At 54.1% G+C, this 57671-nt stretch carries 52 protein-coding genes; 31 read left to right on the top strand and 21 right to left on the bottom strand.

Features of this window, described 5'->3' with window-relative positions:
• Window positions 1–164 precede the first annotated feature (164 nt).
• Window positions 165–425: a hypothetical protein gene (locus tag WHS46_05515; protein ID MEJ5348127.1), complete on the top strand. Its 261-nt coding sequence runs from the start codon at window positions 165–167 to the stop codon at window positions 423–425.
• 508 nt (window positions 426–933) lie between these two features.
• Complete coding sequence (locus WHS46_05510; GenBank protein MEJ5348126.1) at window positions 934–1464, top strand: hypothetical protein; 531 nt, start codon at window positions 934–936, stop codon at window positions 1462–1464.
• A gap of 546 nt (window positions 1465–2010) precedes the next feature.
• Here WHS46_05510 and WHS46_05505 read toward each other — a convergent pair.
• A complete protein-coding gene (locus tag WHS46_05505) occupies window positions 2011–2139 on the bottom strand; it encodes a hypothetical protein (protein ID MEJ5348125.1) in 129 nt (42 codons plus the stop codon).
• Between the two features lie 268 nt (window positions 2140–2407).
• Here WHS46_05505 and WHS46_05500 point away from each other — a divergent pair, with 268 nt between their 5' ends.
• Window positions 2408–2977 (top strand): hypothetical protein, encoded by a 570-nt coding sequence (locus WHS46_05500; GenBank protein MEJ5348124.1) that lies wholly within the window; start codon window positions 2408–2410, stop codon window positions 2975–2977.
• A gap of 251 nt (window positions 2978–3228) precedes the next feature.
• Here the strand turns inward: WHS46_05500 and WHS46_05495 are convergent, their stop codons facing one another.
• A complete protein-coding gene (locus WHS46_05495) occupies window positions 3229–4470 on the bottom strand; it encodes an AmpG family muropeptide MFS transporter (protein ID MEJ5348123.1) in 1242 nt (413 codons plus the stop codon).
• 43 nt (window positions 4471–4513) lie between these two features.
• Here WHS46_05495 and WHS46_05490 point away from each other — a divergent pair, with 43 nt between their 5' ends.
• Complete coding sequence (locus tag WHS46_05490; protein ID MEJ5348122.1) at window positions 4514–5566, top strand: KamA family radical SAM protein; 1053 nt, start codon at window positions 4514–4516, stop codon at window positions 5564–5566.
• 68 nt (window positions 5567–5634) lie between these two features.
• Here the strand turns inward: WHS46_05490 and WHS46_05485 are convergent, their stop codons facing one another.
• Window positions 5635–7983: a cysteine synthase gene (locus WHS46_05485; GenBank protein MEJ5348121.1), complete on the bottom strand. Its 2349-nt coding sequence runs from the start codon at window positions 7981–7983 to the stop codon at window positions 5635–5637.
• Between the two features lie 246 nt (window positions 7984–8229).
• Here WHS46_05485 and WHS46_05480 point away from each other — a divergent pair, with 246 nt between their 5' ends.
• Window positions 8230–9180: a 2-dehydropantoate 2-reductase gene (locus WHS46_05480; protein MEJ5348120.1), complete on the top strand. Its 951-nt coding sequence runs from the start codon at window positions 8230–8232 to the stop codon at window positions 9178–9180.
• Window positions 9181–9186: 6 nt separating this feature from the next.
• Here the strand turns inward: WHS46_05480 and WHS46_05475 are convergent, their stop codons facing one another.
• The 3 genes from WHS46_05475 to WHS46_05465 are packed head-to-tail and all read right to left on the bottom strand — an operon-like array spanning window position 9187 to window position 12662.
• Entirely contained in the window at window positions 9187–11028 is a 1842-nt protein-coding gene (locus WHS46_05475; GenBank protein MEJ5348119.1) for a menaquinone biosynthesis decarboxylase, read from the bottom strand.
• The gene (gene ubiE / locus WHS46_05470; GenBank protein MEJ5348118.1) at window positions 11025–11762 is read right to left on the bottom strand and encodes a bifunctional demethylmenaquinone methyltransferase/2-methoxy-6-polyprenyl-1,4-benzoquinol methylase UbiE; all 738 of its coding nucleotides are present in this window, start codon (window positions 11760–11762) and stop codon (window positions 11025–11027) included. The genes WHS46_05475 and ubiE overlap by 4 nt, the downstream gene beginning before the upstream one ends.
• Before the next feature lie 45 nt (window positions 11763–11807).
• Window positions 11808–12662, bottom strand: a complete 855-nt coding sequence (locus tag WHS46_05465; protein ID MEJ5348117.1) for a UbiA-like polyprenyltransferase — start codon at window positions 12660–12662, stop codon at window positions 11808–11810.
• Window positions 12663–12798: 136 nt separating this feature from the next.
• On the opposite strand from WHS46_05465, the gene rlmD reads away from it, so the two are divergent.
• From rlmD to WHS46_05445, 4 genes are all read left to right on the top strand, one after another.
• Window positions 12799–14217, top strand: coding sequence for a 23S rRNA (uracil(1939)-C(5))-methyltransferase RlmD (rlmD, locus tag WHS46_05460; GenBank protein ID MEJ5348116.1), 1419 nt, complete (start codon window positions 12799–12801; stop codon window positions 14215–14217).
• Complete coding sequence (locus WHS46_05455; GenBank protein MEJ5348115.1) at window positions 14214–16484, top strand: PBP1A family penicillin-binding protein; 2271 nt, start codon at window positions 14214–14216, stop codon at window positions 16482–16484. Before rlmD ends, WHS46_05455 begins: the two co-directional genes overlap by 4 nt.
• A 71-nt stretch (window positions 16485–16555) precedes the next feature.
• A complete protein-coding gene (locus WHS46_05450; protein ID MEJ5348114.1) occupies window positions 16556–17149 on the top strand; it encodes a hypothetical protein in 594 nt (197 codons plus the stop codon).
• A 74-nt stretch (window positions 17150–17223) separates the two neighbouring features.
• Entirely contained in the window at window positions 17224–18348 is a 1125-nt protein-coding gene (locus WHS46_05445; protein MEJ5348113.1) for an AI-2E family transporter, read from the top strand.
• Between the two features lie 287 nt (window positions 18349–18635).
• Here the strand turns inward: WHS46_05445 and WHS46_05440 are convergent, their stop codons facing one another.
• The gene (locus tag WHS46_05440; GenBank protein MEJ5348112.1) at window positions 18636–20150 is read right to left on the bottom strand and encodes a 2-isopropylmalate synthase; all 1515 of its coding nucleotides are present in this window, start codon (window positions 20148–20150) and stop codon (window positions 18636–18638) included.
• A 352-nt stretch (window positions 20151–20502) separates the two neighbouring features.
• A complete protein-coding gene (locus tag WHS46_05435) occupies window positions 20503–20649 on the bottom strand; it encodes a hypothetical protein (GenBank protein MEJ5348111.1) in 147 nt (48 codons plus the stop codon).
• A gap of 78 nt (window positions 20650–20727) precedes the next feature.
• Between WHS46_05435 and WHS46_05430 the strand changes: the two genes are divergently transcribed.
• The gene (locus WHS46_05430) at window positions 20728–22065 is read left to right on the top strand and encodes an HD domain-containing protein (protein ID MEJ5348110.1); all 1338 of its coding nucleotides are present in this window, start codon (window positions 20728–20730) and stop codon (window positions 22063–22065) included.
• Between the two features lie 645 nt (window positions 22066–22710).
• On the opposite strand, the gene WHS46_05425 is transcribed toward WHS46_05430, so the two are convergent.
• The 6 genes from WHS46_05425 to WHS46_05400 form a co-directional block, all read right to left on the bottom strand.
• Window positions 22711–23610, bottom strand: coding sequence for a diguanylate cyclase (locus tag WHS46_05425; protein ID MEJ5348109.1), 900 nt, complete (start codon window positions 23608–23610; stop codon window positions 22711–22713).
• A gap of 523 nt (window positions 23611–24133) precedes the next feature.
• Window positions 24134–25030: a CBS domain-containing protein gene (locus WHS46_05420; protein ID MEJ5348108.1), complete on the bottom strand. Its 897-nt coding sequence runs from the start codon at window positions 25028–25030 to the stop codon at window positions 24134–24136.
• A gap of 21 nt (window positions 25031–25051) precedes the next feature.
• Window positions 25052–25519, bottom strand: coding sequence for a CBS domain-containing protein (locus WHS46_05415; protein MEJ5348107.1), 468 nt, complete (start codon window positions 25517–25519; stop codon window positions 25052–25054).
• Between the two features lie 236 nt (window positions 25520–25755).
• Window positions 25756–25980 carry a hypothetical protein gene (locus WHS46_05410; protein ID MEJ5348106.1) on the bottom strand — a complete coding sequence of 75 codons (225 nt, stop codon included), beginning with the start codon at window positions 25978–25980 and terminating at the stop codon, window positions 25756–25758.
• The gene (locus WHS46_05405) at window positions 25950–26132 is read right to left on the bottom strand and encodes a hypothetical protein (protein MEJ5348105.1); all 183 of its coding nucleotides are present in this window, start codon (window positions 26130–26132) and stop codon (window positions 25950–25952) included. The genes WHS46_05410 and WHS46_05405 overlap by 31 nt, the downstream gene beginning before the upstream one ends.
• 211 nt (window positions 26133–26343) lie before the next feature.
• Window positions 26344–26472 (bottom strand): hypothetical protein, encoded by a 129-nt coding sequence (locus WHS46_05400; GenBank protein ID MEJ5348104.1) that lies wholly within the window; start codon window positions 26470–26472, stop codon window positions 26344–26346.
• Between the two features lie 1140 nt (window positions 26473–27612).
• Here WHS46_05400 and WHS46_05395 point away from each other — a divergent pair.
• Both WHS46_05395 and WHS46_05390 read left to right on the top strand, forming a co-directional pair.
• On the top strand, window positions 27613–28203 hold the full coding sequence (locus WHS46_05395) for a hypothetical protein (protein MEJ5348103.1): 591 nt from the start codon (window positions 27613–27615) through the stop codon (window positions 28201–28203).
• Between the two features lie 53 nt (window positions 28204–28256).
• Window positions 28257–29228 carry a queuosine salvage family protein gene (locus WHS46_05390; GenBank protein MEJ5348102.1) on the top strand — a complete coding sequence of 324 codons (972 nt, stop codon included), beginning with the start codon at window positions 28257–28259 and terminating at the stop codon, window positions 29226–29228.
• Between the two features lie 144 nt (window positions 29229–29372).
• Here WHS46_05390 and WHS46_05385 read toward each other — a convergent pair whose 3' ends face one another.
• The 7 genes from WHS46_05385 to proC all read right to left on the bottom strand — a co-directional run bounded on the left by WHS46_05385 (window position 29373) and on the right by proC (window position 38152).
• Complete coding sequence (locus WHS46_05385) at window positions 29373–31352, bottom strand: TRAP transporter permease (protein MEJ5348101.1); 1980 nt, start codon at window positions 31350–31352, stop codon at window positions 29373–29375.
• A 119-nt stretch (window positions 31353–31471) separates the two neighbouring features.
• Entirely contained in the window at window positions 31472–32464 is a 993-nt protein-coding gene (locus WHS46_05380) for a TAXI family TRAP transporter solute-binding subunit (GenBank protein MEJ5348100.1), read from the bottom strand.
• A 189-nt stretch (window positions 32465–32653) separates the two neighbouring features.
• Window positions 32654–33778 (bottom strand): sodium ion-translocating decarboxylase subunit beta, encoded by a 1125-nt coding sequence (locus WHS46_05375; protein ID MEJ5348099.1) that lies wholly within the window; start codon window positions 33776–33778, stop codon window positions 32654–32656.
• 64 nt (window positions 33779–33842) lie between these two features.
• Window positions 33843–34337 (bottom strand): OadG family protein, encoded by a 495-nt coding sequence (locus WHS46_05370; protein ID MEJ5348098.1) that lies wholly within the window; start codon window positions 34335–34337, stop codon window positions 33843–33845.
• A gap of 15 nt (window positions 34338–34352) precedes the next feature.
• Entirely contained in the window at window positions 34353–34778 is a 426-nt protein-coding gene (locus WHS46_05365; GenBank protein MEJ5348097.1) for a cyclic nucleotide-binding domain-containing protein, read from the bottom strand.
• A 153-nt stretch (window positions 34779–34931) separates the two neighbouring features.
• Window positions 34932–37115, bottom strand: a complete 2184-nt coding sequence (locus WHS46_05360; protein MEJ5348096.1) for an acetate--CoA ligase family protein — start codon at window positions 37113–37115, stop codon at window positions 34932–34934.
• Between the two features lie 197 nt (window positions 37116–37312).
• Complete coding sequence (gene proC, locus WHS46_05355) at window positions 37313–38152, bottom strand: pyrroline-5-carboxylate reductase (GenBank protein ID MEJ5348095.1); 840 nt, start codon at window positions 38150–38152, stop codon at window positions 37313–37315.
• Window positions 38153–38416: 264 nt separating this feature from the next.
• On the opposite strand from proC, the gene WHS46_05350 reads away from it, so the two are divergent.
• From WHS46_05350 to WHS46_05260, 19 genes are all read left to right on the top strand, one after another.
• Window positions 38417–39001, top strand: coding sequence for a GNAT family N-acetyltransferase (locus WHS46_05350; protein MEJ5348094.1), 585 nt, complete (start codon window positions 38417–38419; stop codon window positions 38999–39001).
• 156 nt (window positions 39002–39157) lie between these two features.
• Window positions 39158–39580, top strand: a complete 423-nt coding sequence (locus tag WHS46_05345) for a response regulator transcription factor (GenBank protein ID MEJ5348093.1) — start codon at window positions 39158–39160, stop codon at window positions 39578–39580.
• Window positions 39581–39760: 180 nt separating this feature from the next.
• The gene (locus WHS46_05340; GenBank protein MEJ5348092.1) at window positions 39761–40885 is read left to right on the top strand and encodes a hybrid sensor histidine kinase/response regulator; all 1125 of its coding nucleotides are present in this window, start codon (window positions 39761–39763) and stop codon (window positions 40883–40885) included.
• Window positions 40886–41224: 339 nt separating this feature from the next.
• Entirely contained in the window at window positions 41225–41695 is a 471-nt protein-coding gene (locus WHS46_05335; protein ID MEJ5348091.1) for an NAD(P)H-dependent oxidoreductase subunit E, read from the top strand.
• A gap of 10 nt (window positions 41696–41705) precedes the next feature.
• Complete coding sequence (locus tag WHS46_05330; protein MEJ5348090.1) at window positions 41706–43559, top strand: NADH-quinone oxidoreductase subunit NuoF; 1854 nt, start codon at window positions 41706–41708, stop codon at window positions 43557–43559.
• Window positions 43560–43570: 11 nt separating this feature from the next.
• On the top strand, window positions 43571–43960 hold the full coding sequence (locus WHS46_05325) for an NADH-quinone oxidoreductase subunit A (protein ID MEJ5348089.1): 390 nt from the start codon (window positions 43571–43573) through the stop codon (window positions 43958–43960).
• Complete coding sequence (gene nuoB / locus WHS46_05320; GenBank protein ID MEJ5348088.1) at window positions 43933–44448, top strand: NADH-quinone oxidoreductase subunit NuoB; 516 nt, start codon at window positions 43933–43935, stop codon at window positions 44446–44448. Before WHS46_05325 ends, nuoB begins: the two co-directional genes overlap by 28 nt.
• 2 nt (window positions 44449–44450) lie before the next feature.
• Window positions 44451–44924 carry an NADH-quinone oxidoreductase subunit C gene (locus tag WHS46_05315; protein MEJ5348087.1) on the top strand — a complete coding sequence of 158 codons (474 nt, stop codon included), beginning with the start codon at window positions 44451–44453 and terminating at the stop codon, window positions 44922–44924.
• Window positions 44917–46038, top strand: coding sequence for an NADH-quinone oxidoreductase subunit D (locus tag WHS46_05310; protein ID MEJ5348086.1), 1122 nt, complete (start codon window positions 44917–44919; stop codon window positions 46036–46038). The genes WHS46_05315 and WHS46_05310 overlap by 8 nt, the downstream gene beginning before the upstream one ends.
• Window positions 46039–46117: 79 nt before the next feature.
• Window positions 46118–47107, top strand: a complete 990-nt coding sequence (nuoH, locus tag WHS46_05305; GenBank protein MEJ5348085.1) for an NADH-quinone oxidoreductase subunit NuoH — start codon at window positions 46118–46120, stop codon at window positions 47105–47107.
• A 61-nt stretch (window positions 47108–47168) separates the two neighbouring features.
• Window positions 47169–47609 (top strand): NADH-quinone oxidoreductase subunit I, encoded by a 441-nt coding sequence (locus tag WHS46_05300; protein MEJ5348084.1) that lies wholly within the window; start codon window positions 47169–47171, stop codon window positions 47607–47609.
• Window positions 47606–48133, top strand: a complete 528-nt coding sequence (locus WHS46_05295; GenBank protein MEJ5348083.1) for an NADH-quinone oxidoreductase subunit J — start codon at window positions 47606–47608, stop codon at window positions 48131–48133. Before WHS46_05300 ends, WHS46_05295 begins: the two co-directional genes overlap by 4 nt.
• The gene (gene nuoK / locus WHS46_05290; GenBank protein MEJ5348082.1) at window positions 48130–48438 is read left to right on the top strand and encodes an NADH-quinone oxidoreductase subunit NuoK; all 309 of its coding nucleotides are present in this window, start codon (window positions 48130–48132) and stop codon (window positions 48436–48438) included. Before WHS46_05295 ends, nuoK begins: the two co-directional genes overlap by 4 nt.
• A 66-nt stretch (window positions 48439–48504) precedes the next feature.
• On the top strand, window positions 48505–50451 hold the full coding sequence (locus WHS46_05285; protein ID MEJ5348081.1) for an NADH-quinone oxidoreductase subunit L: 1947 nt from the start codon (window positions 48505–48507) through the stop codon (window positions 50449–50451).
• A 62-nt stretch (window positions 50452–50513) separates the two neighbouring features.
• The gene (locus WHS46_05280) at window positions 50514–51995 is read left to right on the top strand and encodes an NADH-quinone oxidoreductase subunit M (protein MEJ5348080.1); all 1482 of its coding nucleotides are present in this window, start codon (window positions 50514–50516) and stop codon (window positions 51993–51995) included.
• A 22-nt stretch (window positions 51996–52017) separates the two neighbouring features.
• Window positions 52018–53439 carry an NADH-quinone oxidoreductase subunit N gene (locus WHS46_05275; GenBank protein MEJ5348079.1) on the top strand — a complete coding sequence of 474 codons (1422 nt, stop codon included), beginning with the start codon at window positions 52018–52020 and terminating at the stop codon, window positions 53437–53439.
• 42 nt (window positions 53440–53481) lie between these two features.
• Window positions 53482–54357: an NADH-ubiquinone oxidoreductase-F iron-sulfur binding region domain-containing protein gene (locus WHS46_05270; GenBank protein MEJ5348078.1), complete on the top strand. Its 876-nt coding sequence runs from the start codon at window positions 53482–53484 to the stop codon at window positions 54355–54357.
• 67 nt (window positions 54358–54424) lie between these two features.
• Window positions 54425–56740, top strand: coding sequence for a molybdopterin-dependent oxidoreductase (locus WHS46_05265; GenBank protein ID MEJ5348077.1), 2316 nt, complete (start codon window positions 54425–54427; stop codon window positions 56738–56740).
• A 593-nt stretch (window positions 56741–57333) separates the two neighbouring features.
• Window positions 57334–57671 (top strand): hypothetical protein (locus tag WHS46_05260; protein ID MEJ5348076.1); only part of this gene is annotated, 338 nt, incomplete at its 3' end.

The following is a 57671-nucleotide window of genomic DNA, read 5'->3' as shown; positions in this document are numbered from 1 at the left end:
CGGTGATGGATGACGACGAGGCGCTCAATCGTCAGGGCGTGGAGCCGACCTAGAAGAACGTTCGTGCTTCCCAACCTTTTTGGGTGACATGAGTTTGTTTCATTTTGGATTCCGTGTTTCGAGGAGCCGGCAAGCACAGCAACCACTCGTACATGGCTGAGAAGATGGTTCGCCATATGGTGCAAAGAACCCACAGGGGCTGTCGAAAGGACGTGCCGAATGTGGTGCAGGTCGATCAGGGATTCTTTGATTCGAAACTCTTCGAGGTCTTTGAGGAACTGGATGGGGACTACACCTGTTCGGGCCGCGTCAAGAAAGACGCCTTGGAGTATGCTCCGGGCGCGCACCGCCTTCATCGGAAGCGATTCGTGCGAGATAAAGAGGCATGGGAGTACACGGAATTCGGGAGTCGCAGAGACTCTTAGTCTCAGTTTCGAAAGGCCATCTATTGTCTTTCCGTTGGGGCTAACAAACAATTATGGTTGCCATTCGTTAGCCTGGAAAGGGTTCCTTCCACGAATCTCGGAGTGGGGGGCAGCTCATGACGAATCATTCAAAAAGGCAAGCCTCGACTTCCACCTCACCTGTAAGTTTGTCATGGCGAGCCCCTACGGTCACGGGGCGGGCGAACTGATTCGTCGAGCTCTGAAAGATTTCGCCTTCAATCGCATGCGGTTTTAAGATCTTCCGACTTGCCGCGATGTTCTACGACACCATTCAAAACGCTTTTCCCTTTTACCAATGCTTCGAAGAAGATGTATGCGTGCCTGTGATCTCCCTCACTTTGCACTGATTAACTGATCTTCACCCCTCTGGCGAGCGGTGAAACGTTCATAAGAAAGCCAGTTTCTGACATGTTTCGGCCGAGTTCTGGATGCTAAGATGGTGTCGTAGGGAGGGCAAAAAGAGCCTGGGAAAAGGGTATGATTTGGTATGTGGTGGACTCGCAAGGGGGTGCCGCCATGTTCGTCAAGTCCGTCTGGAACACTTCCAAGGCGAAACGCTACCAGTGCTTCCACCTGGCGGAATCCTATCGCGATCCCCAAACCGGCACCGTCCGCCACCGCCTACCTGCTCAACCTTACCCTGTTTCCCTGCCACGGTATGGACGCCGTGGCCCGCGCTCTCCTGGAAGGCTTGTACGTGTTGCGCCCCTCTCCGGCTGCGTGTCGGCATGAGGGCAAAGAGGTGGATAAGGAGTATCGCCGCCTTCAGGTTGCCGAGAGGACCTTCCGCCATATCAAGATCTACATGAAGATCCGGCTGGTCCACCACCGGCTGGACAGGCGTATCCGAACTCACGTTCTCGTCTGCTTGCTCGCTGACTACCTGATAAAGAAAGTGGAACCTGCGATGCGGGCTGCTGGTGTGAGCCCGAAGGTAGAGGATGTCCTCAGGCTGTGGGAGCGGCTGAAGCTCACCAAGGTGGCGGTGGAAGCGGGTAAGGAGCGCTGGCGCCAGTGACAATGGTCCCTGAGGACGTTCGGAAGCAAGATACGCAAGGTGATCGAGAGGCTGGGATGGCAGAGATCCCTGGATGCTCAGTTCCGTAGTCTCTCAAAAAAGCCGGCACGGTGACCGGAGAGTCGCTTCACTACGGGTCTTCGGCCCCCTCTTCTTGTCCATCGCCTACAGGCTCTCGATTGCCCGGTCGTCCTCGATTTTCACGGCAGTTCACGTGTGGTCCCCCAGCTGGAAGGGCAAAGACATTGTACCTCGATAGGCTTCGATAAACTCCCGCTCAATTTGCGGTCGCAGTTTTTTCGCAAGGCGCCCAGCCTTGGTTCTCGTTCACCGTGGGGAAGAACACCTTCAAGGGTTAAGGCTGTGCCCGTCACAATCCGTATCGAACATCCAAATCACCATTTTAACCGCACCAACCGGCTCCATATCTTGGGACTTGGTATTGTCGACGCCAAATCCGTGAGCCGACGCGCGCTCATAGGCTATGCTCACCCCTTCCAAAATACGATCAATTCGCACGTTCAGCCGGCCAATCAACCAGAACGATCAGTTTCCAGCCCGGTTTTTCTTGAGGTCGTCGATCACGGAATCTGCGTACTTTGGCACTTTGAGCATTATGTTGGGTAGATCGTAGAACGTCTCCTGATCGAAACAACGAAAAACGGCCTCATCCATGGCCTTTTACCTGTGCAGGGTGGCGTTGTCGGACCCTGATGGTAAAGTCGTGATGAAAGCGAGCTTGCTTGTGTCCAGCAGGCAGTGCCGGTTGCCTTAAAGGGTTTTAAGGGAGATCATTGGTGTCACTGTCGGCGTCACCGTCCTCGTTCAGAGATTGCGGCTAGAGCGGATGAAGGACGGGGAACTAGGATATGGCCCCGAGTGATGCTTGCCTCTAGGTCTTGTGCTATGGTAGCTTTCATTAAATCCCTAGGGAGCAGGTCCGATGCCTGAAGAAGCTGTCATGATGGATACCGAACAAGTCAAAGCGCTGATCGAAACGGTCGTGCGTGGGCAGGTAAGCACTCTCGTGGCCGAGCAGGTGGCTGCTTTTGTGCAGCAAAACGAACTGAAAGCTCGTGAGCTTTCACTTCTGGAGCGCACAGTGCGCGTGGAAGAAGAGCTCAAAACGCTGCGAGAAGTGCAGATTGCACAATTGAGCGCGATGGAAAAACGCTTCGAGGCCCTGCAGCGGGAAATGATCGTGCGGTTTGAAGCCATGGACAAACGTTTCGAAGCCATGGAAAAACGCTTCGAGGCGATGGATAAACGCTTTGAAACCTTGCAGAATGCAATGAATGCCCGCTTTGAGACTGTTGACAGGCGCTTCGAGGCCCTCCAACGGGAAATGACCGCGCGGTTTGAAGCGATGGACAAACGCTTTGAAGCCCAGCAGCGAGAAACGAGCATCCGCTTTGAAGTGATGGACAAACGTTTTAGGCAGCTGCAATGGACGATGGGCATTGGCTTTACGCTCATTGTTGCATTTATGAGCGCGCTAAATTTTGCCGGTTAGTTTTTTCTTGGCTGTCAACGGCCGAAAAGCCTGACCCAATGTGAACGATAAAATGGTCTCACCTGGGACATAGAGATCACGTCTCAAATTCTGCCGCAGGTGATAGCTTTGTCCTTCGAACAAGAGAATATGTCGGTAATGAATCAGGCGATCCACAATGGATACGACCACGCTTTATCGTGGAAGAACTCTTCCCGGCGGGTAAAAACCTTGGTGGGTTTGTTTGGTTGTATGGCGGAGCGGAGCATGGATCAGAGGGCGGGGTGGCGGCGCCAAGGGGCGAATCGAGGAAGGAGCACAATACCGGGAAGGGCGCCCAGGACGCTCACTGTGTAAAACCAAGGCCAACCCAGGGCGGCGACCAGGAATCCGGTTGGCATGCCGGCCAAGACTCTGGAAACCGCCATCAGGCTGGAAAGCAAAGCATATTGAGTGGCGGCGTAGCGTCTATCACACAAGCTCATCAGGAACGCCAAGAACGCCGCGGTTCCCAACCCTCCACACAGGTTCTCCAAAGCGACCGCTCCGACCATGAACCCATAATGGCTTCCTACCACAGCCAGCCCTGTAAAAGCCAAATTGGAAAAGGCCTGAAGGAATGTGGCCACCCAAAGGGATCGTGAGATTCCCAGGCGATGCACCAGGGCGCCCCCGATCAAAGTGCCCACAATGGTGCTCACCAGACCAAAGGCCTTGTTGACGGTACCTACATCGGTTCGGGTAAATCCCAGATCCAGCAGAAAAGGCGTAGTCAAAGCACCCGCCAGGGCATCACTGAGCTTAAAGACCATGATAAAAGCCAGCATGGCCATGGCGCCGGGTCGAGCAAAATAGTTCTGCAAGGGAGCCCATAAAGTTTCCTTGATTGTCTGATGAACGGCATTGGCGGCTTTGGTGTCTTCCCCAGGTTCCGGACACACCAAGGTCCATAGGACACATCCTCCCATGATCAGGCCCATCGTGACATACACGGTCTGCCAAGGAAAATGATCGGAAAGGATCAGAGCCATGGCTCCTGAAGTGAGCATGGCCAATCGATATCCCACGACGCTCATGGCCGCACCGGCCCCCTTGTCCGTGTCCGGAAGCACTTCTGTGCGGTAAGCGTCTATGACGATATCCTGACTTGCACTCCAGAAGGCGATAAGCAAAGCCAAAGCGGCCATGATCTGAAGATCTCGTGCCGGTGTGAGGGATCCCAGAATCAGAAGACTTGCACAGAGAAGAATCTGAGTGGTAAGGATCCAACCCCGACGTCTGCCAAGCCACGGGGCAGGAAAGCGGTCCATGAGAGGAGCCCAGGCCACCTTGAGGGTGTAAGGGAGTCCTACCAGGGAGAAAAGGCCGATCAGGCGAATGTCCACCTTTTCGGACATCATCCAGGCCTGAAGCGTGCTTCCCGTAAGGGCCAAAGGCAACCCGGAAGAAAATCCGAGACCCAGCATGCCCAGAACATGACGTCGGCCGTAGACACGTAACCAGGAAGGAAACACTTTTCCTCCACACACGGAATCAAAGCACCGAAGCGAGTCAGCCGTGATCTCTCTCGAGCAGTTTGCAAACCACTGGAAAATCCCTCTAGACCCCTTGAAGGCCGTGCATCAGGTTTACCCTTTCGTTCTCAGCCGACATTTTGCAAACCTTATCACCGCTCCTGAGGACCCTGTATGGCGACAAGTGGTGCCGGATCCAAGAGAACTGGATATCAGCGACCCTTTTGGTCTGACGGATCCTTTGGGAGAAGAAAGCCGATCCCCTGTTCCCAATCTGGTGCATCGCTATCCCGACCGAGTGCTTTGGATCGTCAGCGATCTGTGTGCGGTGCATTGCCGTTTTTGCACACGAAAAAGACGCTGGACTCACCCGGTACCTCTCACCGACGATCTTGTTCACGAGGCTTTGGACTATATACGAAAAACCCCCGCCATTCATGACGTCCTTCTTTCCGGCGGAGATCCTCTCATGCTGCCTGTGGATTTTCTGGAAAGCCTGGTCGCCAGGGTGCGGGAAATTCCTCATGTTCGCCTCATTCGCCTTGGCACCCGGGTCCCTTTTGCCGATCCAGCACGCATCACACCCGCCTTGGTGCGGTGTCTGGCGGCCTATGCTCCCTTGTACATAAACATTCACGTCAATCATCCATCGGAAATTTCCAAGGAAAGCCGTGAAGCCTGTGGTCTTTTAGCCGATGCCGGCATTCCCCTGGGTAGTCAAACCGTGCTTCTCAAAGGCATTAACGACCATGCCGCCGTTTTGGGTACGCTTTTCACGGAGCTTTTGACGCTAAGAGTTCGTCCCTACTACCTTCTGCAGATGGACCTTATGCAAGGCACGGCCCATTTTCGCACACCCCTTTCGGCGGGAATGGAACTCCTGGCGACCTTGCGTCATCGCATCTCAGGTCTGGCTCTTCCCCATTTTGTCGTGGATCTTCCCGGAGGTTTAGGAAAAGTGCCCATGACGGCTTCGGCGGTGGTCCACATGGATTCCAAATGTGTGGTGCTTGAAAATTTTGCCGGGTCTTCGTCAGCCTATCCTTTGGAGCCTTGCGAGGCGGAGCGGTTGCGTCGTGTGTTAGGACTGAGCTGAGCCCCAAGCCTTGAACCAGCTCTCGCTCGTACGGTGAAGCACGAACACCTTGTCGGGCTCGGCTCGGGTCAGGAGACGCGTTCCCACAGGGTGCCGTGAGCGGCGTCTCGAACCACGATGCCCAAGCGGCGCAGTTCTTCTCGAAGGGCGTCGGCTCGAGCCCAATCCTTTGCAGCGCGGGCGGCTTCCCTTTGTTCCATGAGGGCCTTTTCTTCGGCGGACAAGGGCCGAAGATCCAAGGCAAAAAGACCCAAAATACGATCCACGTTTTGCACCGCCTTGAGGGCGGTTTCCTTGGCTCGTGGTGCCAGAGGTCCCTGTTCCAGTCGAAGATTCATGGTGCGCACGAAATCGAAAAGGGCCGCCAAAGCCTTGGGCGTGTTCATATCATCGGCCAGGGCGTCGAAAAAGCCGCGTTCCAAGGAAAACACTTCTTCTTCCACCCCGTTTACGGCACCCTCATGCACCGACGCATGGTGCAATCGATGGATGAATTCTCGAACGCGTTTGAGTCCCCGTGCGGCACTTCGAAGGCTTTGTCGGGATATTGTCATGGGCTTGCGGTAATGGGATGCAATGAGCCAGAAACGCACTTCGGCGGGAGTCATCCCTTCGGCATAAAGGTCTTCGAGGGTTAGGGACCTTGGGCATGCTTCGGGTTCTGTCGATTTCGTGGTTTCTCCTTCCGCGTTTTGAATCCTTTCGCACAGAAGCCATGTGTTGGCATAGGCCTTTCCGGTAAGGGCCCAGGCGATGGTCCTAAGGTTTTCCAAGTGAGGAAACAAAAAGTCCATGCCACTGACGTAAATGTCCAAAGGAAATCCGAAATGATCCATGACCATGGCGGCGGAGGCGATGTGCCATGTGGGCACCACGTTGCCCCATTCGGTCTTGAGGTAATGGCCGCGTTTCAGTTCGGCGAGGGTTGCACGCTTGAGCAAGGCGAAATCGCGAGGGTTCAATTTTTCGTAGGCACTCAGGTCCACGGAGGAGCCGGACCGAACCTTTTGGGGATCAACCCGTGAAAGTCGGCCGTAGTCGTCGACTTGGGCGACATTGAAATAAACGGAACGTAACTTTTCGTAAGCCACTCCTTTTTTTAGCAAGGATCGAACCAATTGGACGATTGCTTCCAGGTGCTCGCTGGTCTTGGTCAGGGCCACCTGAGAGGCCATACCCAGCTTTTGTAATTCCGAGGAAAAGACGGCGATGCGATCCTGAACATAGTCTTCAAGACTTGTGTTTTTTTCGATGGCGCACTGAATGGATCGGCTGTCCAGATCAGGAAGCAGGACAAAGGTTTCCGTGCGAAAACCTTTGGATTGCACGAATCGAGTGAGAATATCGGCCAGCATGAGTCTTCGAGCCGTTTCCAGGGAAAGGCAGGAATCCAGGGGAGGGCCCGTGACCGCGATGCGGATTTTGCCTTCCACGGCGGGTTTAAAGTCCACCTTACGGCGTTGAAGAAAATCAAAGAAGCGAAAATCAGGTTCCAACATGGTGGTGAAAAGGTTGGTACTGAGATAGCGGTCACCTCCATCGGGAAGGACCGCCACAATCACGCCGCTTTCTCTTTCCTTGGCGATTTCCACGGCCGCCGCCATGCAGGCTCCGGAACTCATGCCCACAAACAGCCCTTCTTCCCTGGCCAAACGCCGCGCCATTTCAAAAGCATCTTCGTCCTTTACATGAACAATGCGATCCAGCTTGTGTCTTTCAAAGATACCCGGCACGTAAGATTCTTTCATGTTCTTGAGCCCTTGAATTTTATGGCCCGGATAGGGCTCCACAGCCACAACTTCAATAGAAGGGTTTCGTTCCTTCATGGCTCGAAGGATACCCATGGCCGTGCCACTGGTTCCCAGGCTGGCCACCACCACGTTGACTTTCCCTTCGGTCTGCTCATAGATTTCCGGGCCTGTCCCCCGATAATGGGCTTCAGGATTAGCCGGGTTATTGAATTGATCCGCCAGAAAATACTTATCCGGCTGTTCCCGCACCATGCGATAGACTTCTTCAATAGCGCCATCGGTGCCAAGAGCGCCTGGAGTGAGCAGCAATTCGGCGCCTAGGGCCTTGAGGATCTTTTGCCGTTCGCTGCTGGCTGTTTCCGGCATGGCCAAGATGAGGCGGTAGCCTTTGACGGCGGCGACCACAGCCAGCCCGATACCCGTGTTGCCGCTGGTGGCTTCGATGATGGTTTTGTTCGGGGTTAATTCCCCGCTGCGTTCCGCGGCTTCGATCATGAACAGGGCCGTACGATCCTTGATGGATCCTCCGGGATTTTTGGATTCCAGCTTGGCGTAAATGGTGGTTCGAGGGTTCGGGTTAAGGCGGTTGATGCGAACCAACGGAGTGTTGCCGATCACTTGAAGCACATTGTCATAGACGTTTTTCATGACCATGAACTCTCCCATGCGCCTTCATATCCATGGCGCCGACGTCTTGAAATGTTCTAAGAAAACCCGGCCCGAACATCGGTAGATATAGTGAATGGTTTACATGGCTTTGTCAAAGCCAACAGCAAGGTTTGACGAGATTCAAGCAAGGCGCTATATAGACGGGGATTCGCCCGGAAAGGGGACTTCCGGCGTGGTCCAAAGGGGGCTTGGCTGGGGATTGAACATGGGCAGGTCGAGATCTGGAGTGACAAGGAGCGGTCAATGAAGATCGGGGTCTTGGGTACCGGAGGGGTTGGGGGCTATTTCGGAGGTTTTCTGGCGCGCGCCGGCGTGGATATCCACTTTGTGGCTCGAGGAAAGCATTTGGAAGCCTTGCAAGAAGAAGGCTTGGAAGTGGTGACCAACAACGAGAATTTTCGTGTACGTATTCACGCCACATCGGAGCCGGAAGAGATCGGCCCGGTGGATCTCCTGCTCTTTTGCGTCAAATCCCATGATACAGAAAAGGCGGCTCGTTTTGCAGCTCCCATGGTAGAAACGGACACCACCATCCTCACACTTCAAAACGGGATCGATAACGCCGAGAAACTGAGTGAGGTTTTCGGTGAAGAAAAAATACTGCCCGGAACCGTCTTTATTGAATCCACCATTGCGTCTCCCGGTGTCATTGCGCACACGGGAAAGCCCGGAAAAATTATCTTCGGGGAACTATCCGGGGAACGCACGGAGCGGGTTCAGAAAATTCTAGATGTCTTTCACCAGGCAGGCATTGATGCTGAAGTTTCCGACAACATTCAAAAAGTCCTGTGGGCCAAATTTCTTTTCATTTGCGGCGTCCATGGGGTGAGCACCCTGGGACGGGCGGCTTTGGGTCTCATTTTGGATTGCCCGGAAACCCGCGAAGTCCTGGAAGGGACCATGAAGGAAGTGTTGGAGCTTTCCAAGAAATGCGGCATCGGTTTACCGGACAATGCCGTGGAAGAAGCCATGGCACTGGCGTATTCCTACAACCGCAAGTTCAAGTGTTCCATGCTGCGCGATCTAGAATGGCATCGCAAAACGGAAGTGGAAGCCCTTAACGGCATGGTGGTCCGCCTCGGCAGGGAACACGGCGTTCCTGTGCCTTACAATAGCATCATCTATGCCGTCATGCATTTGGAAAACAAAAAGATAGAAAACCCTGTCTGGGCCAACCAGCTTTTGGAACGTTAGGTTTTTTCAGCTTTCCAGAAAGGCGCTGATGCCCAGTTCTCGAGCTCGCTCCCTGACGCGTTCGACCACGTTCGGGTCCATGACGATATCGTCGGGCCAGGGCCTTGTATGACCATCTTCAGGGCCTTTCTTGGTGGCGTCGATGACGAGCCGGGACCCCTTACGGACCATATCCCGATGAGGATCGACATTGTTGAAAAGTTTCCAGAGCACGAGAGAGCCGTCCTGTAAAACGATGTCCTGATCATAAATGACAAAGACGCTGAAGGGCTGCAGGGCTTCGGCATCCAACAAAGCCGGTGCCAGGGAACGAGCGGAGACTGAACCGTCTTTGATCATGTTGACCAAAAGAACGGGATTAGCCACGTCCAGTTTCAGGCGTCGACACCGGCTGAATTTTTCACTGATTCGGTGAAGATCCTGCAGAATGTGCGTATCTTCAGGCCAGGAAGCAGGGCGGGGCCTTTGAGGTCTTTGCGGTTCCATGGCCAGGCGGGCGGTGGCGTCCAGTCCTACCTTACCTCCAAAGAGCGGTTCAGGAGCGCTGTGGTCCAGCACATCCAGGACCCCTTCCGTGATGTAAAGATCCCGTTCCAAGTCCACGGTATTCAGCACGGTTTCCAGGACCTTTTCAGGACGGTTGAGGTCCACCTGGGCATCGACCATCACCAAAGCCTTGCAGAAACTCATTTGCCCCTGCCCCCATAGAGCGCTCATGACTTTGCGGGCATGGCCTGGATATTCTTTTTCCAAAGCCACCACCGTTATGTTGTGAAAAACACCTTCCCAAGGAAGCCAGTAGTCCTTGATTTCCGGAAGCACTGCCTGAAGCAATGGAAGAAAAAGCCGTTCCGTGGCTTTGGCCAAATAACAGTCTTCCATGGGAGGACGACCTACGATGGTTGCCGGGTAAATGGGGTTTTTTCGATGGGTGATGGCCGTCACATGAAACACTGGATAAAAATCTGTCAGGGAATAGTAACCCGTATGATCTCCAAAGGGGCCTTCCAGGCGAAGTTCTTCGGGATCCACGTAACCTTCCAGGATAAATTCCGCTTCGGCGGGCACATCCAAAGGCACGGTCACAGCCCGCGTCATGGGTACGGGAGCCCGACGAATAAAACCGGAAAGGATCATTTCATCCACACCGCGAGGCAACGGGGCTGTGGCGGCATAGGTGGTGGCCGGGTCGGTTCCCACGGCCACAGCGACAGGCATGGGCTTTCGGGCGGTTCGATATTCCTGAAAGTAATGGGATCCATCCTTGTGGATATGCCAATGCATGCCTGTTGTTTTGGCGTCATAGACCTGAAGGCGGTACATGCCCGCATTGCGTTTACCTGTTCTCAGGCTGCGTGTGATGACTACGGGCAGAGTGACGAAGGGACCACCGTCTTTGGGCCAGCATTTGAGCACGGGAAGCTGGTTCAGGTTCACGTCGGATCCTCGTCGAACCACTTCCTGACATGGGGCGTGACGCACCTTTCGAGGCACAAACCGCAACAGATCCAGACCTAAAGGTACCAGACGAAGGGCTTGGGCCAGGGACTTGGGGGGTTCGATTTCTATGAATCGACGCACGCGAACCGCCAGTTCATCCAGATGACGCACCCCTAAGGCCATGCAGATACGCTTTTCGCTTCCAAAGGCATTGGTCAGCACAGGGAAAGGCGATTCCACGACATTTTCAAATAAAAGCGCTTTACTGCCTTTGGGACTCTTGCACATGATATCCGTGATTTGGGTGATCTCCAGTTCCCGGGACACAGGCGCCTGAATCCGAAGCAGTTCCCCTTCCTTTTCCAAAGCCCGGACGAAATCTCGAAGATTCTTATAGGCGGTTTTCATGGTTCATCCTTTGAGCATCGGCCGATCCAGTAATAGGTGATCCCTGCGGTGAGAAGCCGTATGCAGCGTGTTTCAAAGCCTTCCGACGCCCCGAGATCGCTCATGGCTTCCGGACTGATAAAGGCTCCTACGGATGCCGGAAGATACTGGTAAGCTTCACGGTCCCGTGACACCCAGCCTCCAAGGCGTGGAAGGATGTTTTCAAAGTAAAACCTGTAAGCGTTTCTCAGGACGGGCTGACGAGGCAGGGTGAATTCCAAAATGAGCACATGAGCCCCGGGACGAAGCACACGTCGAAATTCTCGAAAGGCCTGAGAAATATCCGGCAGATTTCGAATCCCGTAGGCGATCATGAGGGCATCAAAACAATGGTCGGGAAACGGCATGTTAAGGGCATCCGCCGCCACGAGGCTGTATCGGGACGCGGAAATGGAGGAGGCGCGGCGTTTTTCGGCGGCCCTGCGAAGCATGTTTCGAGCCACATCAAGACCTACAAGGTGAACATGGGGTCGGCCTCGAAGCATGGCGAAAGCCAGATCACCCGTTCCCGTAGCCACATCCAGCACCCTATGAGCCTGCGGTGTCAAACGCCACAGGGCTTGCACCGCTTGACGTCGCCACCACAGGTCCAAACCCATGGAAAGAAAGTGATTCAAGAAATCATAGGTCGCCGCAATCCGATCAAACATGGATCCCATGCGGTGCGGACTTTTTTCCAAAGACACATTCGACACGGAAAAGCTCCTCAAGAACACGTCAGAACGTCGGCACTGCGGTCTCTACATCAAAGTGACATCCAGCCATACGGCGGCAAGCAAGAGGATGGACACCACACTGTTCACATGGAAAAACGCTATGGGAATTCGATCGAGCCGATGAGGGCGTACAAGCCGGTGTTCCAAAAAAAGGAGTCCCACAATGGCACAAAGAAAGAGATAAAAGATGCGACCTCTTTGAAAAGCGAGACCGAAGCCGAAAAGACAAACCACGGTTATTCCGTGCAGGGCTGCGGCAAGGCGCAAAGCCTGAGGAATACCCCATCGAGAAGGCAAACTGTACAGGCCCATGGTCCGGTCAAAATCCACGTCCTGACAAGCATAGAGAATATCAAAACCGGCGATGTAGGTCATGAGAGCGGCTGAAAGCAGAAGAATGCGCGGGTTCAGGGATCCGGTGACAGCGATCCAGGCTCCGATGGGAGCCAACCCGATGGCGGCTCCTAAGTACAGATGCGAAGCTGCCGTGAAGCGCTTGGTGTACGAATACCCAAAGAGCACAGCCAGGCAGGGGACGGAAAGTTTTAGGCAGAGAGGTCCAAGCATTGCGGCGCTGAAAATGAAAAGTAGGGATGATCCCGCAATAAAGAAAACCATGGCTCGCGTGGAAATTTCTCCAGTCACCGAAGGGCGATCGGCTGTTCTCGGGTTGAGGCGATCAAAGCGCGCGTCCACCAAGCGGTTGAATCCCATGGCCGCCGAACGGGCTCCAACCATAGCCAAGAGAATCCAGACAAGAGAAGCCAAGGTGAGCGGTTTTTCCTGGTGAGCGAGTGTGACGGCGGCCAGAGCAAAGGGCAGAGCGAACACGGTGTGGCTGAACTTGATGAGTCTTCCATAGGTTTGAAGGGATCGCATGGGCGCCGGCTCCGTCACCTTTTAGAAGCATGCAAAGATTTCGGAACAAAGGCTCTGGTGTTCCGAGGGCGTATCTATTAGCATAGAACACTTATTTTGCACCAGACCTTTGACGACGGGAAAGGAACGGGAAGTGATGGAGTCTCTTCGCAAGGGCGTTGAACTGGAGCTCCTTGTGGACAAGCTTGTGTTCGGAGGGAAAGCCATCAGCCGTCTGGACGGCTTTGTGGTTTTTATGGAGCGGGCACTGCCCGGGCAAAAGGTCCGCGTGCGGATCACCAAAAAGAAAGCCAATTACGCCGAAGGCTATGTGCTTGAAGTGCTGCAGCCCTCTCCACATCAGGTGCAACCTGTGTGTGCTCATTTCGGTGTGTGCGGCGGCTGCCTGTGGCAGGATTTGGATTATGCACAGCAACTGGCCTGGAAACACCGCCATGTGTGTGAGTCTCTGGCTTCACTTTCAAGAACGCAGGATTTTCCCATCGTTGAGGTGACACCGTCTCCGGCCCTGTATGAGTACCGCAACAAGATGGAATTCACCTTTTCGGCGTATCGATGGCTGTCCTCGAACGAAATGGCGTGCAATGAAGTTTTCTACGACCGCGGTTTCGCTTTGGGGTTGCATGTGCGAGGCCGTTACGACCGAGTGTTTGATGTTCACGACTGCCGTCTGGAATCCTCGGAAGCCATGACGGTGGTGGAGATTGTGCGGCGTGCGGCCAAGGAAAGCGGCCTGCCGCCCTACCATATTCGGACGCATCAAGGGGTTTGGCGCTTTGTGGTGGTGCGGGAAGGCAAGAAGACAGGGCAACGCCTTGTGCATCTCATTACGGCGGAGGGTTCCGAGGTGGAGCGCGCCGTGGAGCGCATGGCTCGAGTGTTGGAATCTCAAGGGCCCTCTGTGACCACCTTTGTGCATTCCGTGAACCGAACGCGAGCCCAGGTGGCTCAGGGTGAGGAGCCTCGAGTGCTTTGGGGATCGGGAGCCATTGAAGAGCATGTGGGCTCCCTTCGATTTCATATTTCCGCCCAGTCCTTTTTTCAGACAAACACGCTGGGAGCGGAGCGGCTCTATGCGGCGATTGTCGAAAGCGCTGAGCTGACGGGGACGGAAACGGTGTGGGACCTGTATTGTGGCACGGGAAGCATTGCCTTGACCGTAGCGGGCCAAGCACGTCGGGTCACGGGGTTTGAGTTGGTGCCAGAGGCCGTCTCGGACGCTTACCGAAACGCCGCGCTGAACGGCGTGGAGAACTGCCGGTTTTTTGTCGGGGATCTTAAAGACGTGCTTCGGCACTCGTCTCTTGATGCTTTTGGTGGAAAACCTGATGTGATCATCACCGATCCCCCACGTTCCGGCATGCATCCCAAGGTGGTCAAAGCCCTTCTTGAACTAAGACCTCGGCGCATTGTGGCCGTGTCCTGCAACCCATCGACTTTGGCTCGGGATCTGACCGCACTATCGGAAGGGTACAAGGTTCACTTTGTGCGTCCTTTTGATCTTTTTCCCCATACACCGCACATTGAATGTGTCGTACGGTTGGATCTCAAATGACCTTCAAGTTTTCTTTAAAAAAGCAAAAATCTTGGAGTCGCCGTCTGTTGGGAATCTTCGCGGCCTTGGGGATTCTTTGCGGTGCGGGAATCTTTGCCGGCTATGTTTATCTGGCACACGCCATTGAAAAACGTTTTGCCGGACGTTTGTGGAGTGTTCCGGCTGTGGTCTTGAGTGATTCCATCATGATCTACCCCGGCATGCCGGTGGGTTTAGCCCGGTTCGAAGATGTTTTGGCCGCTCGAGGATACCGATTGACGGCGGCACCAAAGCCTGGACCCGGCGAATATTCGCGCACAAAGGATGAAATTCGCGTCTTTTTTCGGGAGTTTTCTTATCCGGGCACCGAGCTCAAATCCCGAGAAGTGGTCCTTCGATTTCAGGGGGACCGTGTAGCGGGTCTTGAGGAATCGGGCACGAGTCGCCCTTACGTGGAAGTGGAGCCTGTGGTGCTCGCTCGTCTTTTCGGTGAAAATCGAGAAAGCCGACTGCTGATACGACTCAAAGAGGTGCCGGATCATTTGATCAAGGCCGTGGTCGCCATTGAAGACCGCAGGTTTTTCGAACACAGAGGGATCGACTGGTGGGGCATCGCTCGTGCTTTATGGGCGGATATTATGGCTCGCCGCATTGTTCAGGGAGGTTCCACCATCACCCAGCAACTGGTGAAAAATTACTTTCTGGAACCGGAAAGGACGCTCAAAAGAAAGTTGCTGGAAGCCGCTATGGCCTTGGTGCTGGAAGCTCGGTATTCCAAAGAAAATATTTTGGAAATGTACCTCAACGAAATCTACCTGGGACAATGGCGTTCCATGGCCATTCACGGTATCGGAGAAGCCGCCCAAGTTTATTTCGGGCGCAATGTGGAAGACTTAAGCCTTGGGGAGTCGGCGGTGCTGGCCGGCATGATTCAGGCTCCCAATCGGTATTCGCCTTACAGGAATCTTGAGTTGTGCCGCGAGAGGCGCAACGTGGTGTTGCAGCGCATGCGGGAGCTTGGGTTCATCACGGCGGAAGACTACGAGAAGGCTTTATCGGAACCTCTACGAACAGCGCCACGCCCGGTTTTTAGTACAGCCGCCCCCTATTACATCGACCTTGTCAAGGCCCAAATGGAAGCTCTTTATTCCAAGGAGACCCTGGCTTCGGAAGGTCTTGCCGTCTACACCGCCTATCATCCGGAAATAGCCTGGGAAGCGGAAAAGGCTGTTCGAGAAGGCATGGCCGAGCTGGAAGCGCGTCATCCTCGGCTGCGTGCGGAAGATCCCACAGAAGTGTTGCAAGCCGCTTTGGTGGTGGTGCATCCCAAGACCGGAGCGCTGACCGCTCTTGTGGGTGGCAGGGATTATGCCGTCAGTACTTTTAATCGAGCCCTTCAGGCGCATCGACAACCAGGTTCCGCCTTTAAACCCTTTGTTTACCTCAGCGCCCTGGATCAGTGGACTCCCATCAGCCGTATCGAAGACGCACCCAAAGTCTACAAGGTGGGGGACACGGTATGGACACCGAGAAACTATGACGGACGATATCGTGGCTTGGTGACGATACAGGAAGCCCTCACGTATTCTTTGAACGCCGCTACCGTGAACTTGGCATCTCAGATCGGTTTCGAGCAGGTGGTGAAGACGGCAAGAAGGTTGGGGTTTCGATCCAGGCTCGATCCTTATCCGTCTTTGGCCCTGGGGGCCTTTGAAGTGACACCGCTGGAGCTGGCAGGAGCCTATACCGCATTGGCCAACGAAGGGCAAAGACCGGAACTTGTGACGATCCGCAAGGTGGTCACGCCCAAGGGAACCGTTTTGGAACGACGTCATATGGAAATGACCACCGTCACAAGTGCTTCAAAAGCTTATCTTATCACACAGATGCTTCAGAATGTGGTGGAAGAGGGCACGGCCCGAGGATTGGCTTCCCTGGGGATTACTTTTCCATGTGCAGGAAAGACCGGGACCACAAGCGATTACAGGGATTCATGGTTTGTGGGCTATACCAGTGATCTGCTGGCTTTGGTGTGGGTGGGTTTTGATGACAATCGATCCACGGGGCTGAGCGGGGCGACGGGAGCTCTGCGTCTCTGGGCTCGTTTCATGAAGAATATTCGCCCCTGGATCGCTCCACAACCTTTTGCCGTGCCTCCCGGCGTCGTGGAGCGTTTGGTGTGCATCGAATCGGGTGAACCGGCCACCGAAGGGTGTCCGAACACAAGATCGGTTTTTTTTCTGGAAGAACGGGTTCCAGTGAGTGTGTGTCCTCTTCATGGCCGTTGACGAAAAGAAGCTCCTTCCGTACCCTAAGGCATTTTCTCGGGCAAGCCGGTGAGAACTTGAAGGAATTGTTCATGAGCACTTTACGAGCAATCGGCGTAGGTATTCTTTGGACCTGTGTTGGATTGGTGTTCCTTTTGGGGTGCACGCCCAAGAAACCCGTGGTTCTTCCGGGACCGTGGGCCGGTCCGACTCCGAAAACGGAAACACCCCCGTCCCCTGAGCCCACCCCAAAGCCTGCGACTTCCCCTTCGACACCTATCAAGGAGAAACCATTGCCTCAGGTTCAAGAACAACCCCTTAGCCCGACTCCTGTCGTAAAACCGCCAAAGGAACCCTCTCCCCAGTACCTCGCCTCGGTGCAGCTTACTCAAGAAGGGGATCGGGCCTTGAGTAAAGGGGAGCTGGACAAAGCCTTGGGATTTTACGAACAGGCCGTCCAGGTGGATGGATATAACGGCTTGGCCTTTTTGGGTTTGGCCAAAGTGTGGTTGCAGAAAAACGCTCCAAAACGTTCCCTGGAGTTTGCCAAAAAAGCGGAAATTCTCCTGGCGGATAAGCCCAAGGATCTTCGGGAAACCTATCTTTTGCAGTCTTTCCTTTACGAGATGCTCAATCAGCCTGAGAACGCCAAGTCCTATAAGGAAAAAGCCCAGCGGCTGCCATGACAAGCGGTGGGTGCATTTCGATCGAGAGGAGACCGGCGTGGGGTGGCTTCGTCAAATGGCATGAGGCGGTCTGGATGCAGATAGAAAAATCAGGGCAGAGCAAGGAAGGTCAGAAAGCCGGATATCACTGGTTTTTGCTAGGGCTTTTGTTTTTTTCCTTTTACATGGTTTTTGGGGTGGTGAAGCCTTTTCTTCATACCCTCGTGTTTTCCATTCTTCTGGCAAGCCTTTTCCATCCCCTCAACATGCGCTTACTTTCTTGGGTGCGAGGCCGACGCACGGTGGCGGCTCTGCTCACGGTGACCTTAGTCACATTTCTCATCGCTATCCCCTTCATCTTTTTTGTCTCCAGCCTGGTGGCGCAAGGAATCGATTCCATCGGGCGGGTGACGGAATGGATTCGCCAGGGAAACCTCCAGAAACTCGCCGATCATCCGAAGGTGCTTCACCTAACCGAATGGCTTGAGTCTTATGTGACGTTTGTGGATTTTTCCCAGCTGAAGCTTGAGGAGCATCTTTTAACCGTGAGTAGAAAGGTGGGGCAGTTTCTCATCAATCGAGGAGCCGCCCTCATTGGCGATGCGGCTACGGTCCTGACTCGTTTCTTTCTTCTCATCTTTTTTCTTTTTTATCTGCTAAGAGACGGCGAGGCCATGATTCGCGCTGTCAAGGACCTGTCTCCCCTTCGAGAAGAACAAGAGGACCGTATTCTGCAAAAGATGCGTGCCGTAGCGCGTTCGGCTCTTTTGGGTAGTTTTCTTACGGCCGTCGCGCAAGGTCTAGCCGGAGGGATCGGCCTCAAAATCGTGGGTATCCCTGGTCTCTTTTGGGGAACACTCATGGGCTTTACCTCCTTTATTCCCGTGGTGGGGACAGCCCTGGTATGGGTTCCCGCCGTCGTGTATCTCTTCCTTCTCGGCAAAGTAGGCTCAGCTGTCTTTTTGACCCTGTGGTGTGTAATCCTTGTAGGGTCCATCGACAATTTTCTAAGGCCCTTTTTCATGAAAGGGCAGGCTGGCATGTCCACATTTTATATCTTTCTGGCTATTTTGGGAGGAATTCAATGGTTCGGGCTGGCCGGTATTGTTTACGGCCCGCTGATTCTTGCCTTTGCCATGGTCATGCTCTACATCTACGAAGTCGAGTACAGTCGTGTTGTTGACCCCGAACGTCCCGAAAGCTTGACCAAAGAAGCGTAAACGCGGCCCTGCACGCTTCTCGGCCACCTTGAAGGGGTGGACCGATGTTTCCGCTCAAGGATTCTGAGGTGAATCCACGTGCCCACACCACCCATATGTCGACCCAATCCGGTGGGGCGGACCGATGTGTCCGCCCCAAAACCTGGCATGGGCACGTTTTCGGGGCGCACACACCAGTGCGCCCTACAAAAGTTTTCGCTTTGCCTGGAAGCGCGGCCTTCCCCCTCAGACCCTCATCCAAGCGAGACGCCCACGCTCCCTAGAAAGAAGCCGTGCCACACAAGCCACTAAAGGTTTCCGTTGGCAAAAAAGCGGTTGAAAGCGTCCACATATGCTCGAGCACTGGCTTCGATAACATCCGGGCTGGTCCCGACGCCTGAATACAGCGTCCCTTTGATTTCCACCCGCACCATAGCCTCCCCTAGAGCGTCTTTTCCCATGGTGACCGCCTTGAGGTCATAGTCTCGAAGTTTACCTTCCTCTCCCACAATCCGTTCAATGCAATTGAAAACAGCGTTTACCGGGCCGTTTCCTGTGGCAGCGTCTGTGAGGAGTTGTCCGTCTTTCATGAGGGTCACGGAGGCCAAAGGCTGCATGGTGTTGCCGCTCATGATTTGCAGACTGTGGAACGTATAGGTTTCCGGCACCTTGGTGAGCTCGATTTCCACAATGCTGGTGAGATCCTGGCCTGAAATTTCTTTTTTGCGATCGGCGACGTTGAGAAAGCGTTTGTGAACCCGTTCGAATTCTTCGTCAGTGAGGTTGTATCCCAGTTCCTTGAGGCGGTGCCGAAGAGCTGCCCGTCCTGAACGAGCCGTGAGCACCAAACTGTGGGCTTTCACGCCCACATCCTCAGGGCGAATGATTTCGTATGTGGAGCGATCCTTCAGAATGCCGTCCTGATGAATCCCCGAAGAATGGGCAAAAGCATTGGCACCCACGATGGCCTTGTTGGGTTGCACAGGAATATTCATGAGCCGACTTACCATGCGGCTGGTGCGATAGATTTCCGTGGTAACAATGTCCGTATGGGCATCATAGAAGGATTCGCGGATACGAAGGGCCATGACGATTTCTTCCAGGGAAGCGTTTCCGGCACGTTCCCCCACACCATTGATGGTGCATTCCACCTGTTGGGCTCCGTTTCGAATCGCAGCCAAACTGTTGGCGACCGCCAACCCGAGATCGTTGTGGCAATGGACACTGAGAATGACTTTGTCCAGAGCCGGCACACGTTCGCGTAGGGTGCGAATGAGTTCGCCATACTGTTCCGGAATAGCGTAACCGACCGTGTCCGGCACATTGATGACGGTCGCTCCCGCTTTGATGCAGGCGTCGATCACTCGACACAGGTATTCCACATCACTTCTCGAAGCATCTTCCGTGGAATATTCCACATCCTCGCAATATTTTTTAGCATATTTAACGGCTTCCACCGCCTGTTGCAAAGCGGTTTCTCGATCACGTCGGAGTTTCTTTTGAAGATGAATATCCGAGGACCCTAGAAAAACGTGAATCCTGGGGCGTTCCGCTTTCTTAACGGCTTCCCAAGCAATATCGATATCCGCCGGAATGGCTCGAGCCAAACCAGCAATCACTGGGCCTTTGACTTGTTCGGCAACGGTTTGGACGGCCTTGAGATCTTCCGGTGAAGAACAGGGAAAGCCGGCCTCGATGATATCGACGCCCAGTCGAGCCAGTTGCTCGGCGATTTCCAGTTTCTGACGTCTGTTGAGTTTCGCTCCGGGGACCTGTTCGCCGTCCCGCAGTGTGGTGTCGAAAACATAGATTTTGCGACTCATAAAAGGATCCTTTCTTGGTTACAAGTTTCTGTGGAAAATTTTCAGTCTTGACCAAGTCCTTAAGCGGGCCGACGTCGTCACCCAAATCCACTGGACCGCCAAGTCCCATGTCCATCACCTCCTTTCGTGGCAAATAAAAAAGGCCATGGGGTGGAACCCATGGCCTTCACATCCTCATTCTGCGCTTTGTGTCACCTTTTGCGCACACGGAAGACGAAGGGTTCCCCCACCTGGGCCCCGCCGCTAAGCAACAAAAGAAGGTCTAGCGTGCGCAAAAGATTTTGTAACATGAAACTTTCCCTTCTACCTTTAAAAGCTTTTGCCGGTTTTTCAGACACTAGCGAGCCGACCCTTACAAACTGAGACCGATCCAAAAGGCGATGGCGATCTCAAGAAAGAACAGCATGACGTAAAGCACGTATTTGTGCAGAGGAAAATCCTCGATGATCCGATTGGCCTCTTCCATCACCTGAGTGGCGTCCACTGCTTCCTCCTTCATGGTGGCTGCCCTTGTGCCTCACGAACAGTCCTTTTAATATAGGCAAAAAAGGAGGAGATCAAGGAAATTTTGAAGAGTATGATCAACGTGGCACAAATTTTCAGTTTTATGCCTGAAGCGGTGGCCGGGGTGGCCCGTCGCCTGCGGGACAGGGGTTATGAGCTCTGGCTCGTAGGGGGGGCTGTGCGGGACTATCTTTTGGGAGAAAACCCCGCCGACTGGGATTTTTCGACGAACGCTTCGCCGGAAAGGCTTCAGGAGATCCTCAGCCCAAGCTACCGGGTGGTAACTTTTGGCTTGCGGCATGGCACGATCCATGTCGTCACTTCAAACGGTGTGGTGGAAATCACATCATGGATGGCCAACGGTTATGGGGATGCTTTCAAGGATCTGGCACGTCGAGATTTTACCATCAACGCCATGGCCGTAACTTACCCGGACGAAAAGTTGGTGGATCCTTTTCAGGGAAGAAAAGATCTAGCGGCAAGAAGGCTTCGTGGCGTGGGAAACCCGTTGGAAAGGTTTGATGAAGATCCGGTGCGGCTGCTGAGGGCGGCTCGGTTTGTGAGCCGTTATGGATTCCGTGTGAGTTCCAAGACCGTAGGGGCCATGCGCAGTGCCGCCCCATGGCTGACTCGCGTCGCCGTAGAAAGGGTTCGGGACGAAGTCTGGAAGATGATTGTGGGATCTCATGTCGTGGAAGCTTTGGAACTCTGCCGGCGCACGGGATTGACCGCCGTCTTTTTTCCGGAACTTCTCGAAGGCTGGAAGAAAAAGCAGAACGCGTACCACCGTTACGATATTTATCGACACACATTGGAGTGCGTGCATTTCAGTCCGCCGCGTCTCCGCGTGCGGTTGGCTGCGCTCCTTCATGATATCGGCAAGCCTCGAGTGCGTCAAAAAGTTCGAGGTACCTTTAGGTTTTACGGCCATGAAAAGCTCAGCGCTCACATGGCGTCGGAAATTCTGGCACGTTGGTTGGCGTCCAAGAAGCTTGTGGAAGAGGTCGTCACGTTGGTGGAAAACCATATGGTGCATTCCACAGACTCCTGGAAAGACGGCGCTGTACGACGTCTGATTCACCGGGTGGGGCCATCCCTTATGGAAGATTTTTTGGATCTCCTTCGAGCCGATCGAAGAGCTCACGGAACCACGGATGACCCTTTAGATGTGGAAAGACTTTCTTTTAGGATCCAACGGATTCTCGACGAAAAACACGCACTCACACCTAAGGCACTGGCCATCAACGGTCGAGATGTCATGTCGATCACCGGTTTGGCCCAAGGTCCCGAAGTGGGTAACATCCTCAAAAAAGCGTTTCACATGGTCCTTCAAGATCCAGCCAAGAACAATCGTCCTTTTTTGCTGCGCTGGCTTCAGGAACAAAGCTCCAAAGAGGTTCCCATGCCCTAAACGGTCCTCGTCGAATTTCAAGCCCCCATCAAGAGATCGCCCGGCGGGATTTCGTGAGACTCGCCAAAAAGCGCTTGTCAGCGTGTGAGGAACCTTTTTTAAATGAAGCCTCTTCAATCCTGGAGCCTCGGTAACCCAAGTGTCCGCCTAAGGCCACCAACCCGTAGGGGCGGACCGATGTTTTGCCCGTAGTGAGTCCAGTTCCGGAATGCTCCGCAGGGGCGGACCGATGTGTCCGCCCACAATCGGTTTGGGTTAAGGCTGTTGATGTGTGTGGGGCCGACCGACTTATCAGCCCTCAATGGGTTCGGTTCCTGGTGTTCATCCTTAGGGGCCGACCGATGTCTTCGCCCGTAGTGAGTCCAGTTCCGGGATGCTCCATAGGGGCGGACCGATGTGTCCGCCCCTAAATCCCCTGGGTCGTGGCAGAGCTTTGGGGCGCCTACACCAGTGCGCCCCAACAGAAGTTGTACGGATTTGAGAGGCTTGATGCATGAGGCGAATGAGTGTTTTTGTGGAAGCGGTCCACCTGTTCCGCAAACCCATGGTCTGAAGGGGGATCGACCGTCAGGTTTATCTCAGGGACAGCAAGGATAAGCTTTTCAGACCGAAAGATACAAAAATGTTTGAGCCGGATCCCAACCTTCAGGTATCCAGCCTTACCCGGTTGCGGCCTTCAGCTTTGCTGCGGTAGAGTTGCTTATCGGCCCGGCTCATCACATCTTCAGCCGTTTCACCGGTCCGAGAAAGAGCACCTCCAAAGGATGCGGTCACGGCGATACGCTCACCCTGATGATCGAGCCAACTCTTTTCAATGAGGACGCGCAGCCGCTCCCCCAACGTCTGCAAGCCCTCGGCGGTAACGTTCCGGGTGATTACCACAAATTCCTCTCCGCCCCAACGGCAGGGAGTGTCCAGGCTTCGAACGGATTTGTCCAGGACCTGCGCCACCATGCGAAGCACCCTGTCGCCCACACCATGCCCCCATGTGTCATTCACTCTCTTGAAGTGGTCGATGTCCACGAAGAGAATCCCGTAGGGAACACCGTATTCCCTTTCGTCTTTTTCGCATTCCTGAAGGCGCATCTCGGCGTAACGGCGATTGCCCACACCGGTGAGAGGGTCGGTTAGAACTTCCTTTCGAAGTTTTTGGATCTCTTCTAAAATATTAAGCCTTTCGGAAGGGGTATGAAAGATTTCCACGGCGCCGACGATCTCCCCGTCGCTTTTTCTCAAGGCCGTAGCCCGAATGTCTACCGGTGCTCGGAATCCCAACTTGTGGTGCATGTAGACGTGGGCTTCACGCATCCGGCCATCTTGAAGGACGCCAGCCAGCGGACATCCTTCCACGCAAAGTTCTTTTCCCGATTCGTCCACGTGCCGAAGAACATTGTCGGCACAGGACTTCCCTACCACCTCTTGGGCCGTATACCCGGTGAGACGTTCCGCCGCTTTGTTCCAGAAGGTGATCCGCCGGTTCGTGTCGATGAAATAAACCCCATCAGCCAAATTGTCCAAGAGAGCCTTGTAGAAGGATTCGTCCATGGAAGTTACCCTCCCCTTGTCATGATTGAAGCCAGCTTGTGTTCGGTTTCAGACCGCCAAGACTGTTCAGAGCTCTCCCTGTCCACGCCTATACTTTTTGGGCCGAACCGGGCTCTTTCGCTTCGAGGTTCTTTAGGACATCGTCAGCAAGGTCCGGATAATGTTTTCGCAAGCAATCGGGTCAGATGTCATGTGAAAATTGAGCGATACCACTTGATTCGGGTATCAAAGTTTCAAGGTCTTGCCAATGGCTTTCATCGTCCCGGATGTTCTTGCAAAAGGAACCTATGGGAAGTAGACTCCGTAGCGTTCTGATTTCCTTGAGAGCGATTTCCAGGTCTTTTTACCCTCTTGCGTTGTTGATTGAGGAAAACGAAAGGATTCCGAGTGCCGCTGCGAACCAAACCCTTGAAAACCAGGAGGAAGGACAAAAGCTTGAAAAGATGTCCCACCATATTGGAAAGTCCGTAAACACTTACATAGATAGTAAATGTTGCGGCAGGCCGAGAATCGAAGACTCGCTTCAATTGGCCGATTCCAAACGAATTCGACTGGTGACGCACGCGTGACACGATCCGGATCGGACCCGAGCCGCATCACTGAGAGAGAGGACTCCGATGATTTCTTGGGTATTGGTACCGTGCACAAAAAGCCGGTGAATATCCTGATAAATAAGTTGACGGATGGCCAGTTCCAGGGCTTCGTCGGCGGCGCACCTCACCACTCTCGGAGTCATAATTTCTCGTGCGGAAACCTGAGGATTCACACCGTGCCGGTACGCCAGGGAAAGATCCGTTTTGGAAATGACGCCTGCGGGCTGATAGCTCCTTTCGGTGATCAGGAGCGCTCCAAAGCGATGTGCCGACAGCTTTTCCATAACGCCGAAAAGCGATGTGTCTGCATCCACGCTCTGAACCTCACGGGTCATGACTTCCCGGACCGTATACCGTTTCACGGCATCCGCCTGACTTCGCCTCTTCCTCTGGTGAAGGCTCATCGAGCAGTGGCGGCATATCTGGTAAAGCAAACCCACGATGTCCGGGTAGGCCAGCACTCCGCTGACCGCCATGTCATCAGCTTCCCTGACGTAGAGCCGATAGACGCCTTTGGCATGCATAATTTCAAGCGCTTCAGACAACCGCATCAGTGGCCTGCAATAGAGGGGTGGGCCGCTCATGATCATTTCTACGGGGGCTTCCAAAGGTAGCCCGGCGTAATAGGCTCCCATGATGTCCGTCTTGGAAACGACGCCCGCGGGTTGCCCGCGTCCATCGATCACCAAAAGCGCATTGACCTTGTATTTCAGAAGGATGTTAATGGCGGAGCCGATGGAACTGCTTTCAGGCCGCTGAAGGACTTGGCGGCGCATAGCGTCAGCTACGGACAGGCGGCTCAAGGTGTCCATTTTTCCCGTTTTCATGGCACACCCCTGTCGTTGAAATTATTGGGACAGCTCCTCGAGAAGCTCATAAAAAAGATCGGATATGTAGAGAATTCCTCGAATTTTTCCGTCTTCCAGGACGGGAAGTCGGCGAATGTGTTTCTTGATCATGATGTCCATCACGCGAAGTAAATGGGTGTCTGGACTCACGGTGATCACTTCGGTGGTCATGATGTCACCGACGCGGACGGACCGGGCCCGTTGGCAGGCCATCTCCATCATGCCCTCTAAATCAACGTCTTCCATAAGGCCCCAGATGTGCACATGCTTCGGCCGCATGAACAACAAAATGTCGTACATGGAGAGCATGCCCACCAAGCGGCCCGACTCATCGGTGACCATCATGCCGAAGATCTTCCTGCCCTTGGCACTGGCCTGACGGAATCGCTTGACCGCTTCGCTGATGGGAAGATTCGGGGACAGGGTTTCGTAATCCGTGCTCATAATGTCTCGTGCGCGGGTCTTCATGGAAGCAACCTCATCGATTTGTGGAACACATCGTTCTGAATGCCCTCTCAAGCACAAATGCTTCCCGAGTCTACCAGTGCCTTATCATGATGCACTCCATAATCTAAGCGAAAACATGGATCAACTTCTTGATGGACGCCTCTTTGACGTTTTTGCCCGTGCTCTCGCCCAGAAAAAACTTAAAGCAGAGTGTTTCCGGCTCCAGCTGTTTTCGTTCTTTACCGAAGCGAAGGCGATCATCCAGGCATGGATACGGATTCCACAGTCCCGTCGTCGCCGTGCACCAAGATGCGTTCTCTCACTTGGAAGGGCATGTCGATGAGGATGGTCGGCGTGTCGAAAAAGTTGGCCACCGATTCCTTAGCCGCCGGGGCCAAGACCAAGCCGCCGATACCCAGGGAGGCGATGAGCGGGCCGACGTCGATACCCGTCAAGGTCTGGAGCACCATGATGGCGCCCACACCGCCACGAAGATTCTTAGGGTCTTGCCCACCTGGGGGACCAGCATGTCGTCGATGGTGCTTTCCGAGGTGGTAGCCCATTGTTTCAACCACACGTCCACCACGGCCACCAGCCGATAGATGACACAGATGAGTACGATGGTCCCGCCCACGTCGGCGGCCCGACTCGCCACCGTGTGGACAGGGTGGTGCCGTCGGGGGATTGGAAATGACCGAAGAGCGGGGCGACGGGGTCACATCGACGCGGTAGACCCGGATGAAGAGGGTGAAGGGTTTGTGGAGGGGCTCCAAGGTCAGGGAGAGCCAGCCTCCCTTTTCCCTGGCTGCTTCCAGCCTCAGGAGCCCTCGGCGAAGCAGCGCTCGTCACAAACGCTCGAAGAGCACCACCAGAAAAAGGTGCCCCGCGCAGACGATCAGCTTCAACCAACTGACGCCGTAGAAGACCTTCACGTCCACCCATTTGCCCAGGCGGCGGGACGCCTTTTTGCTCATTCGGTCGAAGTTCGCTCCGATCTTTTGAGCCGCTTCGTCGATCTTTTCGGTCTGAACGGGGGTCGCCTTTCCCTTGGGCAGAAAAAGCAGGGGCTGCTTGGGGGCTTCCTACCCGTTGGCCGGGACGCCCTGCGGAGTGGACGGTGCGCCGACCGGTGACTGCCCCCATGCAGAACACACCGGACCGACCAGAGCCACCTAAGCGAAGGGAAGGGCCGAAAGGGCTCGAAGAGACACCCGAAACCACGACAAAAGAACCACTTCGCATCCTTACCTTGGCATGGCGGTTGACAAGGCTTTAAAAACCTAAAAGCAACATGCGAGCCACTTTACTTGGCTGGATCTGTCGAAAGGTAGCTTTTCTTTGAATTGGAGTCCATCCGTCCCCTCTCCAACACCTCCAATGCCGTTGACTTAAGGATCTTTGAGTCTCGTGGTTTGAGCGGCGCACCATCTGTTGGAAGAATGATCTTCCACGTTGGTTCATACGCTAAAACAGAGCTCGATGATCTCCTCTTTCTGGGGAAGCCACCCTTGTGGAGCAGTCGGCGAAAAGCACCGAGACCGTTCCTTCAGGGCTTCCCAGCCGGATCATGCGCCGTTGAAAGTCGGCGGCTTTCTTGCGTTGCTCGGCGCTCAGCCTTCTGAGGTCGTTGCTGGAAGGGGGATCGAAATCTCGTTTTCTTGTCGGCCGCTGCAAACGAAAGCCTCGACAGCCGGAAAAGTCGGTTCGGCCGGACAGCGGAAAAGAAAGTGACCTTTGTCGATATCTCTAAGATAGCTGATGAAATCGAAACTCTGGTAGCCCTGGGTCAACAGCAGCACGCAGCCCGAAGGGATAAAAGGGATAAAAGGTAACATGCCTAAGCCTGTTCGCGCTCGGATTTATGAAGGCTGACGAGATTTCCGGCAATGGGAAAACATTGGAAGACATCCTAACCCGTGGCCCCCAGGCACCGAGGATCACGCCCCTGTTCTTTACGACGGAAACCGCTTGAGGAATCGTGCTCACTTCAGATCTTCTTCAGCGTGGAGTGTAGATTTTTCGCTCACAACCGACTGTTAAGTCAACAGCATTGCCGGAATCAGCTGGAGGCTTGCTGCGAGATCCTTGATTTGTCGCTGACAGTTGCAACCTGCATGAGTGCGGTCACTCCCGCCATGCCTCGTTGCAAACCCATAAATTATGCCTACAGAGTGCATCGCACCTGGCACCTCTTTGTTGGAGACAGGCAGCCGGAAATTGCATTTCTCCAAATACAAGGTAACGGACCGGACAATCCAAACCGGCCTGTTTCGGAATGTGGCGAGCAAGGCCAACCTTACCTCTTGAAACATGTGGCGGGTTACAACAGGGCGGCCAGATACAAACCCCGGCTGATTCCGATCGACCTGGATCGAGATGATTCCTGTGCGCCTAGCTTTCCACAGCAATCGCTGCAGAAACGGGTACCATGCCTTTGCTTTCCTGTCGTGGTACGCTCGGATGAGGCTTGGCTTCCTGCTGAGCAGGTACCAATGGCAAAGTTCCTTGGCTTCGCTGAAAAAAGAATTCCACTGCAGCCGGAAAGCCTTAAAAACCCTAAGCAGGCGTTGGTTAACCACGCACATTTTTCCCGGCCCACGGACGTCATCGACATCAAGATTTTCAGATCTATCGCACGATGCTCGATGCTCGTCGAAGGAGGATTTGACAACTTTTCCACTGTGTTCTCTATCTTTCTGCAGTGAATGGCTACAAAATGCAGCACAATCATGGGATAGCCAAGGAGGATTCAAAAGTGATGGTTCTTTTTCCTGTTTTGGATTCTGTAAGATCTCTGGCGGCGCGGGCCCGGTTTGTGAGGCTGCAGGAAGATGCGGTAGCACCTGCCGTCGAGCGCTGGGGTGATCTTCTCAGGGATCTTCCATCGTGGCGACAACCTTTCCATTACTGGGACGAAACGGAGGAGACGGCTCGATGGATTTTCGTCCTGGATGTGCTCAACCACTGTTTTTGGCCGGATTCGGGTGAGCCTTTGTGGGAAGTGGATCTCGACGGCACACCTTATTCGGGTTACTGCGGTCTCGCGGCAGCGCTGAAAAAAGCCTATCTTTATGGCGTTCCCTTAACGGATGCTCAATTTCTTGCGACGCTCACATCGGCCGATTTGGAAAAAATCCTTGCCGGTCGTGGAAAGATTCCGCTCTTTGAGGCGCGGCTGAAGAACCTTCAGGAAGCGGGTCGAGTGCTTCTTGAAAAATGGCATGGAGATGTGTTGCATCTCATTGAGTGGGCCGATGGTTCGGCGTGTCGACTGGCGGCTCAGTTGGCCGAGGATTTTTCAAGCTTTCGTGATGAGTTTTGTGTGGACGGGATAAAGGTTTATTTCTGGAAACGTGCCCAGATTTTTGCCGCCGATCTCTTTTCCGCGTTTGAAGGCCGCGGGCCGGGTCGTTTTGTCGATATGGATCGTCTGACGGCTTTTGCCGACTACAAACTGCCCCAAGTGCTTCGCCAATTGGGGATTCTTGTTTACCGAGAAGATCTGGCCGCGCGCATCGACGCTCGAAAACCCTTAACGTCGGGGTGTCGAGAAGAAGTGGAAATTCGAGCCATGACCCTCATCGCTGTTGAAAAGCTGAAAGAAGCCTTTCATCTTCGTGGCTGGAACCAGGTGACCAGTGTTCAGGTGGACCACTGGTTATGGACTCTGGGGCAACTGGATGGTTTTCGAACGCGTCCTTACCATCGGTGTCGGTCGATTTTTTACTGATCTAAACTGGAAGGAAACTTTTGCTACCGAAAACCAGAAAAGCTTCTCTTGCGCTGCATGCTTTGAAAAGGACTGAAGGGCACTGCCGGACGTGCGCGAGTGCCCTTCGACGAGGCGGTTTTCCTGCGTGTGCAAAGGGGAATTTCACGAAGCGGTTGAATGTGCCTGTGATGCAGCGGCTGCCGCCTCTTTTTTGTTCTTGTACTTTTGAATCAAGTACACAACTACGATCAGAGCGATACCTGCGAGATCGGTCAACAAGTCTGGATGAAAACACAGATAGGTTCCAACAGCAAAGATGATCCACTCAACCAGGGAGGTTCTTCTAATGAGGTACCCTTGAGTGCACGAGGAAAAAGCGATCGTGCCAAGGGTAGCGGCGATATAGGTGACTACGATGGTATGCCAGTCGCCGATCAAGAGAATGCCAGGAGTGTAGGCGAAAAGGAAGGGCCCCACATAGAGGAACTTGGCAAACTTGAAAGAGGTCCATCCGGTTTTCCATGGATCGGAACCGGCGATGGCAGCTCCGGCGTAGGCAGCGACACACACAGGCGGTGTGATGTTCGAGTCTTGGCTGAACCAGTAAACGATCATATGGGCGGCAACGAGATGAACGCCAAGGTTGTCCAGCGCGGGGACAGCGAGGACGGCCGTGATCAGATAGGCTGCTGTGACAGGCACACCCATGCCCAGAACCAAAGAAGCCAGCCCTATGAGAATGATAGCGATGGCAAGGTTACCGCCGGACAGCGAGATAATAATATCGGAGAATTTTAACCCGATGCCGGTAAGCGCAATGCTTCCGACGATCATCCCGATCACGCCGACCGTAGCTCCAATCACCAGGGTGCTTCGGGCTCCTGCTAAAATGGCTTCGTAAATTTCCCTCCATTTCATTCGCGTCTCAGGACGCACCCAGCTAACGACAATGCAGCTTAAAGTCGCCCAAAAAGCCGCCAAGCCCGGACTGTATCCGAGGAGCATCACCCCAATAATGACCACAAGCGGAAGCGACATGTACCATTCTCTCTTGAGAATCTCCATGGCCTTGGGAAGTTCCTCCCCTTGCAGTCCTTGTATGTTGTATTTCTTGGCTTCGAAATGAACCATGATGAACACCGAGAGAAAGTATAGCAGAGCCGGACCGACGGCCATTTTCATGATTTCCACATAAGGCGTTCGCGTAAGTTCGGCCATGAGAAAACCACCGGCGCCCATGACGGGGGGCATAAACATACCCACTATGGAAGCGGAGGGCTCAATGGCGCCGGCGACGTGAGGCTTAAAACCTGCCTTTTTCATCAGAGGAATCGTAAAAGCCCCGGTCGTCACCGTATTGGCGATGGCACTCCCGGAGATCGATCCAAAAAAGGTGGAAGCGATACACGCGACCTTGGCAGGACCTCCAACGGTGCGCCCGGCCAAAGCCATAGGGAAATCAAGGAAGAATTGTCCTGCTCCGGACTTTTTCAGAAAGGCTCCGAAGAAGATGAACAAAATCACGTAAGTGACCAAAACGCTGGCCATGACGCCAAAGACACCATCCTGCGTGAGGAAAAGGTAGTTGGCGATCCGCTCGATGCGAAATCCTCGATGGGCAAAAGGCCCCGGCATGTAAGGTCCAAAATAGCAGTAGCACGCCGCCAACAATCCCACAATGGTCATGGACCACCCAAGAACCCGACGACACACTTCGAGGGACAACAAAAGGCCCAGCACACTGACATAAAAATCCCATCGTGTTTCACTGCCCATGCGGTAGTTCAGGCTCTCAAATTCATGAATCCAGTAGCCCACAACCACCACGGACAAGGCGGCCAAAACGACATCCACCACAGATGGACGCTGACGGGGCGATTTCTTGGAAAAGGGGTAAGCCAAGAACACAAAAACGTACGTGATCATCACGTAAAGGCCCACATGATATTGGACAGTGACGGGTCTGACGCCCGCGCAATAGAAGTAAAAAAGGACCATGAACACACTTATGGCTGCAGACAAATATTCCCAAAACCCGGACAACGTGCGTCCCGTTTTTTCCTCTTTTTCGACGAGCTTTTTGAGCTTTTCATCTTTGAGGGCCTCTGATGCCGCGTTTTCCAGTTCTTGTTCTTTAATCATGTGTCCTTCTCTTTCGTACGCAAGACTTGGGTGGAACGAGGTTTTGGACTTCCCGGCCGTGCCATGGTATTGGAAAGGATAACCGGGACGGGGAGCTACCCCATCCCGGAAGGAATCCATCAGTCGACCGGCTTATACGCTGCGGGGATGCTGAGCCCCTTTTCCGTCCAGAATTTGTAGGCTCCCTTATGCAATGGTGCCGCCAATCCTACGATAGCTGTTTCCAAGCTCATTTCCTCCGCTGCTTTATGGGCTTTGCGCATATGATCGAGACCTTCGGAAGAGTAAATGGCTTTCAGAGCCTGGTAAACAACGTCCTCAGAAACATCCTTATTGGCTATCCACAGGGTGCTGTCTTGAAAAGTGGTCACGTCTTGGTCTTGGCCACGATAGGTACCTTTGGGAATGACAACCTTGCTATAGAAAGGATATTCGTTATAGAAGCCCGCTTCTTCAGCAGTTTTGTGAAGATCCACGAGTGCGATGTCATCTTGCGTGGCGGCTTCGATGATGGAAGCGTTCGGAAATCCCACCAGCACCCAAAAGGCGTCGATCTTTCGATCCTTAAAAGCGGCTGCGGCTGCGGAGTAACCTAAAAACTGAGGCTCCATCTTGTCCCAAATGCCGATCTTTTTAAAGAACCGCTCGGCAGACAAGGCTGCCCCTGAACCAGCGTTGCCCACGGCAACCTTCTTTCCGGCTAGGTCTTTGGCTGAAGTGATGCCGCTGGCTTTGAGCACGACGAGCTGAGCAGGAGCGCCGTAGAGATAAGCTACGCAACGAACGTTATTGTACTTTTCCGTGTCTCCTGTGAGCTGCCCATTGGCTCCGAGGTAAATGTCCCCCGAGTAGGAAATACCAAAATTGACGTCGTTTCGATGCACGCGTTTAACGTTTTCCACAGATCCTCCGGACCCTTCACTGGAGACTTCCACATCCGGAACGTTCTTTGTGATATAGATGGCAATGGCGTTGGCAAAGTAATTGAACGTTCCTCCCACGGGTCCGCCGCCAATGGCGAGGAATGACTTTTTAGCCACGGCATCCGGACATGGACTTAGAGCGAAAACAACCAATAAAGCTAAAGTGCACAACAATATTGTCTTTTTCATGACAGATGCCCCCCTTCTCATGGTTAATCTACTCATGATTTTTGGCTAGGTGAGACCTAGCCGCATGGAAAACCGGTGTGTGTTCTTCCACGATTCCAAAATAGGACTAAATGGCCCGCTGCGTTTCATCACCCCCTTTCTCGAGAGCCTCAATACAATGGTGACGGTACAACAAGCGACGGCCTTTGACTACCTAAAGAAACTCCAAAGAAATCCTGCAGCGATGGCCGACCCGATCACTCCGGAAACGTTAGGGGCCGCGGCGTGCATCAGTAAATAGTTGGTAGGGTCTTCCCGATGACCCATCATTTGAACAACCCGGGCCGACAAGGGCACCGCCGAAACACCGGCGGCCCCCACAAGAGGGTTGATCTTATCTTTGAGGAAAAGGTTCATGAACTTGGCGAAAAGCACGCCTGAAGCCGTCGCCACCATGAAGGACGCCGCACCAAGGGCGAAAATGCCGAGAGACTTGGCCGTGAGGAAAACATCGGCTTGTGTGGAGGCTCCCACGGTAACCCCCAATAGGATGGTGACTATATCGATCATGGCGGTGCGAGCCGTTTGAGCCAGCCTGTTTGTGGCCATGCATTCCTTGAGAAGATTTCCAAAGAAAAGCATGCCGAGAAGAGGCAAGGCGGCCGGAGCCAAAAGACAACACAGAACAAATCCCAAGATGGGGAAAATGATCTTTTCACGCTGACTGACCGGCCGGGGATCGCTCATGTGAATCCGTCGTTCCTTTTGTGTGGTCAAAAGTCTCATGATCGGGGGTTGAATGACTGGCACAAGGGCCATGTAGGAATAGGCCGCGATAGCGATGGGCCCGACGAGTTCCGGGGCCAGTCGAGATGTGAGAAAGATAGCGGTTGGACCGTCGGCCCCGCCGATAATCCCTATGGATGCGGCTTCATTGGGTGGAAAGCCGAGAGCCAAGGCTGCAAGAAAAGTAACAAAGACACCAACCTGAGCGGCAGCTCCCAACAGCATCAGCACGGGCCGTCCCAGCATGGTGGAAAAATCGGTCATGGCCCCAATGCCTAAGAAGATCAAAGGTGGGTAGATTCCTTGTCGAACGCCGTAATAAAGATAGTAAAGGACGCTTCCCTCTTCGTAGAGGCTCAGCTCTTGCCCGTGAAGCACGGGGATGTTTCCGACCAAAATCCCAAAGCCGATGGGAACCAAAAGAAGGGGTTCGAAGTGTTTGACAACTCCCAGATAGATAAAACAACAACCTACCACGATCATCAGGATGTGCCGGTAATCCAGAATTGCAAAACCGGTGTTGTTGAGATAATCCAGGACTAAATGCATACGGCGCCTTCCTCGTTGGCCTTTCCTTAAGCAACCGGCCTTCGGGACACTCAACAGTCGTCTTTCAGGACTCCGAATTCTCGTCTGATCTCACAAGCACTTCAGGATTCCAGCGATAAAATCCTCGTTGATCCCCTTTCATTTCTTCGATCAGGCCCAAAACCAACATTTTGTACAGATGGTAGTGAGGTCGATCCATGCCCCTTTTTTCCGCATGCTCCAAGAGCTTCGGCAGCGAAAACACATCCCCTTGGCGCTGGCTGAGCCAGTGAAAGTATTGATAGGCTTCCATATCCTCACGAGACAGGGACATCTCGCGAACAGGTGGTGTCGTCGAAGGCCCTTGGGAAGGGACCTTCACCCCCGAGGAGGGAACGGGTTTTTCGCGAAGGAGGGTTTTTTCTTTAAAAACCTGAGCGGTTACGTCCCAGAGGTTCAAGATTCTGTGAAGATTTGCAAGGACAAGGGACAAAACGGAGAGCCCTACAAGAACAATGGCGACTCCCATAACCGTCAAAGACCAGCCGTCGACGGCTGCAATAGCTGACAGTCCCCGCATGGATCGCCTCCCTCTTCACGCCGCCATCGGTGTGCGGTAGGGTTTCCGTTCTTGAATAACCACCTCTATTTTGGCCATGATCGTGGTCGCCAGAGTGGTATCCATTCGAAAAAGGTCGAAAAGTTCGGCATTAGTGAATTGAAAAAACACGGAATCGGTCAGGCAGATGCCTGTGGCCGTGTAATGGAGCGGGCTGACCAGGCTGGACCATCCCAAAGCTTGACCGCTTTGACCAACCACAAGAGACCGACCGTTAGGAAAGCAGAGAAGGACACATCCTGATTTGAGAATGTACAAATATCGTGCCGGGCTGTTGGCTTGAAAGAGAATCTCGCCTTCTCGAAAGTTTACAATGGATGCGATGCGCGCCAGTTGCTGAATATCCGATTCGACAACATCTGCAAGAAAGGGGCTTTGTTTAAGTTCGGAAAGTTCCACCATGATCGACATTTCCTCTTGGGGAATCCTTTAGGGTGACACGGTTTGCGGGGTTCGATCTAATAAAACCAGAGCGAAAGCGTCAAGTCATTTCACTGAAAGCCCCCCTCAGGTGTGGACTGTTTTCCTGTTAAGAGACCGGTTTCCGCAAAAGACTCAAGGTCCATAGCCCGATGGACCGATGGTTTCGTCCGCCACGATACGACAATCCACAGCGCAGCAGCCGTCGCTGTTGACAAACAAGGGATTAATGTCCAGCTCACGAATCTCCCCATGATCCCAAGCCAATTGGGAAAGGCGTTTGAGAACTTCCACGAGAGTGTCCAGGTCCGCGGACGGTTGTCCTCGAACCCCCCGAAGAAGGGGAAACAGACGTAACGACTCAATCATGGACCGTGCCTCGTCCACGGACAACGGGGCTATGGCCTGACGAACATCCTGAAGCACTTCCGCATAGATGCCTCCCATACCAACGGCAACAACAGGGCCGAACTGTGGATCCCTTTTGACACCGAGAAGCAGTTCCCAACCGCTCAGCTGTCTTTGCACTTGAAGGCCTTCTAGTTTTCCTTTCGGGGACACTGTGTGAAAACGTCGAACCAGATCGTCAAAAGCCCTACGGACGGCCTCGGCACCGGAAAGCCCCGTGATGACACCTCCTTGATCGGATTTGTGGACCCATTCCGGCGAGACCACTTTAAGCACCACAGGAAACCCCACCTCTTCGGCCCAGGAAACAGCTTCTTCCACATTCAGTGTCACCTTGGATGGTGCAGTAGGGATACCATGAAGACGAAGCCAGTCCAGGGTTTCGTTCCCCAGCAACACACCGTGAGGTAAAGAGGCTTTCCCCCGTTCTGTGGTGTTTTCGAGTCTCTCCAACTTCGACGTCTTTGATGGGGGACTTGAAACACGTTCCGATGCCGTCGCTGCGACGGACCTGGGCCTGGTTTCGGCGGGTCTCATTTTTTGGCTCCATTGGTGAAATCGATAGGTTGCCGCTAAGCCCATGACAGCTTCGTCAATACTGGAAAAGCACGCGACACCCGGAATCCGGTCCAGAATGCGGGATTCCTCGAAAGCTCCATCGCCGTAAACCCAGCAGGCCAAGGGTTTCTGATGTGTGTTGTTTTCTTGGACACGCCGCAGGGCTTTTTCGAACCTCAAATTGGCGTGCAAGGACGAAGCCATACACGGAAAAATGGCCAGAATGCCGTGTGTGTCGTCTTGCGCCACTAGGGCTTTGGCCGCCTTTTCCAGCACATCCGTGAAAGAGCCGCCGACCATGCCGAGAGGCCACAAATCAACGGGATTGTTCAAGTGGTGCCAAGCGATTTTGGGGTTTTCAAGGCTCTCTCGAGCCTCCTCGGGAAAAGGAGCTAACTGAAGCCCGAAATCTTCACAGGCGTCCGCAGTCATGATGCCGCAGGCTCCCGTGGCGGTGAGCACCGCAAGATTCGGCCCGATCATCGGTCGGAAATGCAGGAAAGCCTTGACCACCGCCCGTAACTCCACCATAGAGCGCACTCGTAAGAGCCCTGCCTTATGAAAGGCGGCTTCAAAGACCGCATCTTCTCCAACAAGAGACCCCGTGTGAGACAAGGCCGCATGGGCACCTGCGCCACTTCGGCCCGTTTTCAGAACGATGATGGGCTTCTGAGGGCTGATGGAGGCGGCGATCTCCAGAAACTCTCTTCCGTAGCGTATCCCTTCCATGTGCAGGACAATGATTTGAGTCTGCGGGTCTTGAGCGCAGTACTTCAGAGCGTCCACGAAATGAATGTCGCAACCGTTGCCGATGTCGATGGCTTTTCCGAGCCTTCCGGTAAAGGATTCGATTCCGACCTGAAGAACACCCGATTGGGCCACCAAGGTCAGGGGAGGCGGATCGGGGTCTCGTGGAATGTCGATAAAAGCCGTGCTAAAACCGTCAAAGGCATTCAGGATGCCCATAGTATTGGGGCCGAGCACTCGAGCCCCGGCGTGGTGACACATGCGGACCAATTCTTCTTGAAGATTGCGACCCTTCAGGTCCGCATCGGCGAAACCCTGACTGATGATCACAAGGTTTTTGATTCCCTTAAGAAGGCAGTCTTCAACGACCGGCAAGACGCGGTCTCGCCCTACGGACACTACAGCCAGTTCCGGCACATCAGGGAGCTGCGCTGTCGTCGCGTAACAGCGATGACCAAGGATTTCGGAAGCCGAAGGATGGACCACATAGATGGTTCCTTTGTAGCCGTATCTCAGCATCATTTCCAGATTGTTGTAAGCGCCTACCCCCGTCTGGCGCGTGACTCCCACCAGCACCACCGATTTCGGATTGAGAAAACTTTCCATGTCGCCTCCTAAGCCTTTCCCTTTCCATCGGTCCAAGGAAAACCATGGCCTGCCCTTATTGTTCGACAGCCTTCCTCGAGGAAGTCCACGAACGCCCAGCGACGATGGCGTCGAATGCCTTTTAAGTCGGGGCGAGGCGCCGTCTCGCCCCTGCTTTTTGGGCTGGAACGACTCATTCCAAGGTCTCGGACAAGCTCCTAAGCTTTTGTCCAGGTGTTCGATTTTGGGGTGCCATAGACGGCTCCCAGGGCCGTGGACCGCTCCGTGGCGGCCCGCACCGCCCCCATGACCGCTCCTCGAAACCCTCGTGATTCTAGAATTTCCAGCCCATGAATGGTGGTGCCTCCAGGCGAGGTGACCATGTCTTTCAGAGCGGCCGGATGTTTTCCGCTCTGTTGAGCCATGATGGCTGTGCCGAGCACGGTTTGAATCACAAGGTCCGAAGCGATGGGACGGGGCAGCCCCATGAGGACTCCCCCGTCGATCAAGGCTTCCAGGAAACATAAAACATAGGCCGGGCCGCTTCCCGTAAGGCCTGTAACGGCATCGAGAAGTTTTTCCGGCACTTCATGGGCAATACCTACGGCTCGAAAGATCTTGAGAGCCCATTCCATATGGTTGTTTTCGGCATACCTGCCTCGGGCCAAAGCACTGGCTCCCGAAAGGACCAAGGCCGGCGTGTTGGGCATGACGCGGATCACAGGGGTTCCAGGGGGTAAAGCGGCTTCCAGCGTGGCGAGAGGCATGCCTGCGACGATACTTACGATCAAGGGACGATGCTGCGCGCAACGGCCCAATTCCTCAAGAACTTCGGGTACATTTTGGGGTTTGACCGCCAGGATGACCGTGTCCACGGCACGTACGCATTCGGAAAGCGACGGCTTTTGGTGAATGCCGTAGGATCGAGCTAGATGCTCCATGCGCTTTTCAAGCACGTCATAAACGTGAAGGTGATTTGAAGAAACAATGCCGGCCTGAATCAATCCCCGCACCAAAGCTTCCCCCATGTTGCCTCCACCGATTAATCCGATGTCCATGAACTCCTCCGTCCTCGAAATTGACTAAGGCTGTTTCCCATGGCATAGCCATGCCACCGGAACCCGCATCCTTTGTGAGGGGGGACCTGCGTGTCCACCCCCATCAACCATTCCCTGTCCGTGCAGAAAGAAGCCTGTCTGTTTGGCGATCCTTGGATCTTGTGCGCCACAGCGATTTCCAGTAAAGGGAGATGGAATAGCAACATACCTTTGTGAACAAAAGCACCGTGGAACATTTCCCCAAGCGGTCGGAGGATAAAGAGGATGATGCGCTTTGAAGCCCCCAAGCCCAAAGAAAGCCTTCTGAACAACGGGGAGCCTGTCCTTTTCAAGATGCTGGTTCGAGACGACGAGGAAGCGGTGCGCACTTTTTTCCATGACATCCCCGACCATGAAGTCGAAGGGTTTCGAGATCAGGTGCCGGATCCTCGCACCGTGGGAACGTGGATTCGCCAAATCGATCTCGCTCGTGTCCTCCCGCTGGCAGCTTGGAACGCACCCCAGACCCGCCTTATCGGTTTGGCGTCCTTGAACCGCATGGCCGGAGCCTACAGGCACGTGGCCGAAATCTACGTGGTGGTGGGTGCGGACCATCGCCAATTGGGATTGGGGTCATCGCTTATCAAAGAACTCATTGAAATCGGCACGCGTCAAGGGCTCTACTTTCTCAAAGCCAAGGTGCTCATAGAAAACCAACTGGCCCTGCGAGCCTTTCGCCAGTTGGGTTTTGAAGTGAAGGCCACTCTCGAAGATTACTTCATGACCCGGGACGGCAAAACCAAGGACGTGGCCCTGATGCTCAAAAGACTGCGCTTCGATTTGGAAGAAGACTTCTTTTACCTCTTCTGAGGTGGGCTTCAAAAAACCCAAGGGTAAAGACCAGGACAAACTAGCCCATATTCCATTGACAGACAAGGGGCGATCCGGTAAGTTCACGAATCATTTCACATGTGCGTGTGCCACCCTTCCCGAGGTGAAAGGCCTGAAAGGCTGGAGGAAGAGCTCATGGCGACTAAGGCAAAGATTCTCATTGTGGATGACGATGCGGATTTCGCTAAATCGACCAAGATGATCTTGCTTGCCGACGGCTATGACGTCATCTGGGCTTCGGACGGCAAGGAAGGTCTTCGAAAGGTTCAAGAGGAAAAGCCTGATCTGATCATTCTGGACATCATGATGGAAAGCATCTTTGAAGGTTTCAGCCTGGTGAGCAGCCTGCGCTCGGATCCTCAGCTGTCGGCCTTCAAGCACATTCCCATTTTGATGGTGTCCAGTGTTCGGGCGGACACGGGGTCGCGTTTCGCTTTTGACGACGCGGAGGACATGGGATCCCTGTCCGAACCCGACGACTACCTGGACAAGCCTTTTAAGCCCAAAGAGCTCCTGGACCGTATTGCTGAACTGTTGGCCCGGCGCCGGTCTTCTTAGCACTTGCGAAGACGGGTTTCGATGGACTATGAGTGCCCCGCGAGGCAACGGCTACAGACGTCTTTGCCTTTCGGCGGTGCTCTTGGGGGCTTACCGAGCCTTCAATGCAACGTGTTGACCGGATCATGTTCACGATGGTCTTTCCGGCCCGTGAAAGACCATCGACAAAGGCGCTCTTTCGTGGATGCTCCAAAGATTCTGGTCATCGATGATGAGGAAATCGCCCGTGTCTCATGCCGACGCGTGTTGGCTCGAGAAGGCATGCAGGTGAGCCTGGCCTCCAGCGGCCGGGAAGGGCTGGAAAAACTTTTATGCGATCCCTGCGACCTTGTGCTTGTGGATCTGAAGATGCCGGAAATGGACGGGGTCGAGGTGGTGCGTCGCATTCGAGAATTTGACCCGAGCATCGTAACGGTGCTGATTACCGGTTACGCCACCATCGAAAGCGCCGTCGCGGCTGTCAAAGAAGGAGCGTACGATTACCTTCCCAAACCCTTCACGCCGGAAGAGCTTCTCATCGTGGTGCGCCGAGGTCTGGAAAAACGTCGTCTGGACCTGGAATCTCGAGCCCTGCGTGAAGAAAAAGAGGCCATGGAACGCAATTTCGTCACCATGGTCACACATCAATTGCGTTCTCCGCTGGCGGCCATACTGCAGTACTTCGAAGTGCTTTTAGGTGGCATTGGAGGTGACCTGAGTGAAGCTCAACGGGAAATGCTCAGCCGGGCCAAGGAACGCCTGGAATCCTTGATGCAGCTCATCAATGATTGGCTCGACATGAGCCGCTTGAGCGAAGGGGAAATCGTCAAAAGGCTGCAACCCACCTCCTTGGCCGCTTGCGTGGATTCAGCCCTCAAGGGTTTGGAATGGGCGGCCAAAGAAAAGAAGGTCACTCTGGAGGTGAATCTCTCCAAGGATCTTCCCCTGGTCCATGCGGATGCCGACTCTTTGCGCGAAGCTCTCAGCAACCTGGTGGCCAACGCCATCAAGTACAACCGCGAAGGCGGCCGCGTGGTCATAGAGGCGAAACCTCAAGGATCGTGTGTGTTGGTGACCGTGGAAGATACGGGACTCGGCATCGATGCTAAGGAAATCCCTTTTATTTTTCACCAGTTTTATCGAGGAAAGGATCGGGAGATTCGAGCGCAACAGGGGACAGGTCTCGGCTTGACCATCGCACAGAAGGTGGTGCGGGCCCATGGAGGCACCCTCGCGGTTACCAGCGAAAAGGGGAAAGGTTCCGTGTTTTCTCTGACGCTCAATGCGGCTCGAGCCGATGGCGATGGATTCAACCCGAACCCTTAGAAGGTTGTTGAGCAATGAGAGCGGATCACGGTTTTTCTAAAACCCAAGACCTCCGGGGCGCCCGTCTAGTGGGCGTAAGGGGCGTGGTTTCAGGGAAAAACCCGTTCTCGGACATGCTTTTCCTTGCAAGGTCTAAAGGTGTCGGCTTCGGTAAGACTGTGGGCCGTAGGAGACAAAGCACAGAAAGTTTTATGAACGGGGGCCGCTCCTGTGCATGCACAATTTTTTCCTTGACCTACAGGGACACGTTGTGCAAAAAATCACGTACCCTTAGGGGGTGTTGTCTTTTGTTCCCGCATGGATCGGCCCCGGCGACAGGATGTGTGGAGGCTTCCTCGTATGGAACAGTTGCTTCAGGACGTGGATGCGGTCATTGATCAGTGGGGCGCCAAGCCGGAATCCCTCTTGCAGATCATGTTGGATGTGAACCACAAGTTCAACTATCTGCCCAAGGAAAGCCTGCTGAGGATTTCTGAGCGGTTGCGCATGCCCATCAACCAGATTTATAGCGTAGCCAACTTTTTTAAGGTCTTCAGCTTAACGCCGCGTGGCCGCACCATGGTACAGGTATGTACGGGAACGGCGTGTCATGTGAAAGGGGCTCCGAAGCTTATTGACCGTGTCCGGCAGGATTTGGGTTTGGAGCCGGGACAGACCACGGAGGATTTGGCCTTGACTTTGGAAACGGTCAATTGCGTGGGGGCGTGTGCTTCGGCTCCTGTGGTGGTGGTCAATGGTGAAACCCACAGTGAGATAACCCCGAACAAGATGGCGTCCCTGATTAAAGAGATCAAAGCCAAGAGCGCGTAGGTGACAAACCATGAAGCGGCTCACAAGCATTCAAGATCTGGACGCGTTGCGGCAGCAGATCCTGGAAAAGCGCAAGCACATTCGTAAGCGGATTCGCGTGTGCAATGGCACGGGGTGTCATTCTCAAGGAAGCCAGAAACTGGTGGACGCCTTTGAGAAGGTTCTCTCAGAGAAGGGACTGACGCGCGAATACATGGTGGTTCCCACCGGGTGCAACGGCTTTTGTGCCGCGGGACCCATTGTGGTCATTGAACCTGAAGAGGTTTTTTACCAGAAGGTCAAGGCCGATCGGGTTTTGGAGATCGTCGAACGCAGTGTTCTTGGCGGCGAGGTCATCGAAGACCTTCTGTACGTGGATCCCACGACGGGAAACCGTATCGTTCACGAATACGAAATTCCTTTTTTTGCCAAGCAGCAACGAATCGTCTTCAAGGATACCGGAAGCAATTTCACACGGGACATTGAGGACTACATCTCTCGGGGCGGCTATTCCGCCTTGGCCAAGGCGCTCTCTTCCATGACCCCGGAACAGGTCATCGAGGAGGTGAAAATTTCCGGTTTGCGCGGTCGAGGTGGCGGAGGCTTTCCTACGGGAGTGAAATGGGAATCATGTCGTCGAGCTCATGGAGACATTAAGTACGTGATGTGCAACGCCGACGAAGGCGACCCTGGCGCTTACATGGACCGTTCCCTTCTCGAAGGCAATCCCCACCAGGTGCTGGAAGGTATGATCATTGGGGGTTACGCCATCGGAGCCAGGGAAGGCTACATCTACGTTCGGTTTGAATATCCCATGGCCGTGGAGAATGCCATTTGGGCCATTCAACAGGCCAAGGAATACGGCCTTTTAGGCGAAAATATTTTGGGGACCGATTTCAGCCTGGACATTCACGTGAACCGAGGGGCCGGAGCCTTCATCTGCGGTGAATCGACGGCGCTCATGGCTTCCTTGGAAGGAAAGATCGGGGAGCCTCGAGGCAAACACATTCACACCGTCGAAAAGGGTCTGTGGAATCGCCCGAGCAACCTCAACAACGTGGAAACGTGGGCCAATGTACCTCTTATCATCAACAATGGTGGGGCCTGGTACGCTTCCATCGGCACAGAGCGCAGCAAAGGAACGAAGATTTTTTCTTTGGTGGGAAAGATCAACAACACGGGCCTTGTGGAAGTGGCCATGGGGACGCCGCTGCGTACCATTATCGAAGACATCGGGGGGGGCATTCCAGGGGGTCGAAAGTTCAAAGCCGTTCAGACGGGGGGGCCCTCGGGAGGCTGTGTGCCGGAGCGACTCATCGATCTTCCCGTCGATTTCGAAAGGCTCAAGGAAGCCGGTTCCATGATGGGCTCCGGCGGCATGATCGTCATGGATGAAGCCACGTGTATGGTCGATGTGGCCCGATACTTTTTGAACTTCCTTGTGGAGGAATCGTGCGGCAAGTGCATTCCGTGCCGTGTGGGTGTGAAGCGCATGCATGAGCTCGTCGTGGATATGTGCGAGGGGCGTGGGACTCCGGAACACCTGACCAAACTGGAAGAACTCTGCCATGCTATTGAAGAAACAGCCTTGTGCGGCCTTGGCAAAAGCGCTCCCAATCCGGTGCTCAGCACGCTGAGATATTTTCGCGACGAATACGAAGCCCACGTTTATGACAAAAAATGTTCGGCCAAGATCTGCAAGCCTTTGATTCAATATATCATCGATATGGACAAATGCACCGGATGTGGAGCTTGCCGACGTCGGTGTCCGGAAAACGCCATTATTGGCGTCAATAAGGAATGCCACGTGATTGATGAGGAACTGTGCGTTCGGTGCGGAATCTGCATTGAAACCTGCAAGTTCAAGGCGATCTACATCGAATAAGAGGGGTGTTTATGGTACCGAAAGCCCTGCTTGGAGATTTTCTGGCCATCGCCTTTTATCTACTGGTCGGGGTGGTGTTCGCGGTTATTCCGATCATCATCTCCCACCTCATCGTGCCGCGCAGCAAGGGACCTCGCCGTGACGAGACCTATGAAAGCGGTATGGAAACCATTGGAAGTGCCTGGATTCAGTTCACAGCAGCCTATTACATCTACGCACTCATTTTCTTGGCTTTTGACGTGGATGTTCTCTACCTCTTTCCGGTGACTTTGGCCTACGGCCAGTATGCTTTTCGGGATTTCGTCGAAGTGGTGATCTTTTTGGGCATTTTGTCTCTGGCGATTGTCTACGCGTGGCGAAAAGGAGTGTTTGAGTGGAAAACCAAAGAGGAGAGCCGGTAATCCAGTTCGCCCTGCTGGACGACCTTCTTAATCTGGCGCGGGCCAATTCTCTTTGGCCCATGACCTTCGGGTTGGCATGCTGTGCCATTGAAATGATGGCGGCGGGGGCGTCTCGGTTTGACTTGGACCGATTCGGTGCGGGTGTGTTCCGGCCGTCGCCGCGTCAATCGGATGTGATGATCGTGGCGGGGACGATTTCCAAGAAGATGGCGCCGGCCATCCAGATGCTTTGGGATCAGATGCCGAATCCCAAATGGTGTATTGCCATGGGGAACTGTGCCATTTCCGGAGGTCCCTTTGAATACGACGGTCAGTACGCCATTGTGCCCGGAGCGGACCTCATTGTGCCGGTAGACATTCACGTTCCGGGGTGCCCGCCCAGACCCGAAGGGCTTATTCAGGGCATTCTGGCTTTGGAAGACAAGATCACCAAAGGGGAAAAGCGCAATCTGTTGCGCCGTTTTCGACGATTGGAAAAGGTGAGTTGATCATGGCGGCAAAAGACGAAGCGGTGCGGCGCCTTCGAGAACTTCTGGGGGAAACGGCCCTCAAGGAGGATCCCGATTTTCGAGCGGGCATTTCCTGGACCGTGTCATGTGCCAAGGAATCCCTCGTTCCGGTCATGAAGATTTTCAACGAATGCGGCTTTTATATGGAATCTTTGACCGGGTTGGATTTTCAGGACACTTTGGAGCTGGTTTACCACATGAACACTTACGAGCCGAGGTCCCGCATGGCGGTTAGGCTTTTGTGCCCGCATGACGGTGAAGTCCCTTCGGTGACGGGGCTTTTTGATTCGGCGTTGTGGCAGGAACGCGAAGCCTGGGAATTTTTCGGTGTGCGCTTCAGCGGCCACCCGGACCTCAGGCGGCTTCTGCTTCCGGAAGACGCGGACTTTTATCCGCTTCGCAAGAATTTCGGCAAGGTTCACGCTTACCGTAAACGGGAAGAGGTTTATGGCTGAACAGTTTCCTCAACCGGTCCAGCAGCAGCTCTACAGTCTGAACCTGGGGCCTCAGCACCCGAGCACGCACGGGGTCTTGCGGGTGCTTCTTACCCTGGATGGGGAATACATTCTGGAGGCGGATCCTATCATCGGCTATGGGCATCGAGGCCATGAAAAGATGGGAGAAAACCGCACCTATCTTCAATTCATGCCCAACTCCAGCCGCATGGACTACCTTTCGGGGCTGCTCTACAACCACGGCTTTTGTCTTGCCGTAGAAAAGCTGGCGGGGATCGAGCCTCCGGAACGGGCCAAGTACATTCGGGTGATCTGTGCCGAACTGAACCGCATTTCCAGTCATCTTTTGTGGTTCGGCACCTTTCTTATGGACTTGGGTGCCTTCACGCCGTTTCTCTATTGTTTCGACGACCGCGAAAACATTCTGGACATTTTGGACCGAGTCAGTGGTTCTCGCTTGACGTACAGTTACTGCCGGTTCGGTGGAGTGGCCCGCGACGTGGATGAGGTGTTCATCGATCAGACGCGGGCTTTTATTAAGAGACTGCGAAGCCGGTGGCCGGATTATCACAACCTGGTGAGCAAAAACGTCATTTTTATTCACCGTGTTCGGGATGTGGGCATTATCGACAAGGATCTCGCCCGTCGTTTCGGTGTCACCGGTCCCAACCTTCGAGCGGCCGGGATCCCTTTTGACATGCGCAAGGTGGAACCCTACGAAGTCTACGACAGGTTTGACTTTGAAATCCCTACGGGAACCAAAGGGGACGCTCTGGATCGGTATCGCGTGCGGCTGGAAGAAATGGAACAGAGCTGCCGTATCATTGAGCAGGCTTTGGACCAACTTCCGGACGGACCCTATCGTCAGGAACGTGTTCGACTGAAAGTCACACCGCCTCGAGGTGAGGTGTATTTTGCCTTTGAAAGTGCCCGTGGCCAGACGGCTTATTATCTGGTAAGCGATGGCAGCGCTTATCCCTATCGGGTGCATGTGCGAGTGCCCAGTTTTGGAAACCTTCATTGCTTGACCGCGGTTTTAAAGGAAACCCTTGTGGCCGATGCCATCGCCATTTTGGGTAGTATCGACATTGTGGTCCCGGAAATTGATCGTTGAAAGTCTCCTGGAGCGTGAATGAGGCCCGTCTTCAGGAAGTGACGGACCGCACCAACCCCTGGAAGGAGATCGTTGTGTCATGATGGAAGCCGCCGCAACTTCGGGTGCCTACTGGCTGAGACTCATTATCGGTCTGGTCGTCGTGCTGATTTTCAGCCAGCTCAATGCCCTCTTTCTCGTCTGGCTGGAACGGAAAGTGGCCGGTCATATTCAGGTTCGGTTGGGTCCCATGGAAGTGGGCCCACACGGTTTGCTTCAAACCATCGTGGACGGCATCAAGCTGGTGGGCAAAGAGCTGATCACGCCGGCGCGGGCGGACCGAAAACTCTTTGTCATCGCGCCGGTGTTGGTTTTCATGCCGGTACTGGTGGCCTTTCTTGTTCTTCCTTTTGGGCCGGACCTCATCATTCGCGACATGAATGTGGGATTGCTGCTCATCTTTGCCTTTTCCACCTTCAGTGTTCTGGCGATTCTCGTCGGGGGCTGGGCTTCCAACAATAAGTATGCCCTTTTGGGAGCCATTCGTTCGGTGGCGCAGGCTGTGGCCTATGAGATTCCATTGCTGCTGTCGGTCATGAGTGTGGTGATCATGGTCAATTCTTTTCGATTCAGCGAATTGGTCATGGCACAACAACGTGTATGGTTCGTGTTCTTACAGCCGGTAGCGGCCCTTATTTACTTTATCTGCGCCACAGCCGAAACCAACCGTGCACCCTTTGACATTCCCGAAGCGGAATCGGAGCTGGTGGCCGGGTTTCATACGGAATACAGCGGCATGCGTTTCGGACTCTTTTTCCTTGCTGAATACACCAACATGTTCATCGTGTGCGCCGTAGCCACAAGCCTCTTTTTCGGTGGGTGGCATGGGCCCTTTGGGTTCAGTTTCAAGATTCCCGGAGTGGTCTGGTTCCTGGCGAAGACCTACGTGCTTCTCTTTGTGCTCATGTGGTTTCGATGGACTTTTCCACGCGTTCGATTTGATCAGCTCATGAACTTTTCCTGGAAAGTGCTCATTCCCCTCAGCATGCTCAATTTGGTGATAACAGCCTTGGTGCTCAAGTTTGTCTAAGGGCATCGACGGCTCTCGGAACGGCTGACGTTAAAGGCATAAGCGGAGTAAAAGGGCGGCTATGGGATACTGGAAAGACATCGTGCTGGGAGGCTGGAGCCTCATCGAAGGGATGAAGGTCACGGGCCGAGCCTTGTTCAAGCCCGTGGTCACGGTGCAGTACCCTCGAAGGCACCTGGAGATGTCCCCGGCCTACCGTGGGCATATCGAATTGAAAGTTTTTCCGGAAACGGGAACCCACGGCTGTATTGCCTGTGGAACATGCCAGAGGGTATGCCCGTCACACGTGATCAAGGTCCAGGGGGTGAAAGCGCATGCCCGCAGCGGCAAAATCGCCACCCATTACGTGATTGACTACACGCGCTGCAGCCTGTGCGGGCTATGTGTGGAAAGCTGCCCCACCCAGACCCTTAAGTTTTCTACGGAGTATGAGCTTGCGAGTGATTCCCGGTGGGACGGCGTGGTGGACTTGGTCCTGAGGATGGAGGAAAGCCGATCATGAGCGGAAGCTTCGTCGTTGAGAGCTTAGCCCAAGCCGTCTTTTGGGTGGTCGTGGGTCTTGTCTTTGGAGGGGCCGCTCTGGCGGTTTTTCCTCGAAACATTGTCTACAATGTTTTGGGCCTCATTTTATGCTTAACGGGTGTGGCTGCGCTTTTTCTCTATTTGGGCAGTTTCTTCCTCGCTTTGATGCAGCTTCTGATCTACGTGGGGGCCATCTGTATCGCCATCGTTTTTGCCATTATGCTTTCACGCCCCCTGCATCTGGAAGTGCCCAAGAGACGCATGCCCAAATTGGCAGCTGGCATCGGAGCCGCTTCCATCTTTTTTGTGGCCGTCAGCGCCGTGGCTTGGAAAACGGCGTGGAAACCGGCGGCGGAACGTGGAGCCGACTGGTCCGTCGCCACCATCGGCCATCTGCTGTTGACGCGTTATGCCCTGGTTTTTGAAATCATCTCCCTGGTATTGCTGGTGGCCATCATTGGCGCCATTGTGACCACAGGATTCAGCCGGAGGTTGTCTTCGTGAATTCGCTCAGCGTCTATTTAATCGTCGCGGCGGCGCTTTTCAGCCTGGGACTCTTCGGAGTGCTCATGCGCCGAAACCTCATCGGCATGTTGATTTCCATCGAACTCATGCTCAACGGCGCAAACCTTAATTTTATGGCCTTTAACCGCTTCCTGGCACCGGAGCCGGCTGTGGGGCAGATCGTGGCCCTGTTTGTCATGGGCATCGCGGCGGCGGAAGCGGCCATCGGCTTAAGCATTATCTTGGCGCTTTTCCGCAGGCTGCGCTCCATCAATATCGAGCGGGCCCAGCGGCTGCGCGGCTGAGAGCCGACGCGTCATGGTGTGGGTGTGCTTGTCATCTGTAACTTCAGCGTGTGAAGGACGATGTCCATGATGTGGCTACCGCATGATCCGATTCTGACCGCGGCTTTGGCCTGTGCCACCTTACCGTTTTTGTCCATGGCGGTGATTCTGATTTTCACTCGAGCCTACCCAAAGGTTTCGTGTGCCATTTCGGTGAGCGCCATCACGGTGTGTTTAGGCAGCGCCCTGTATCTGCTGCTCACCTTGCGTCACGCACCGGCGCCCGTGGATTACCAATGGGCATGGATCATTTCCAGCGATATGGTCATTCCCTTTGGGTTCCTTCTGGATCGCCTCAGTCTTCTCATGTTGACCATTGTGGCGGTGATCAGCTTCCTGGTGCAGGTGTACTCCATCGGCTACATGCACGGGGATCCGGGTTTCAGCCGGTACTATGCTTTTCAATCGCTCTTTGCCTGGGCCATGATGACCATGGTCATCGCTCCAGGCATGCTGCAGCTCTACATCTTCTGGGAATTGGTGGGGCTCGCCTCCTACTTGTTGATTGGGTACTACTACGAAAAATGGAGCGCGTCGCAGGCCGGCAAAAAGGCCTTTGTCATGACCCGACTCGGAGACATCGGCTTTTTCCTGGGCATTATCGCGGTCCTTTTGGGGTTTGGGGATCTGGGTATTCTGAACATGAACGCCGCGGCTCAGGCGGGGGACATTCATCCTCAGGTGGTCACTTTGGCAGCGCTGTTGATCTTTTGCGGTGTCATCGGAAAAAGCGCACAGTTTCCGCTCTTGACCTGGTTGCCGGATGCCATGGAAGGCCCAACTCCGGTCAGTGCGCTGCTCCATTCGGCCACCATGGTTGCCGCCGGTGTGTATCTCATGAGTCGCATTTTTCCGTTCTTTGCCGCATCCCCTGATGCCATGGCAGTGGCCTTGGTTATCGGTACCATCACGACGCTTTTGGCATCCACCATGGCATTTGTCACCTACGATATCAAACAGGTGTGGGCTTATTCCACAGTCAGCCAGTTAGGGTTCATGGTCATGAGCCTGGCGGCCGGCGGCTATTTTGCCGGTGTCTTTCACCTGACGACCCACGCCGGTTTTAAGGCTCTATTGTTCCTCTGCTCGGGTATATTTATCCATGAATACCACACCAACGACATGCGGGAAATCGGCCGTGGAGGTGGCCGCAAGCTGGTCATTCCCATGGTCTGCATGACCGTTGGGGCTCTGGCTTTGGCGGGTATTTTTCCTTTCTCAGGATTTTTCAGCAAGGAAGCCATCCTTGGCGTGCTTGCAGGCTATCCCAACAAAATCTTTTTGGCAGCCGGCCTCCTTGGGGCTTTGATGACCGCCTATTACAGTTTTCGCCTGATTTTCTTCATCCTTTTTCCGCGACAGACTTTTGAAGAGGCTTCGCACCATGAAGGGCATGGCGGTGGCCACGGGCATGCCAACGATCATGGAGGCGGGCATCATGGGCATGTTTTTTGGGCTATGGCCTGGCCGTGCATGATTTTAGCCGCCATCACACTGGTTTTGGGCTTTTTCCAAAACGAACTTCAGGCCTATCTCATAGGTCACGACGCGGTCTCCCATGCTCATGAAGCCGCGGAACACGGCGGTCACGGCCTGAGTCATTACATGCTTCTCATCACGGCGGTGACTCTGGCTGTAGGTGGCGTGTTTTTCGCCTACTTGGAATTCGGCTGGAAAAAGGCCACTCAAGAGGGGTTCTTGCGTAGATTTCCGGCCGTGGAAAACCTTTTCGCCAATCGTTGGTACATGGACCATTTTTACCGCAAGGCCTTGGATCTTTTGGTGTACTGCGGTTTCACCAACATCTTTACGCGAAACGATCGTCGCGTCATTGATGGGGGCATTGACGGTATTTGCCGCTTTACGGTCGGAGGTGGCCGTGCAGTGAGTTTCCTTCAGTCAGGGATGCTTCAATACAACTTGGTGCTCATGGTGGCCGCCGTGGGTGTCCTGGTCTTGGTGTTTGCCTTGTAAGCATGGCGACCTAAGGCGACGGGGGCATGTTTAGGAATAGGAACGTATAGACACGAGTGGGCATGCTTATGACAGCTATGGAATTTGCGCAGTTTCCGATTCTGTCGGCGATCCTCTTTTCCACGCTGCTGGCGCTTGTGGTCATCCTGTTCATTCCCGATGACCGCCCCACGTTGGTCAAGCAGGTAAGTTTAGGATTTGCCGCCGTAGGACTGGTGCTCAGCCTGTATCTCTATGTGGCCTTCGACCCTCAAAAAAGCGGGTTGCAGTTCGTGGAACGGGTTCTGTGGGTCAAGAGCCTGGGGATTTACTATTTCTTGGCGGCGGACGGCATCAATGTGCCCATGATCTTGCTCACGGCTGTGGTGCTCTTTACCGGCGTTCTGACCATGTGGGAGTTGGACAAACGCGTCAAGGAGTACTTCGCTCTCACCTACTTGCTGGTGGCCGGGGTCTACGGCGTCTTCATGAGCATGGACCTCTTCTTCATCTTCGTCTGGTACGACGTTTCGCTCTTTCCCATGTACCCGCTGATTGCCATCTGGGGCAGTACCCGCAAGGAATACGGAGCCATGAAGCTGACTCTGTACCTCCTTGCAGGAAGCGCTTTCATTCTTCCCGGGATCCTCTATCTATGGGCCGTGGCCGGCGGCACGACTTTCGACCTCTTTGAACTTCAAAGACTCGGCTTTGATGTCCAGGTGCAGCGCATCGCCTTTGTCCTGCTCTATCTCGGTTTCGGTATTCTAGCGGGTGTGTGGCCGTTCCATACATGGTCTCCGGTGGGCCATGTGGCGGCTCCCACGGCGGTGAGCATGATCCACGCCGGGGTTCTCATGAAGTTGGGGGCCTACGGTATTTTGCGCGTGGGCATGACCCTGTGTCCTGAAGGGTTGGTGTACTGGGCGGATCTCATGGCGCTGCTGGCCACCATCGGCATCGTTTATGGAGCCTTTGTAGGCTTGGCTCAGACCGACCTGAAATATGTGATCGGGTATTCCAGTGTGTCCCACATGGGCATCGTGGGGCTCGGACTGGCCACCATGACCGTCGATGGGATCAATGGGGCCGTTTTTCAAATGTTTTCCCACGGCATTATGACCGCTCTCTTCTTCTCCGCCGTGGGCTACATCTACGACAAGACGCACACCAAGATGATCCCTGAGCTGGGTGGGTTGTCAAAGACCATGCCGAAGGCTTCGGCCTTTTTCATCTTGGCGGCCTTTTGCGGTATCGGAGTTCCCTGCATGAGCAGCTTCTGGGCGGAGCTTTTGGTGTTCATTTCCGCCGTGAAGACATATCCCGTGCGAGGTATTTTGGCGGTTTCCGGACTCGTGGTCAGCGCTCTCTTTATGCTTCGGGTGGTGCAAAAGACCTTCTACGGGGACAAAAACCCCAAGTGGGAATACATCCCCGATGTGCCACTCTTTTTGGCATCTCCGCGCATCATTTTGGTGGGCATTCTGATTTTCTTCGGCCTGTTCCCAAGGCTCATTCTGGACGTGATTCAAAGTGCCGTGATTCCTTTTGTGAACAGCCTGTAGCGAGACGAGGGATGATTTGGTCATGATGAAATGGACCCTGTTTACCCCCGAATTGTATTATGTTGCCATGGCGTCCGTGTTTTTCATCTGTTCTTTGGAGAAGAAAGCGGACCCGAGGCGTCTCTACCGCTGGGCGGTGCCTCTGGCGGGGATCGGGCTGGCGGTGACTGTGGCATGCGCCCGCATGGAGGGGTTCCTGTTTTTCGACTCCTACAGGGTGGATCTCTTTAGCCAGGTCTTCAAAGTGTTCCTGGCGATGGGAATGTTTTTCGTGATTCTGGTGTGCAATGAACTACAGGGAATTGAGCCGAGAAAGCACGGCGAATTTTACTTCCTGCTTTCCATTTGCACCCTGGCCATGATGATGTTGGTGAGCGCCGTGGAGTTGCTCACCATCTACATTGCTTTGGAACTCTCATCCTATTCCCTCTATCTGCTGGTTCCCATGCGCCATCGAGCCGATGAATACGTGGAAACGGGGATCAAATATTTCATGGTGGGAGCGACGGCATCGGCGCTGATGATCTTTGGCATGAGTTATCTTTTCGGTGTGACTCATTCGACTTACGTGGTGGATATTGTGCAAAAACTGCCCAGTGTTTTTCATCAACCGGCGGCCTTGGTGGGCTTGGTGCTGGCTCTGGGTGGGTTTTTCTTCAAACAGGCCTTATTCCCGTTCCATATCTGGGCACCTGACGTGTACCAAGGTGCAGCCAATCAGGTGACCACCTACATCGCTACGGCGTCCAAGATGGCTGCGGCTGCGATGGTCATTCGGTTTGTGGGAATGAGCACGGGACAATCGGAACTGCTGGTACAGATTCTCGTTGTCCTTTCGGTTCTTTCCATGACCTTTGGGAATTTGGTCGCTATCGTTCAAAAGGACATCAAACGGCTATTGGCCTATTCCAGTATCGCCCATGCCGGCTACATGCTCATTGGTATTTTGTGCATGACGCAGCGCGGGTATTCCAGCGCCGTGTATTACGCCTTGGCGTATCTCGTCATGAACTTCGCCTGCTTTATGGTGATCATTCGAGTCGCCCCGGATGGGCATAACCTGCAGATCAGGGAATTGGCAGGACTGCATAAGCGTTCCCCCATGCTGGCCATGACCCTCATGTTGGCGCTCTTTGGGTTGGCCGGCATTCCTCCGACACTCGGTTTTACCGGTAAGTTCTTGGTTTTCGCAGCGGCCCTGGAAAAGGGGTACCTGCTTCTGGTCATTATTGGCATGATCAACGCGACCATATCCCTTTATTACTACCTTATCGTCATTAAGGCTGCCTATCTGTTGGAGCCTGTTCGAGAATACCCGCCGGTGCGCGTAGACACCTGGACACGGGTGATGAGTGCGGCTCTGGTGATCGCCATGGTGTATGTGGGTATCTTTCCCGATCGCTTTGTGGCTCTTGCGGAAGCGACCGTCGCGGTGCTTCCGTAATTGAAGCGCCGCTGTCGTCTGAAAGGGAACAAGGATAGGACCATGTTGGAACGGTTAAAAGATCTCACACAGGATATTCAGGAAAAGGTCCGAAGCGGCGTGCGAGGGGTTCTGAAGCCTGCCGTATCGACGCCACAAGAGGCGGACCGAAAGACCCCGGCGAGCGAGCGGCTCTTTTGCGATCCTGGATCCAAGAAAGCATGCGTGACCGTGTGTGCTCCGCGAGGGGAAAGCTCCTGCGATGCCGGCGCGTTGAAGGAAGCTTTAGAAAGAGCCCTGGCGGAGCATGGGCTGCAGATCTCGGTTGGAGAAGCCAAGACGGGCTGTTCCGGAACATGCCGGCAGGGACCCTTTCTAGGGTTTCCTCAAAAGGGGTTTTTCTATCTTGGCGTGCCTCCCAAGGCCGCATCGGAAGTTGTTCGAGAAACGCTGCTCAAGGGAAGGCTTCTCTTTCCGTACCTTTCGATCAATCCCGATCGTTCTTACCGAACGGATCTTCTTTACGACCGGTTCAGCGGCCTTTTAGCCGCCATTGACGATTCGGTATGCATGGTGGAAGTGGCTAAATACTTCCTCGATTTTGAGGAAGGCCTTTCGTGCGGCAAATGTGTGCCGTGCCGTTTGGGTATCAAGCGCATGCAAGAAAGCCTGGATCGCATCGTGGGCGGTCAAGGAACCTTGGACGATTTGGAACAGTTAGGCATTCTGTGTGAGACCATGATTTACGCTCCACACTGCCAATTCGCCATGGCCAGCACCAAGCCTGTGCTGAGCGCCATCACTTATTTCAGGGACGAGTTCTTGGAACACATCGAAAAAAAGGAATGCCGCGCCGGAGTCTGCCAAGCGTTGGTGGAGATTCAAAAGAAGAAGGCTTTCCGTGAGCGTATGGCTCCAAAGAAGAAGAAAGCGAAGTGAGTCGAAAGCACGCGAGGAGCGCGGATTCGAATAACGAAAGGAAAGCACCGGAAGAGGGACGGGACATATGGCGACGATCACGTTAAAGATCAATGGCCAAGAAGTGCAGGTGGAAGAAGGCGCGACCATTCTGGATGCGGCGAAGAAGGCGGGGGTCTATATCCCGACTTTGTGTTATCATCCTTATCTGCCTCTGGAAGAGGCTTGCCGTATCTGTGTCGTGGAAGATGTGCGGCGAGGATGGTCGACTCTGGTGGCCGCCTGTGTCTTTCCAGCCCGGCAAGGTATGGTGATTGAAACCGATTCTGAAAAAGTCCAGGAATCACGCAAAACCATTCTAGAACTGCTTCTTTCGGATCATCCCAACGCCTGTATGACCTGCCAGGCGACAGGGGCGTGTGAATTGCAAGATCTGGCCTATCGGCATCGTGTGAAACCGGACGCCTATCCCGGAGAACGTCACAAGCATCCTGTGGATTCGGATCCCAATCCATACCTGCATATCGACATGAACAAGTGCGTCTTATGTCGTCGATGCATTCGAGCCTGTCACGATGTGCAAGGGGCCGATATCTGGACCAAGGTAGGTCGCGGCTTTGAACAGCGAATCTCCACGGCTTTTGAATTGCCATTGCAGGATGCGGGCTGCGAATTCTGCGGACATTGTGCCGATTTTTGCCCCGTCGATGCCATCGGCTTTCGAGCAGGCCGTCATGAAGTGCGTTCATGGGAATTGCACAAGGGAGCGACCATCTGCTTGCAGTGTCCCATGGGATGCGGCGCCGTGTATGACACGTACAAGGGTAAGGTGGTTACGGTCCACGGAGACTTTGAGGCTCCGGCCAATACGGGCGCCCTGTGCAAGGTAGGGCGTTTCAACTACAATTTCGTGAACACACCCAATCGGTTGACCAACGCGTGGGTGCGCGAAGCTTCCGGAGAGCAGGTTCCCAAGTCTGTTGACGAGGCTCTGGATGCGGCGGCGGGCAGGCTGTCGGAAATTGTTGAAAAGCACGGAGGAGCCTCTGTCGGAGTTTTCGCGGGAGGCATGCTCACCAACGAGGAGTATTACCTGCTTCAGAAACTGGCCCGTGGAGCCTTGCGCACCAACAATGTGGACAATCTGGCCGGACCATGGCACCTGCCGCTTTATGAAGGGCTGAGCAGCAGTCTTGGGTGGGGAGCCATGACCAATCCGCTGGACGATATCGCATTGGCCAAGAGCTTGCTGGTCTTGGGATCCAATACATTGGAAAAGCATGCCATCGCGGCGCTTCGAGCGAGAAAGGCGGTGCGTGACGGCGCTGTGATGATCGTGGCCCATCCGGATCGTGTTGGATTAACTAAGAACGCTGAACGGCATCTGGCCATTCGTCCGGGATCGGAATCCAGTCTGCTTTGTGGTTTCCTAAAGGTCATTGTTTCTGAAAAGCTCTATGATACCGCTTTTGTCGAAAAATACACGCTGGAATTCGAGAAACTGGAACGAAGCCTGGATAAGATCGGTTTGCAGGATGTGGCGGAACGCACAGGCCTTACGGAACAGGACATTCAAGAAGCCGCTCGGCTTTACGCCTCCAGAAAACCTGCGTTTTTGATCTACGGTGCGGACATGGCCCAGGATCCCGCCAACGAGGCCTTGTATCGTATGGGAGCGGCCCTGCAGATGCTCGTGGGCTCCATAGGGATTACGGGAGGGGGTTTTGCGGCACTCGGTGTTTCCGGAAACGCTCAGGGAGCGGCGGATTTTGGGGCCTGGCCCAAGTATCTGCCGGGTTACCGCAGTGTCAACCAGGCCTCAGCCCGCAAGGTGGTGAGCAACCTGTGGGGTGTGGAACCCCCGGGTGAGGCTGGCCTCAGCTGGCCCCAGATGTTTGAAGCCATCGAGAAAGGAGATCTCAAGGCTTTATACTTGGTTGGCGTAGATCCTTTTGATCTGGGCTTACCGGAGCGGGTCGTGGAGAGTGCCTTGGCCAAGCTGCAGCTCCTGATCGTTCAGGATTGCGCCAAAACCCGAGCGAGTGACTACGCGCATGTGGTACTACCGGGAGCCGCCTTCATGGAAAAGGAAGGCACCGCCGTCAATTGCGAACGGCGCATCCAAAAACTGTCCGTAGTAATGTCGCCTCCCGGCGAAGCACGAGCGGACTTCGATCTCATTCAAGGGTTGCTTCGCCGTTTAAACGCCGATCTTGCCCCGGCGGATCGAGCCCAGGCCTTTGATGAGGCTGTCCAGCTTGTCAAGGAAATGGCTCCGTTGCGCTATGATACCTTGGGGAAAAAGGGACGGTGCTGGCCTATTCGAGAAGATGGGTCTGGAACCGAACGCCTCAGTCTTTCCGAAGACAAACCTTCCCTCAAGTTTTTTGCGGCTCGCCTTTAATGAGCATGTTTCCTTTGGACCTCACTATGGCGGGGTCCAAAGGAAAGCCTTTCAGACGGTCCAGGCCCATGCGGATGCCTTCCCGCAGCGCCCGATAATCGGCCTTTCATCTTCATGCCCAAATCAAGCTTCACTCATGTTCCTGTAAGCGCTCTTTCCTACAGTAGAAACATCCGTGCCTCTCTTTGCTGATTCATTTCCAACATACAGGCACGCCACATGTGTCCTTGCGACGCCTCACCGAGGAACGGCCCTGTCGGGGCGGACCCATGTGTGCGCCCTTGAAATCGTCCTCAGACAACCCACCTGGTTCTCGGTTGTCTGTATCTCTCGATGAGATGAGGGTAGAGCCTTGAATCCGCAGGAAAAACAAGGTTATCGGAAAGCCTTGTGCGGGCCGAACCATGTGTCCGCTTGCAAAAACGTTCTCAAAGAAGGTCCTGCAAGAAAGGAATGATGCTTTATCAGGACGAAGGTCCTTGTCTTGATCCCTGCTAAAGGATTCGATAAGGTTGAAACAAATCTTGTTCCTGCTTGTCAGGGAGAATGGTTCTGAATCACCCTTTGGGTTCTTAAAAATAGGAGGGTCAACCTTGGAAATCAAAGAGGCAATTCGGGCGATTATTCAGGAATTGGTCGTACCGGAGATTGGATCGATCAAGGCCCAGATCGGGGAACTGGGGACACGAATCGGCGGCGTCGAAAGGCGTCTTGATGATTTCAACAGCCGGCTTGAAAACATCTACGTACAGCTTATCGAACAAGGCCGCCGCATCGACTACAACAGTGAGCGCATTGATGAGACCAACAATCGGATTGATAAAGTTCGTGAAGAGCTAACCTTCCGATTGGATGAAACCAATAAGCGCATTGACCATATTAGCCAGCGGATTGATGAGACCAACAACCGGGTTGACAAGGTTCGTGAAGA

It is taken from the genome of Desulfosoma sp. (genome assembly GCA_037481875.1).
GTDB lineage: Bacteria > Desulfobacterota > Syntrophobacteria > Syntrophobacterales > DSM-9756 > Desulfosoma.
The sequence above is the reverse complement of the archived record's forward strand: the minus strand, read 5'-3'. Positions and strand labels throughout refer to the sequence as shown.

Coding starts and splice junctions, on each gene's coding strand:
- WHS46_05350 (MEJ5348094.1), top strand. CDS start 38,417: ATGATGCGCTTTGAAGCCCCCAAGCCCAAAGAAAGCCTTCTGAACAAC.
- WHS46_05485 (MEJ5348121.1), bottom strand. CDS start 7,983: ATGGGAGAGTTCATGGTCATGAAAAACGTCTATGACAATGTGCTTCAA.
- WHS46_05280 (MEJ5348080.1), top strand. CDS start 50,514: ATGCTTATGACAGCTATGGAATTTGCGCAGTTTCCGATTCTGTCGGCG.
- WHS46_05315 (MEJ5348087.1), top strand. CDS start 44,451: ATGGCGGCAAAAGACGAAGCGGTGCGGCGCCTTCGAGAACTTCTGGGG.
- WHS46_05445 (MEJ5348113.1), top strand. CDS start 17,224: ATGCAGATAGAAAAATCAGGGCAGAGCAAGGAAGGTCAGAAAGCCGGA.
- WHS46_05400 (MEJ5348104.1), bottom strand. CDS start 26,472: ATGAGCAAAAAGGCGTCCCGCCGCCTGGGCAAATGGGTGGACGTGAAG.
- WHS46_05420 (MEJ5348108.1), bottom strand. CDS start 25,030: ATGAAAACGGGAAAAATGGACACCTTGAGCCGCCTGTCCGTAGCTGAC.
- WHS46_05375 (MEJ5348099.1), bottom strand. CDS start 33,778: ATGCATTTAGTCCTGGATTATCTCAACAACACCGGTTTTGCAATTCTG.
- WHS46_05295 (MEJ5348083.1), top strand. CDS start 47,606: ATGAGCGGAAGCTTCGTCGTTGAGAGCTTAGCCCAAGCCGTCTTTTGG.
- WHS46_05390 (MEJ5348102.1), top strand. CDS start 28,257: ATGGTTCTTTTTCCTGTTTTGGATTCTGTAAGATCTCTGGCGGCGCGG.
- WHS46_05450 (MEJ5348114.1), top strand. CDS start 16,556: ATGAGCACTTTACGAGCAATCGGCGTAGGTATTCTTTGGACCTGTGTT.
- WHS46_05300 (MEJ5348084.1), top strand. CDS start 47,169: ATGGGATACTGGAAAGACATCGTGCTGGGAGGCTGGAGCCTCATCGAA.
- WHS46_05435 (MEJ5348111.1), bottom strand. CDS start 20,649: ATGAAGGAGGAAGCAGTGGACGCCACTCAGGTGATGGAAGAGGCCAAT.
- WHS46_05275 (MEJ5348079.1), top strand. CDS start 52,018: ATGATGAAATGGACCCTGTTTACCCCCGAATTGTATTATGTTGCCATG.
- WHS46_05395 (MEJ5348103.1), top strand. CDS start 27,613: ATGAGTGCGGTCACTCCCGCCATGCCTCGTTGCAAACCCATAAATTAT.
- WHS46_05505 (MEJ5348125.1), bottom strand. CDS start 2,139: ATGGATGAGGCCGTTTTTCGTTGTTTCGATCAGGAGACGTTCTACGAT.
- WHS46_05365 (MEJ5348097.1), bottom strand. CDS start 34,778: ATGGTGGAACTTTCCGAACTTAAACAAAGCCCCTTTCTTGCAGATGTT.
- WHS46_05430 (MEJ5348110.1), top strand. CDS start 20,728: ATGATCAACGTGGCACAAATTTTCAGTTTTATGCCTGAAGCGGTGGCC.
- WHS46_05330 (MEJ5348090.1), top strand. CDS start 41,706: ATGAAGCGGCTCACAAGCATTCAAGATCTGGACGCGTTGCGGCAGCAG.
- WHS46_05425 (MEJ5348109.1), bottom strand. CDS start 23,610: ATGGACGAATCCTTCTACAAGGCTCTCTTGGACAATTTGGCTGATGGG.
- WHS46_05270 (MEJ5348078.1), top strand. CDS start 53,482: ATGTTGGAACGGTTAAAAGATCTCACACAGGATATTCAGGAAAAGGTC.
- WHS46_05480 (MEJ5348120.1), top strand. CDS start 8,230: ATGAAGATCGGGGTCTTGGGTACCGGAGGGGTTGGGGGCTATTTCGGA.
- WHS46_05310 (MEJ5348086.1), top strand. CDS start 44,917: ATGGCTGAACAGTTTCCTCAACCGGTCCAGCAGCAGCTCTACAGTCTG.
- WHS46_05360 (MEJ5348096.1), bottom strand. CDS start 37,115: ATGGAAAGTTTTCTCAATCCGAAATCGGTGGTGCTGGTGGGAGTCACG.
- WHS46_05385 (MEJ5348101.1), bottom strand. CDS start 31,352: ATGATTAAAGAACAAGAACTGGAAAACGCGGCATCAGAGGCCCTCAAA.
- WHS46_05325 (MEJ5348089.1), top strand. CDS start 43,571: ATGGTACCGAAAGCCCTGCTTGGAGATTTTCTGGCCATCGCCTTTTAT.
- rlmD (MEJ5348116.1), top strand. CDS start 12,799: ATGGAGTCTCTTCGCAAGGGCGTTGAACTGGAGCTCCTTGTGGACAAG.
- WHS46_05415 (MEJ5348107.1), bottom strand. CDS start 25,519: ATGAAGACCCGCGCACGAGACATTATGAGCACGGATTACGAAACCCTG.
- WHS46_05380 (MEJ5348100.1), bottom strand. CDS start 32,464: ATGAAAAAGACAATATTGTTGTGCACTTTAGCTTTATTGGTTGTTTTC.
- WHS46_05510 (MEJ5348126.1), top strand. CDS start 934: ATGTGGTGGACTCGCAAGGGGGTGCCGCCATGTTCGTCAAGTCCGTCT.
- WHS46_05455 (MEJ5348115.1), top strand. CDS start 14,214: ATGACCTTCAAGTTTTCTTTAAAAAAGCAAAAATCTTGGAGTCGCCGT.
- WHS46_05465 (MEJ5348117.1), bottom strand. CDS start 12,662: ATGCGATCCCTTCAAACCTATGGAAGACTCATCAAGTTCAGCCACACC.
- WHS46_05285 (MEJ5348081.1), top strand. CDS start 48,505: ATGATGTGGCTACCGCATGATCCGATTCTGACCGCGGCTTTGGCCTGT.
- WHS46_05265 (MEJ5348077.1), top strand. CDS start 54,425: ATGGCGACGATCACGTTAAAGATCAATGGCCAAGAAGTGCAGGTGGAA.
- WHS46_05500 (MEJ5348124.1), top strand. CDS start 2,408: ATGCCTGAAGAAGCTGTCATGATGGATACCGAACAAGTCAAAGCGCTG.
- WHS46_05515 (MEJ5348127.1), top strand. CDS start 165: ATGGTTCGCCATATGGTGCAAAGAACCCACAGGGGCTGTCGAAAGGAC.
- nuoH (MEJ5348085.1), top strand. CDS start 46,118: ATGATGGAAGCCGCCGCAACTTCGGGTGCCTACTGGCTGAGACTCATT.
- WHS46_05335 (MEJ5348091.1), top strand. CDS start 41,225: ATGGAACAGTTGCTTCAGGACGTGGATGCGGTCATTGATCAGTGGGGC.
- WHS46_05370 (MEJ5348098.1), bottom strand. CDS start 34,337: ATGCGGGGACTGTCAGCTATTGCAGCCGTCGACGGCTGGTCTTTGACG.
- WHS46_05345 (MEJ5348093.1), top strand. CDS start 39,158: ATGGCGACTAAGGCAAAGATTCTCATTGTGGATGACGATGCGGATTTC.
- proC (MEJ5348095.1), bottom strand. CDS start 38,152: ATGGACATCGGATTAATCGGTGGAGGCAACATGGGGGAAGCTTTGGTG.
- WHS46_05475 (MEJ5348119.1), bottom strand. CDS start 11,028: ATGAAAACCGCCTATAAGAATCTTCGAGATTTCGTCCGGGCTTTGGAA.
- WHS46_05440 (MEJ5348112.1), bottom strand. CDS start 20,150: ATGAGTCGCAAAATCTATGTTTTCGACACCACACTGCGGGACGGCGAA.